General features: G+C 67.1%; 56 protein-coding genes (2 of these 56 cut by a window edge). 41 read left to right on the top strand and 15 right to left on the bottom strand.

Annotated features, from left to right (window positions below; genetic code table 11):
- A protein-coding gene (dtd, locus tag ACFOLG_RS17100) for a D-aminoacyl-tRNA deacylase (RefSeq protein ID WP_386094248.1) crosses the window boundary here: on the top strand, nucleotides 1–368 show its 3' portion. 85 nt of this gene lie to the left of the window's left edge; the window shows 368 of its 453 coding nt (coding positions 86–453); its start codon lies beyond the left edge, outside the window; its stop codon occupies nucleotides 366–368.
- 90 nt (nucleotides 369–458) lie between these two features.
- Here the strand turns inward: dtd and ACFOLG_RS17095 are convergent, their stop codons facing one another.
- Nucleotides 459–2552, bottom strand: a complete 2094-nt coding sequence (locus ACFOLG_RS17095; RefSeq protein WP_386094245.1) for a LysM peptidoglycan-binding domain-containing protein — start codon at nucleotides 2550–2552, stop codon at nucleotides 459–461.
- Nucleotides 2553–2696: 144 nt separating this feature from the next.
- Nucleotides 2697–3470 carry a hydroxyacylglutathione hydrolase gene (gene gloB, locus ACFOLG_RS17090; RefSeq protein WP_386094242.1) on the bottom strand — a complete coding sequence of 258 codons (774 nt, stop codon included), beginning with the start codon at nucleotides 3468–3470 and terminating at the stop codon, nucleotides 2697–2699.
- A 16-nt stretch (nucleotides 3471–3486) separates the two neighbouring features.
- On the opposite strand from gloB, the gene ACFOLG_RS17085 reads away from it, so the two are divergent.
- The 10 genes from ACFOLG_RS17085 to ACFOLG_RS17040 all read left to right on the top strand — a co-directional run bounded on the left by ACFOLG_RS17085 (nucleotide 3487) and on the right by ACFOLG_RS17040 (nucleotide 13634).
- Nucleotides 3487–4230, top strand: a complete 744-nt coding sequence (locus ACFOLG_RS17085; RefSeq protein WP_386094239.1) for a class I SAM-dependent methyltransferase — start codon at nucleotides 3487–3489, stop codon at nucleotides 4228–4230.
- Nucleotides 4223–4666, top strand: a complete 444-nt coding sequence (gene rnhA / locus ACFOLG_RS17080; protein WP_386094236.1) for a ribonuclease HI — start codon at nucleotides 4223–4225, stop codon at nucleotides 4664–4666. Before ACFOLG_RS17085 ends, rnhA begins: the two co-directional genes overlap by 8 nt.
- A gap of 24 nt (nucleotides 4667–4690) precedes the next feature.
- Complete coding sequence (dnaQ, locus tag ACFOLG_RS17075; protein ID WP_386094233.1) at nucleotides 4691–5419, top strand: DNA polymerase III subunit epsilon; 729 nt, start codon at nucleotides 4691–4693, stop codon at nucleotides 5417–5419.
- A gap of 11 nt (nucleotides 5420–5430) precedes the next feature.
- Complete coding sequence (gene ispD / locus ACFOLG_RS17070) at nucleotides 5431–6120, top strand: 2-C-methyl-D-erythritol 4-phosphate cytidylyltransferase (protein ID WP_386094230.1); 690 nt, start codon at nucleotides 5431–5433, stop codon at nucleotides 6118–6120.
- Nucleotides 6117–6605, top strand: coding sequence for a 2-C-methyl-D-erythritol 2,4-cyclodiphosphate synthase (gene ispF / locus ACFOLG_RS17065; RefSeq protein WP_386094227.1), 489 nt, complete (start codon nucleotides 6117–6119; stop codon nucleotides 6603–6605). The genes ispD and ispF overlap by 4 nt, the downstream gene beginning before the upstream one ends.
- A gap of 66 nt (nucleotides 6606–6671) precedes the next feature.
- Nucleotides 6672–7334 carry a ribose-5-phosphate isomerase RpiA gene (gene rpiA, locus ACFOLG_RS17060; protein WP_386094225.1) on the top strand — a complete coding sequence of 221 codons (663 nt, stop codon included), beginning with the start codon at nucleotides 6672–6674 and terminating at the stop codon, nucleotides 7332–7334.
- A gap of 252 nt (nucleotides 7335–7586) precedes the next feature.
- Entirely contained in the window at nucleotides 7587–8300 is a 714-nt protein-coding gene (gene phoU / locus ACFOLG_RS17055; RefSeq protein ID WP_386094222.1) for a phosphate signaling complex protein PhoU, read from the top strand.
- Between the two features lie 82 nt (nucleotides 8301–8382).
- Nucleotides 8383–9876 carry an exopolyphosphatase gene (gene ppx, locus ACFOLG_RS17050; protein WP_386094219.1) on the top strand — a complete coding sequence of 498 codons (1494 nt, stop codon included), beginning with the start codon at nucleotides 8383–8385 and terminating at the stop codon, nucleotides 9874–9876.
- An 81-nt stretch (nucleotides 9877–9957) separates the two neighbouring features.
- Nucleotides 9958–11025 (top strand): magnesium/cobalt transporter CorA, encoded by a 1068-nt coding sequence (corA, locus tag ACFOLG_RS17045; protein WP_386094216.1) that lies wholly within the window; start codon nucleotides 9958–9960, stop codon nucleotides 11023–11025.
- 251 nt (nucleotides 11026–11276) lie between these two features.
- Nucleotides 11277–13634, top strand: coding sequence for a heavy metal translocating P-type ATPase (locus ACFOLG_RS17040; RefSeq protein ID WP_386094214.1), 2358 nt, complete (start codon nucleotides 11277–11279; stop codon nucleotides 13632–13634).
- Nucleotides 13635–13709: 75 nt separating this feature from the next.
- Here the strand turns inward: ACFOLG_RS17040 and ACFOLG_RS17035 are convergent, their stop codons facing one another.
- From ACFOLG_RS17035 to ACFOLG_RS17020, 4 genes are all read right to left on the bottom strand, one after another.
- Nucleotides 13710–13889, bottom strand: coding sequence for a hypothetical protein (locus tag ACFOLG_RS17035; RefSeq protein ID WP_386094211.1), 180 nt, complete (start codon nucleotides 13887–13889; stop codon nucleotides 13710–13712).
- A 40-nt stretch (nucleotides 13890–13929) separates the two neighbouring features.
- Complete coding sequence (gene infA, locus ACFOLG_RS17030) at nucleotides 13930–14190, bottom strand: translation initiation factor IF-1 (protein ID WP_386094208.1); 261 nt, start codon at nucleotides 14188–14190, stop codon at nucleotides 13930–13932.
- A 238-nt stretch (nucleotides 14191–14428) separates the two neighbouring features.
- On the bottom strand, nucleotides 14429–14797 hold the full coding sequence (locus ACFOLG_RS17025) for a hypothetical protein (protein ID WP_386094205.1): 369 nt from the start codon (nucleotides 14795–14797) through the stop codon (nucleotides 14429–14431).
- A gap of 109 nt (nucleotides 14798–14906) precedes the next feature.
- Nucleotides 14907–15518, bottom strand: a complete 612-nt coding sequence (locus ACFOLG_RS17020; RefSeq protein ID WP_386094202.1) for a LysE/ArgO family amino acid transporter — start codon at nucleotides 15516–15518, stop codon at nucleotides 14907–14909.
- A gap of 131 nt (nucleotides 15519–15649) precedes the next feature.
- Here ACFOLG_RS17020 and ACFOLG_RS17015 point away from each other — a divergent pair, with 131 nt between their 5' ends.
- Nucleotides 15650–16093 (top strand): Lrp/AsnC family transcriptional regulator, encoded by a 444-nt coding sequence (locus tag ACFOLG_RS17015; protein ID WP_386094199.1) that lies wholly within the window; start codon nucleotides 15650–15652, stop codon nucleotides 16091–16093.
- 115 nt (nucleotides 16094–16208) lie between these two features.
- Here ACFOLG_RS17015 and ACFOLG_RS17010 read toward each other — a convergent pair whose 3' ends face one another.
- Both ACFOLG_RS17010 and ACFOLG_RS17005 read right to left on the bottom strand, forming a co-directional pair.
- Nucleotides 16209–17237, bottom strand: a complete 1029-nt coding sequence (locus tag ACFOLG_RS17010; protein WP_386094196.1) for a chorismate transformation enzyme, FkbO/Hyg5 family — start codon at nucleotides 17235–17237, stop codon at nucleotides 16209–16211.
- A gap of 57 nt (nucleotides 17238–17294) precedes the next feature.
- The gene (locus ACFOLG_RS17005; protein WP_386094193.1) at nucleotides 17295–17972 is read right to left on the bottom strand and encodes a phosphatase PAP2 family protein; all 678 of its coding nucleotides are present in this window, start codon (nucleotides 17970–17972) and stop codon (nucleotides 17295–17297) included.
- A gap of 247 nt (nucleotides 17973–18219) precedes the next feature.
- Between ACFOLG_RS17005 and ACFOLG_RS17000 the strand changes: the two genes are divergently transcribed.
- From ACFOLG_RS17000 to fabG, 13 genes are read left to right on the top strand one after another with little or no spacing between them, the layout of a single operon-like run.
- Nucleotides 18220–18498 carry a phosphopantetheine-binding protein gene (locus ACFOLG_RS17000; RefSeq protein ID WP_386094190.1) on the top strand — a complete coding sequence of 93 codons (279 nt, stop codon included), beginning with the start codon at nucleotides 18220–18222 and terminating at the stop codon, nucleotides 18496–18498.
- Entirely contained in the window at nucleotides 18495–19151 is a 657-nt protein-coding gene (locus ACFOLG_RS16995; protein WP_386094188.1) for a hypothetical protein, read from the top strand. The genes ACFOLG_RS17000 and ACFOLG_RS16995 overlap by 4 nt, the downstream gene beginning before the upstream one ends.
- 31 nt (nucleotides 19152–19182) lie before the next feature.
- Nucleotides 19183–20529: an AMP-binding protein gene (locus tag ACFOLG_RS16990; RefSeq protein ID WP_386094185.1), complete on the top strand. Its 1347-nt coding sequence runs from the start codon at nucleotides 19183–19185 to the stop codon at nucleotides 20527–20529.
- A gap of 2 nt (nucleotides 20530–20531) precedes the next feature.
- On the top strand, nucleotides 20532–20828 hold the full coding sequence (locus tag ACFOLG_RS16985) for a beta-hydroxyacyl-ACP dehydratase (protein WP_386094182.1): 297 nt from the start codon (nucleotides 20532–20534) through the stop codon (nucleotides 20826–20828).
- Nucleotides 20825–21751, top strand: a complete 927-nt coding sequence (locus ACFOLG_RS16980) for an LpxL/LpxP family acyltransferase (RefSeq protein WP_386094179.1) — start codon at nucleotides 20825–20827, stop codon at nucleotides 21749–21751. The genes ACFOLG_RS16985 and ACFOLG_RS16980 overlap by 4 nt, the downstream gene beginning before the upstream one ends.
- Before the next feature lie 7 nt (nucleotides 21752–21758).
- Nucleotides 21759–22346 (top strand): LolA-related protein, encoded by a 588-nt coding sequence (locus ACFOLG_RS16975; protein WP_386094176.1) that lies wholly within the window; start codon nucleotides 21759–21761, stop codon nucleotides 22344–22346.
- Nucleotides 22343–24691 (top strand): MMPL family transporter, encoded by a 2349-nt coding sequence (locus ACFOLG_RS16970; RefSeq protein WP_386094173.1) that lies wholly within the window; start codon nucleotides 22343–22345, stop codon nucleotides 24689–24691. Before ACFOLG_RS16975 ends, ACFOLG_RS16970 begins: the two co-directional genes overlap by 4 nt.
- Complete coding sequence (locus tag ACFOLG_RS16965) at nucleotides 24678–25364, top strand: alpha/beta hydrolase (RefSeq protein ID WP_386094170.1); 687 nt, start codon at nucleotides 24678–24680, stop codon at nucleotides 25362–25364. Before ACFOLG_RS16970 ends, ACFOLG_RS16965 begins: the two co-directional genes overlap by 14 nt.
- Nucleotides 25361–26155: a polysaccharide deacetylase family protein gene (locus tag ACFOLG_RS16960; protein WP_386094167.1), complete on the top strand. Its 795-nt coding sequence runs from the start codon at nucleotides 25361–25363 to the stop codon at nucleotides 26153–26155. Before ACFOLG_RS16965 ends, ACFOLG_RS16960 begins: the two co-directional genes overlap by 4 nt.
- A 53-nt stretch (nucleotides 26156–26208) precedes the next feature.
- Entirely contained in the window at nucleotides 26209–27402 is a 1194-nt protein-coding gene (locus ACFOLG_RS16955) for a beta-ketoacyl-[acyl-carrier-protein] synthase family protein (RefSeq protein ID WP_386094164.1), read from the top strand.
- Complete coding sequence (locus ACFOLG_RS16950) at nucleotides 27399–28193, top strand: beta-ketoacyl synthase chain length factor (RefSeq protein ID WP_386094161.1); 795 nt, start codon at nucleotides 27399–27401, stop codon at nucleotides 28191–28193. The genes ACFOLG_RS16955 and ACFOLG_RS16950 overlap by 4 nt, the downstream gene beginning before the upstream one ends.
- Nucleotides 28190–28654 (top strand): 3-hydroxylacyl-ACP dehydratase, encoded by a 465-nt coding sequence (locus tag ACFOLG_RS16945; protein WP_386094158.1) that lies wholly within the window; start codon nucleotides 28190–28192, stop codon nucleotides 28652–28654. The genes ACFOLG_RS16950 and ACFOLG_RS16945 overlap by 4 nt, the downstream gene beginning before the upstream one ends.
- 8 nt (nucleotides 28655–28662) lie before the next feature.
- Nucleotides 28663–29382 (top strand): 3-oxoacyl-ACP reductase FabG, encoded by a 720-nt coding sequence (fabG, locus tag ACFOLG_RS16940; protein ID WP_386094155.1) that lies wholly within the window; start codon nucleotides 28663–28665, stop codon nucleotides 29380–29382.
- 111 nt (nucleotides 29383–29493) lie between these two features.
- Here the strand turns inward: fabG and ACFOLG_RS16935 are convergent, their stop codons facing one another.
- From ACFOLG_RS16935 to ACFOLG_RS16925, 3 genes are read right to left on the bottom strand one after another with little or no spacing between them, the layout of a single operon-like run.
- Nucleotides 29494–29997, bottom strand: a complete 504-nt coding sequence (locus ACFOLG_RS16935; protein ID WP_386094152.1) for a 3-hydroxyacyl-ACP dehydratase FabZ family protein — start codon at nucleotides 29995–29997, stop codon at nucleotides 29494–29496.
- 2 nt (nucleotides 29998–29999) lie between these two features.
- A complete protein-coding gene (locus tag ACFOLG_RS16930) occupies nucleotides 30000–31247 on the bottom strand; it encodes a beta-ketoacyl-[acyl-carrier-protein] synthase family protein (protein WP_386094149.1) in 1248 nt (415 codons plus the stop codon).
- Nucleotides 31247–31525, bottom strand: coding sequence for an acyl carrier protein (locus tag ACFOLG_RS16925; protein ID WP_386094147.1), 279 nt, complete (start codon nucleotides 31523–31525; stop codon nucleotides 31247–31249). Before ACFOLG_RS16925 ends, ACFOLG_RS16930 begins: the two co-directional genes overlap by 1 nt.
- A gap of 277 nt (nucleotides 31526–31802) precedes the next feature.
- On the opposite strand from ACFOLG_RS16925, the gene ACFOLG_RS16920 reads away from it, so the two are divergent.
- The 4 genes from ACFOLG_RS16920 to ACFOLG_RS16905 all read left to right on the top strand — a co-directional run bounded on the left by ACFOLG_RS16920 (nucleotide 31803) and on the right by ACFOLG_RS16905 (nucleotide 35023).
- Nucleotides 31803–32513: a lysophospholipid acyltransferase family protein gene (locus ACFOLG_RS16920; RefSeq protein WP_386094144.1), complete on the top strand. Its 711-nt coding sequence runs from the start codon at nucleotides 31803–31805 to the stop codon at nucleotides 32511–32513.
- A gap of 101 nt (nucleotides 32514–32614) precedes the next feature.
- Nucleotides 32615–33388: a glycosyltransferase family 2 protein gene (locus ACFOLG_RS16915; RefSeq protein WP_386094141.1), complete on the top strand. Its 774-nt coding sequence runs from the start codon at nucleotides 32615–32617 to the stop codon at nucleotides 33386–33388.
- Between the two features lie 53 nt (nucleotides 33389–33441).
- The gene (locus tag ACFOLG_RS16910) at nucleotides 33442–34320 is read left to right on the top strand and encodes a class I SAM-dependent methyltransferase (protein ID WP_386094138.1); all 879 of its coding nucleotides are present in this window, start codon (nucleotides 33442–33444) and stop codon (nucleotides 34318–34320) included.
- Nucleotides 34321–34546: 226 nt separating this feature from the next.
- Nucleotides 34547–35023: an FKBP-type peptidyl-prolyl cis-trans isomerase gene (locus ACFOLG_RS16905; protein ID WP_386094135.1), complete on the top strand. Its 477-nt coding sequence runs from the start codon at nucleotides 34547–34549 to the stop codon at nucleotides 35021–35023.
- A 321-nt stretch (nucleotides 35024–35344) separates the two neighbouring features.
- On the opposite strand, the gene ACFOLG_RS16900 is transcribed toward ACFOLG_RS16905, so the two are convergent.
- Both ACFOLG_RS16900 and ACFOLG_RS16895 read right to left on the bottom strand, forming a co-directional pair.
- Complete coding sequence (locus ACFOLG_RS16900; RefSeq protein ID WP_386094132.1) at nucleotides 35345–35797, bottom strand: single-stranded DNA-binding protein; 453 nt, start codon at nucleotides 35795–35797, stop codon at nucleotides 35345–35347.
- Between the two features lie 81 nt (nucleotides 35798–35878).
- On the bottom strand, nucleotides 35879–37243 hold the full coding sequence (locus ACFOLG_RS16895) for an MFS transporter (protein WP_386094129.1): 1365 nt from the start codon (nucleotides 37241–37243) through the stop codon (nucleotides 35879–35881).
- A gap of 189 nt (nucleotides 37244–37432) precedes the next feature.
- Here ACFOLG_RS16895 and uvrA point away from each other — a divergent pair, with 189 nt between their 5' ends.
- A complete protein-coding gene (gene uvrA, locus ACFOLG_RS16890; protein ID WP_386094126.1) occupies nucleotides 37433–40258 on the top strand; it encodes an excinuclease ABC subunit UvrA in 2826 nt (941 codons plus the stop codon).
- 77 nt (nucleotides 40259–40335) lie between these two features.
- Nucleotides 40336–40782 carry a VOC family protein gene (locus ACFOLG_RS16885; protein ID WP_386094123.1) on the top strand — a complete coding sequence of 149 codons (447 nt, stop codon included), beginning with the start codon at nucleotides 40336–40338 and terminating at the stop codon, nucleotides 40780–40782.
- A 132-nt stretch (nucleotides 40783–40914) separates the two neighbouring features.
- On the opposite strand, the gene ACFOLG_RS16880 is transcribed toward ACFOLG_RS16885, so the two are convergent.
- Nucleotides 40915–41481 (bottom strand): excisionase family DNA-binding protein, encoded by a 567-nt coding sequence (locus tag ACFOLG_RS16880; RefSeq protein ID WP_386094120.1) that lies wholly within the window; start codon nucleotides 41479–41481, stop codon nucleotides 40915–40917.
- Nucleotides 41482–41711: 230 nt separating this feature from the next.
- On the opposite strand from ACFOLG_RS16880, the gene ACFOLG_RS16875 reads away from it, so the two are divergent.
- A complete protein-coding gene (locus ACFOLG_RS16875; RefSeq protein ID WP_386094117.1) occupies nucleotides 41712–42044 on the top strand; it encodes a winged helix-turn-helix domain-containing protein in 333 nt (110 codons plus the stop codon).
- A 73-nt stretch (nucleotides 42045–42117) separates the two neighbouring features.
- Here the strand turns inward: ACFOLG_RS16875 and ACFOLG_RS16870 are convergent, their stop codons facing one another.
- On the bottom strand, nucleotides 42118–44274 hold the full coding sequence (locus ACFOLG_RS16870) for a TonB-dependent siderophore receptor (RefSeq protein WP_386094114.1): 2157 nt from the start codon (nucleotides 44272–44274) through the stop codon (nucleotides 42118–42120).
- A 154-nt stretch (nucleotides 44275–44428) separates the two neighbouring features.
- Here ACFOLG_RS16870 and ACFOLG_RS16865 point away from each other — a divergent pair, with 154 nt between their 5' ends.
- The 9 genes from ACFOLG_RS16865 to fhuB all read left to right on the top strand — a co-directional run.
- On the top strand, nucleotides 44429–44563 hold the full coding sequence (locus tag ACFOLG_RS16865) for a hypothetical protein (protein WP_386094111.1): 135 nt from the start codon (nucleotides 44429–44431) through the stop codon (nucleotides 44561–44563).
- Nucleotides 44564–44664: 101 nt separating this feature from the next.
- Nucleotides 44665–46215: a pyridoxal phosphate-dependent decarboxylase family protein gene (locus ACFOLG_RS16860; RefSeq protein ID WP_386094108.1), complete on the top strand. Its 1551-nt coding sequence runs from the start codon at nucleotides 44665–44667 to the stop codon at nucleotides 46213–46215.
- Nucleotides 46216–46226: 11 nt separating this feature from the next.
- Nucleotides 46227–47546, top strand: coding sequence for a lysine N(6)-hydroxylase/L-ornithine N(5)-oxygenase family protein (locus tag ACFOLG_RS16855; RefSeq protein WP_386094106.1), 1320 nt, complete (start codon nucleotides 46227–46229; stop codon nucleotides 47544–47546).
- A complete protein-coding gene (locus ACFOLG_RS16850; RefSeq protein WP_386094103.1) occupies nucleotides 47543–48712 on the top strand; it encodes an MFS transporter in 1170 nt (389 codons plus the stop codon). Before ACFOLG_RS16855 ends, ACFOLG_RS16850 begins: the two co-directional genes overlap by 4 nt.
- A gap of 9 nt (nucleotides 48713–48721) precedes the next feature.
- Nucleotides 48722–49342, top strand: a complete 621-nt coding sequence (locus ACFOLG_RS16845) for a GNAT family N-acetyltransferase (RefSeq protein ID WP_386094100.1) — start codon at nucleotides 48722–48724, stop codon at nucleotides 49340–49342.
- Nucleotides 49339–51156, top strand: a complete 1818-nt coding sequence (locus ACFOLG_RS16840) for an IucA/IucC family protein (protein ID WP_386094097.1) — start codon at nucleotides 49339–49341, stop codon at nucleotides 51154–51156. The genes ACFOLG_RS16845 and ACFOLG_RS16840 overlap by 4 nt, the downstream gene beginning before the upstream one ends.
- 101 nt (nucleotides 51157–51257) lie before the next feature.
- Nucleotides 51258–52031, top strand: coding sequence for a siderophore ferric iron reductase (locus ACFOLG_RS16835; RefSeq protein WP_386094094.1), 774 nt, complete (start codon nucleotides 51258–51260; stop codon nucleotides 52029–52031).
- Complete coding sequence (locus ACFOLG_RS16830; RefSeq protein ID WP_386094091.1) at nucleotides 52015–52782, top strand: ABC transporter ATP-binding protein; 768 nt, start codon at nucleotides 52015–52017, stop codon at nucleotides 52780–52782. The genes ACFOLG_RS16835 and ACFOLG_RS16830 overlap by 17 nt, the downstream gene beginning before the upstream one ends.
- Nucleotides 52783–52792: 10 nt before the next feature.
- Nucleotides 52793–54364 carry the 5' portion of a Fe(3+)-hydroxamate ABC transporter permease FhuB gene (gene fhuB, locus ACFOLG_RS16825; RefSeq protein ID WP_386094088.1) on the top strand. It continues 426 nt past the right edge of the window, so only the first 1572 of its 1998 coding nucleotides appear in the window; the start codon lies at nucleotides 52793–52795; the stop codon falls past the right edge of the window.

Raw genomic sequence — 54364 nt, 5'->3', positions numbered from 1 at the left:
TGCTGGTGGGCGTGGAAGGCAGTGACGGCGACGACGACATCGGCTGGCTGGTACGCAAGATCAGCCAGCTGCGCATTTTCAACGATGCCGACGGGGTGATGAACCGCTCGGTGCTGGATGCCGGTGGCGATGTGCTGGCGGTCAGCCAGTTCACGCTGTTTGCCAGTATCAAGAAAGGCAACCGCCCTGGCTACAGCCGCGCGGCGCGGCCGGAGGTGTCGCAGCCGCTGTTCGAGCGCTTCGTGGGTGAACTGCAGGCCGCGCTGGACAAGCCGGTGCCCACCGGCGTGTTCGGTGCCGACATGCAGGTAGCGCTGGTGAATGATGGCCCGGTGACCATCTGGCTGGACAGCAAGGCGCCGGAGTAGGCCGCCGCGCGCGGAAGGTAGAAAGCACAAGGCCGCAGCATCTGCTGCGGCCTTGTTGCTGGGGCGGCCAGGCCGCGTGGGCTGCCGGGCTTACAGGCCATCGGCCTCCGCCAGCACGCGGACTTTCTGGCCGGGTTGCAGCCGGGTTAGCTGCTCCGGGTCGTTCCAGCGCAGGATGTCGGTGTGCGACACGCTGAATTTGCGGGCGATGCTGAACACGGTATCGCCGCGCTGCACCACGTAGTCGGTCGGCACCGGGCCGGCCGCCGGCTGGCGCACGCTATAGGACACGGTGCGCAACGGGCTGGCCGCACTGCTGGCCAGCGCGGTGGTGGGCTGCTGGCTGCTCAGCACTTTCAGGTTCTGCCCCAGCTTGATGGCGTTGTCGTCCAGGCCGTTGAGCTGTTTCAGATCGGTGACGGTCATGCCGTAGCGGCGCGAGATATTGAACAGGGTATCGCCGGCAGCCACGGTATGCAGGCCGGCGCTGGCGGTCACCACCCGGTCCGGGCTGGCCAGCAGCAGTTCGCGGCCAACGTTGCCGTCGTTGCGGGTAATGATGCGCACCGCTTCGCTACGTTCCGGCTTGCTGTTGTCGACGCGGATCACGACGCGCGGCGCTTCGCTGCGTACTTCCGGCTTGGCCTCGACTGCGCGAGGTGCTGGGCTGGCGGCGGCGAGCACGGTGCTGTTTGCCAGCATCTTGCCGTCGGCCGCGCTTACGGCCACGCTAGCGACCATGTTGGCCGCAGCCGTCTGCGGCTTGCTATCGGCTACCATCACCGCGCTTGCAACCGGTTTGACGGGGGGCACTACGGTGGCGATGGCAGTGACTGGCGGCTTGGCAGTTTCAGCCGGCTTGCTGTCGACGGCTACGCTTTGCGGCTTGCTGACCAGGTTGGCCGGCGTGACGCTGGCAACAGGCTGCACTGGGGCGGCGACTGTTGCCGGGGTCGGGGCGGCGTTGGCGGCGAAGGCGACCAGCGTGGCGGCCTCGCTGGCCGGGGCGGCGATATCGGTGGCGTCCAGCGCCGGCGCGGCATTGCCGTTGCCATGCAGCGCCACCAGTACCGGCCGGCCGGCCGGCAGGGTGTTGCTGGCCTTGAGATTGTTGGCGGTTATCAGCTCGTTCGGGTTCATCTCGAAACGGCTGGCCAGTTCGCTGGCGCTGGTGTCGCTATCCGGCACGTGTACCTGCCAGGTCAGCAGCGGCTTGTCCCACTTGGCCAGATTGGTCTCGAACTTGTGCAGCTTGTTTTCCGGCAGCAGCATCTGGCGGCCGTTCTTGTGCGCATACACCGGCAGGTTGAACGCCGGGTTGAGCTCCTTGAATTCGGCCACCGACATCTCGGCCAGCCGCGCGGCGATGTCGATGTTCATGTGGCGGCCGGTGGCCACGGCAACGAACGAGGGCTTGTTGGGCAGTGGTGCCAGCCGCAGACCGAACTTCTCCGGCTCCTGCAGCAGGTTGCGCACGGCCAGCAGCTTGGGCACGTAGTTGCGCGTTTCCTTCGGCATCTGGATGTTTTCGTAGCTTTCCACCTCGCCGCGGGCGCGGACCTTGGCGATGGCGCGCGACAGATTGCCTTCGCCCCAGTTGTAGGCGGCCAGCGCCAGGCTCCAGTCGCCGAACATGGTGTACAGGTTTTGCAGGTAATCCAGCGCGGCGCGGGTGGCTTCCACCACGTCGCGGCGGCCGTCATACCACCAAGTCTGTTCCAGCCCGTACTGGCGGCCGGTGGCCGGCATGAACTGCCACAGGCCGGCGGCGCCGACCTGCGACTGCGCGGTGGGCACAAAGGCGCTTTCCACTACCGGCAGCAGCGCGATCTCGGTGGGCATGCCGCGGCGTTCCACCTCGTTCATGATGAAGAACAGGTATTTGCGGCTGCGGTCGACGGTGCGGCGGAAATAATCGATGCGGGCGCTGAAAAAGCGCTCGTGCTGGCGTACCAGCTCCGGGTTGACCTCGCCCATCTGGAAGCCTTCGCGGGCGCGCTGCCACACGCTGTCGCCGTTGCGCAGCAGGCTGCTGTTGAGCAGCATCATGTCGAGGCCGGCGGCCAGGCCGTCGTCCACGCTGCGTTGCGGCGGGTTCAGACTGACATTGCTGCTGTTGGCGTGCGCCGGTGACAGCACGAATGCGAGGGAAACCGACAATGCGAGCGGGGTAAGCTTTTTCATGGACCTGAGCCTGTATTCCGTATCGGGCGATGCTAACACGCAAGGGCGGACAGTCAAACGCGAAACTTCACCTTAAAGCATGATTTTTCTGTGTTTTAGTCGATATTTATCGTTGGCAACGGCATTTGTCGGCAGGGGGTGAATTCATGCCGGCCGAAAGTGGTTTTTCCACTCGCGCAGTGTGGCAAAAATGGCCTCGCCATCGGCAAGGTCTTTACCGGCTTGCCGCTTGGCCGCCGCTGCTACCGCCTTGATTTCGGTACGCAAAAACGGATTGGTGGCCTTTTCCAGTGCCAGGCGGCTGGGCAAGGTTGGCCGCAGCGCGTGGCGGCTGGCCTGATCCTGCTGCCAGCGCGCCTGCAGCGCCGGATTGTCCGGCTCCACCGCCAGCGCGAACTGCAGGTTGGACAGGGTGTATTCGTGCGCCGGGTAGCACAGCGTGTCCTCCGGCAGCGCCGCCAGTTGCATCAGCGACTGGTGCAGCTGCGCCGGCGTGCCGTCGAACACGCGGCCGCAGCCGGCGCCGAACAGCGTGTCGCCGCAGAACAGGTGCTGGCCCCACAAGAAAGCCAGGTGATTGGCGGTATGGCCGGGCACCGCCAGCACGCTGGCCGGCTGGCCGAACGCCAGCAGTTCGCTGCCGGCCATCACCGGTTGATTGATGTGCGCCACCCCCGGCGGGCCGTAGATGTCCAGCTGCGGCCAACATGCCAGCAGCGCCGGCAGGCCGCCGATGTGGTCGGCGTGATGGTGGGTGACCCACACGGCATCAAGCTGCAAGCGGTGTTCATCCAGGAAGGCCTGCAGCGGTGCGGCATCGCCCGGATCGACGGCAATGGCGCGGGTAGTGTCGTGCAAAACCCAGATATAATTATCGGCAAAGGCACAAACCGGTGTGAGGCGAATAATGTCGGCCATGGGTTACCCCGAAACAATGGAAGCATTTGCTGACTGGCTGGCCAGCTCGGAACTGGGACAATACCTGCTATGCCGCGAGCAGGTGTTTTTCGACCGCGCGGTGGCCGATACGTTTGGCTTTCGCGCGGTTCAGGTCGGGCTCAGCGACTACGATTTCCTGGCCTGCAACCGCATTCCCTGGCATGGCTATGCCGGGCCGGAGGCGGGCGCGGACGTGATCTGCGACGCCGCCTTCCTGCCGTTCGACAGCCGCAGCCTGGACCTGCTGGTGCTGCCGCATGCGCTGGATTTTACCAGCGAGCCGCACCAGGTGCTGCGCGAGGCGGAGCGGGTGCTGGTGCCGGAAGGGCGGCTGGTGCTCACCGGTTTCAACCCGGCATCGCTGTGGGGCATCTGCCGGCTGCTGCGCGGCAAGCGCGATGCGCCGTGGAGCGGCAACTTCTTCACCCCGGCGCGTATCCGCGACTGGATGACGCTGCTGCAACTGGAGCCCACCGGCAGCGCCTTCATGGCATACTCGCCGCCTTTCGCGCGCGGCGACTGGCTGGCGCGCTGGCAATTCATGGACAGCATCGGCGAGCGCGGCTGGCCGCTGCTGGCCGGCGTGTACGGCATTGAGGCCGTCAAGCGCCAGCGCGGCATGCGCCTGATCATGCCCAACTGGAAGCCGGCCAAGGCCGGCAGCGGCCTGATGGTGGCCGGCGGCAACGAGCGCCATCCCGTTAAACAATCTGTGCAGGACGAGATACCACATGGCTGACGACACTATCGTCGAGATCTACCCGGACGGCGCCTGCAAGGGCAACCCCGGCCCCGGCGGCTGGGGCGTGCTGCTGCGCTACCAGGGCAAGGAAAAGGAAATGTTCGGCGGCGAGCGCAACACCACCAACAACCGCATGGAACTCACCGCGGTGATCCGCGGCCTGGAAGTGCTGAAGCGCCCGTGCCGCATCGTGGTGCACACCGACTCGCAGTACGTGCAAAAAGGCATCAGCGAGTGGATTCACGGCTGGAAGAAGCGCGGCTGGATCACCAGCAACAAGGAGCCGGTGAAGAACGCCGACCTGTGGCAGCAGCTGGACGAGCTGCGTAACCGGCACCAGGTGGACTGGCGCTGGGTGAAGGGCCATGCCGGCCACGAATTCAACGAACGCGCCGACCAGCTGGCCAATGCCGGCGTCGCCAGCCTGCGCTGATGCGGCCAACCTTGTAGAACAGTTATGCGCCAGATCATTCTCGATACCGAAACCACCGGCCTGGACCCGAACCAGGGCCACCGCATCATCGAATTCGCCGGCCTGGAAATGGTGAACCGCAAGCTCACCGGCCGCCACCTGCACCTGTACATGCATCCGGAGCGCGACATCGATCCGGACGCCGAGCGCGTGCACGGCATCTCGCTGGATTTCCTCGCCGACAAGCCCAAGTTCCGCGACGTGGCCGCCGAGCTGTGCGAGTTCATCGACGATGCCGAGCTGATCATCCACAACGCGCCGTTCGACGTCGGCTTCCTCAACGCCGAGTTCAACCGCCTGGGCCTGCCGCTGGTGAACAAGCAGTGCGCGGCGGTGACCGACACGCTGGCGATGGCGCGCGACACCTTTCCCGGCAAGCGCAACAGCCTGGACGCGCTGTGCGACCGCTTCGAGATCGACCGCAGCAATCGTACCTTCCACGGCGCGCTGATCGACTGCGAACTGCTGGCCGAGGTCTACCTGTGGATGACCCGCGGCCAGGAAAGCCTGATGATGGACATCGGCTACGGCGACGCCGCCGATGGCAGCGGCGGGCAGGGCTACCGCTTCGAGCGCCAGCCGCTGACCGTGCTGGCCGCCTCGGCCGAGGAGCTGGCCGCGCATCAGGACTACCTCGATACCCTAGATAAAAGCGTCAAGGGCAGCTGCCTGTGGCGCAGCATCGAAAACCCGCCCAGCGAGCAGCCGGCTTGAGCGCAGCCAACATGCCCCGACGCATCGCGCTGGTACCGGCGGCCGGCCACGGCAGCCGCTTCGGCTCGGCCACGCCCAAGCAATACCTGGACATCGGCGGCCAACCTTTGCTGGCGCACACGCTGGTGGTGCTGGCGGCCCACCCTGCCATCGACCAGGTGGCGGTGGTGATCTCGCCGGGCGATGAATGGTTCGACAGCTTCGACTGGCCGCTGCCCAAGCTGATGGTGCTGCGCGTCGGCGGCGCCAGCCGTGCCGAAAGCGTGGCCAATGGCCTGGCGGCGCTGGCGCCGGCAGCAGACGACTGGCTGCTGGTGCACGATGCCGCGCGCTGCTGCCTGTCGCCGCAGGCGCTGGCGCGGCTGCTCGCCGATATCGGCGACGACGCGGTGGGCGGCATCCTGGCGCAGCCGGTGGCCGACACCGTGAAGCAGGGCGATGCCGCCGCGCGCATCGCCGCCACCGTGCCGCGTGACGGGCTGTGGCTGGCGCAGACGCCGCAGATGTTCCGCGCCGGCCTGCTGGCCGCGGCGCTGGCCGATGCGGCCAACCCGGCGATTACCGACGAAGCCTCCGCCATCGAACTGCTGGGCCACGCACCGCGGCTGGTGCTGGGCGAAGCGCAGAATTTCAAAGTGACCTGGCCGGACGATCTGGCGCTGGCGGCGGCCATTCTGGCGGCAAGAAAGGAGCAAGCATGACCCCGTTTCGCATTGGCCAGGGCTACGACGTGCATCGCCTGGTGGAGGGGCGGCCGCTGATCCTGGGCGGGGTGACCATCCCGCACGACAAGGGCCTGCTCGGGCATTCCGATGCCGACGCGTTGCTGCACGCCATTACCGACGCGCTGCTGGGCGCCGCGGCGCTGGGCGACATCGGCCGCCATTTTCCGGACACCGATCCCACCTTCAAGGGCGCCGACAGCGGCGTGCTGCTGCAGGAAGCGATGCGCCGCGTGCGCGCCGCCGGCTGGCAGCTGCTGAACGTGGACAGCACCATCATTGCGCAGCAGCCCAAGCTGGCGCCGCACATCGACGCCATCCGCGCGCGCATCGCCGCGCTGCTGGACATCGAGATCGGCTGCGTCAACGTCAAGGGCAAGACCAACGAGAAGCTGGGCTACCTCGGCCGTGCCGAGGCGATAGAAACCCAGGCGGTATGCCTGCTGGTGCCTATTGCCGGCTAGGCCTGGCGGCAACGTTGGCCGCAGCAAATTCATAACACCAAACACCTGAAAACCGCGGAGCGAATCATGGACCAGAACCAGCTGAAACAGCAGGTGGCGCAGGCCGCCATCAAGTTTGTACCGGAAGACTGCATCGTCGGTGTCGGCACCGGCAGCACCGTCAATTTCTTCATCGACGAGCTGGCCAAGATCAAGGGCCGCATCAAGGGCGCGGTGTCCAGCTCCGAGGCCAGCAGCCAGCGGCTGAAACAGCTCGGCATCGCGGTGCTGGACCTGAACAGCGTCGGCCCGGACGAAGTGCCGGTGTACGTGGACGGCGCCGACGAGGTGAACCACCAGCTGCACATGATCAAGGGCGGCGGCGCGGCGCTGACGCGCGAGAAGATCGTGGCCGCGGTGGCGCAGCAGTTCATCTGCATCGCCGATGCCAGCAAGTATGTGACGATCATGGGCAACTTCCCGCTGCCGGTGGAGGTGATCCCGATGGCGCGCAGCCACGTGGCACGCGAGCTGGTGAAGCTGGGCGGCCAGCCGGAATGGCGCATGGGCGTCACCACCGACAACGGCAACATCATCCTCGACGTGCACGGCCTGCAGATTGCCGAGCCGGTGAAGCTGGAGCAGCAGATCAACCAGATCGTGGGCGTGGTGACCAACGGCCTGTTCGCCGCGCGCCGCGCCGACGTGCTGCTGCTGGGCACGCCGGACGGGGTGAAGGAATACCGCTAAGCCGCGTCGCCGTCGCGCTGTGGAATGCTGTCTACCTGCGCGGGTAGGCAGCATTTTTTCATGGCCGCATGGCGCTGGCCGGCTGTGGCGGTTGTCATGGTTCAAGGCCGGACGCGTGGGATGGACAGTGCGTTGCGGCCAACCTTGGGGGGCCAGCCGGCACGGGCGTCGGAATTGCGGGAGTTGCAATCTGCCTGTCACAAAGCTGGGTTACGCTACGTCGTTACGTCGAAATTCTGACCGAGGTCTGACATGCCCGAACATCTTTCCAAACAGTATGACCTGGAGCTCGAAACCATCCGCACCCGCGTGCTGCAGATGGGCGGGCTGGTAGAGCAGCAGATCCGCGCCGCGATGGACGCCTTGCAAGAGGGCGACGTGGCGCGCCTGGAGCGGGTGATCGCCGACGACGCCAAGGTCAATGCGCTGGAAGTGCAGATCGACGAAGACTGCCAGCACATCATCGTGCGCCGCCAGCCGGCGGCCAGCGACCTGCGCATGGTGGTGACGGTGATCAAGACCATTACCGACCTGGAGCGCATCGGCGACGAGGCGCAGAAGATCGCCCGCGTTGGCCGCGACCTGTGCCAGGGTTCGCGCATGCCGGCACCGCGCTTCCGCGAGGCCGCCAAGATGGCGGACACCGCCATCGCCATGCTGCATCGCGCGCTGGACGCCTTTGCCCGCCTGGACCCGACCGCCGCGGTGGAGCTGGCGGAGGAAGACGTGCTGCTGGACCAGGATTACTCGTCCGAGCTGCGCGCGCAGATCACCTTCATGATGGAAGACCCGCGCACCATCAGCACCTCCATCGACACCCTGTTCCTGTGCAAGGCCATCGAGCGCATCGGCGATCACGCCAAGAACATCTCGGAATACGTGGTGTACCTGGTGAAGGGCAAGGACATCCGCCACACCACGCTGGAAGAAAAGAAGCGCGAATCGCTGGGCGATGCCGCCCAATAAGCGTGCACCACTCCATCGAACGGCGGTAACATTGTTACCGCCGTTTTTTTATTCAACCAATCTCCGACAAGGGGTGAGCTTTTTGAGTACCGTCACGCCCCCGTTTGACGTGCTGGCTACCGTGGACATGGGTTCCAACAGCTTCCGGCTGCAGATTTCCCGTGTGGTAGATGACCAGCTGTATACCCTGGATTCCCTGAAAGAAACCGTGCGCCTGGGCGGCGGTTTGCAAGAAGACAAGACCCTGGACGAAGAAACGCTGGGCCGCGCGCTGGGCTGCATGGCGCGTTTCGGCGAGCGGCTGCGCGGGCTGGACCCGAAGCAGGTGCGCGTGGTGGGCACCAACACGCTGCGTGTGGCGCGCAATGCGCCGGCGTTCATCGTCGAGGCCGAGCGCCTGCTGGGCTTCCCGATCGAGATCATCGCCGGCCGCGAAGAGGCGCGCCTGATCTACCTCGGCGCCGCGCACACGCTGCCGGCCACCAAGGAGCGCCGGCTGGTGGTGGACATCGGCGGCGGTTCCACCGAGTTCATCATCGGCAGCCAGTACAAGGCACAGGTGACCGAGAGCCTGCCGCTGGGCTGCGTCACCTTCAGCAAGCGCTTCTTCGTCGACGGCAAGATCAGCAAGAGTGCGTTCCGCGACGCCGAGTTGGCCGCACGCAACGAGATCCAGCGCATTGCCCACCAGTACCCGACCAGCGAATGGCAGCTGGCGGTGGGTACCTCCGGCACCGCGCGCTCGCTGCGCGACATCATGGAAATCAACGACTGGTTCGGCGGCGAGATCACCCTGGCCGGCATGAAGCGGCTGCGCGAGGCGCTGCTGCGTTGCGGCGACATCCGCAACATCGACCTCAACGGCCTGAAGGCCGACCGCGCGCCGGTGCTGCCGGGCGGGCTGGCGATCATGATCGCGGTGTTTGAATCGCTGGCGGTGGAGCGCATGATCGTTACCGACGGTGCACTGCGCGACGGCGTGCTGTACGACCTGCTCGGTCGCCAGCGGGAGAAGGACATGCGGGATTCCACCATTGCCCAGTTCAAGCGCCGTTATCACGTCGATACCGCGCAGTCCGAGCGGGTAACCCGCCTAGCCGAGCGGCTGTACCGCATGGTGGCCGGCGAACCGCTGGACGAGGACATGCTCAAGCGGGTGATCTGGGCGGCGCGGGTGCACGAGATCGGCCTGTCCATCGCGCACACCGCCTACCACAAGCACTCCGCCTACATCCTCAGCAATGCCGACATGCCGGGCTTCTCGCGCCGCGAGCAGAGCCAGCTGGCCACCATCGTGCTGGGCCATCGCGGCGACATGGGCAAGATGCTGAAGGAGGTGGGCGACGAGACGCTGTGGCCGGCGGTGCTGGCGCTGCGCCTGGCGGCGCTGTTCTGCCGCAGCCGCAACCCGGTGGAAGTCGAGGCCATCCACGGCCTGCGTCGCACCCTCAACGGCTACGCGCTGACGGTGGGCAAGAGCTGGCTGGCGGCCAACCCGCTGACCACCGCGGCGTTCAAGCAGGAAATCGGCCAGTGGCGCGACATCGGCGTGGCACTGGAAATGCGCGGCGAATAAGCCCGGCCAGGCGGCCGCCTTGGCCGCCGGGTACCGGCCGTGTGCAGCAACTGCCACGGCCGTTTGTCTGTGTGGAGCCGTATGCGTCATCCCCAACTGAAACCGCGTTTTCCCACCCTGGGCGAGCCGCCGGGCACGCTGCTGCCGGCAGGCGATGCCCCGGCGCTGGCCAGCCGCATCTCGCTGATCGAATACAACGCCGCCGAGTGCCGCGAGACGGTGTTCGCCACGCCGGAAGAAGGGCTGGCCTACCGGCCGCAGCTGCCGGTGCTGTGGCTGAACGTGTACGGCCTGACCGACCCGGCGCTGATGCAGGCGATCGGCCAGCGCTTCGGCCTGCACCCGCTGGTGCTGGAAGACATCCTCAACAGCCGGCAGCGCCCCAAGGTGGACGACTACGGCAGCTACCTGTTCATCGCCACCCGGGTGTACCGCTACCAGCCGGACAGCCAGCGCCTGCAGCACGACCAGGTGTATCTGGTGATCGGTCAGGGCTTCGTGCTGAGCTTCCAGACCCAGCCGCTGGGCGTGTTCACCGCGCTGCGCGAGCGGCTGCAGCAGGGCCGCGGCCAACTGCGGCAGCAGGGCGCCGACTACCTGGCCTACGGCCTGCTGGACGCCATCATCGACGACTACTTCGGCGTCATCGACCAGTTCAACGCCAATGTGGAGCAGCTGGACAAGCAGGTGTTGTCCGGCCACGACCGCTTCATCCTGGCGCGCATCCAGCGCCAGAAGCAGGAGGCGATGCGCCTGCGGCGGGCGCTGGTGCCGCTGCGCGAGGTGCTGAACGTGCTGACCCGCGGCGAGCACGTGTTCTTCCAGCCCGGCACGCTGCTGTACCTGCGCGATGCCTTCGACCACACCCTGCACCTGATCGAATCGCTGGAAACCGCGCGCGAGGTGATCTCCGGCATGCTGGAGCTGTACATGTCGGCGCAATCCAACCGCCTCAACGTGCAGATGCGGGTGCTGACGGTGATCACCATCATCTTCATGCCGCTGACGCTGATCGCTGGCATCTACGGGATGAACTTCGACAATATGCCGGAGCTGCACTGGCGCTACGGCTACTTCGGCGTGATGGCCGGCATGGCGCTGATCGCGCTGCTGCTGGGCTTCGTCTTCTGGCGCCGGCGCTGGCTGTAAGGTTGGCCGCAACAGGCGCGGCCTGCCGCTTGCGGCCAACCTGGTGAGCCCTGTGCCTGGCTGAGGAGTGCAGGGCGCGGCAGCGGGCAAGTGCCGTGGCCGGGCGACGGCGCAGGCGCAGGCGGCAACGCGGTGCGCAAAGCAGTGCCGCGCCGCGTGGCCGGGCAGCTGCTGACAGGTGACAGAATACGGCTTTGCTATATACCCTGCAGGGGTATATTATGAGGCTGTATCCCTCGCCGGAAATCGCCATGAATCAGCAAACCATCACCCTGCCCGTCAGTGGCATGACCTGCGCCGCCTGTGCGCAGCGCATCGAAAAAGTGCTGGACCGCCTGCCGGGCGTCAGCGCCAGCGTCAGCTTCGCCAGCGAATCCGCCCGCATCGACTTCGACCCGGCGCAGCAGGATGTCGCCGCCTTGCGCGCCGCCATCGGCAAGGCCGGCTTCGCGGTGCCGGAGGCCAGCCTGCAACTGGCCATCAGCGGCATGACCTGCGTCGCCTGCGCGCAGCGCATCGAGAAAGTGCTGAACCGCCTGCCGGGCGTGGCGGCCAGCGTCAACTTCGCCACCGAGACCGCCAGCGTGCGCTTTGCCGCCGGCAGCCTGCAGCCGGACGCGCTGATCGCCGCGGTGCGCCGCGCCGGCTACGACGCTACGCTGCAAAGCGACGACAGTGCCGAGCGCGAGCAGACGGCGCAGCGGCAGTACCACCGCGAGCTGGCCTGGTTCGGCCTGTCGCTGCTGCTGACGCTGCCGTTCGCCGGCGAGATGTGGATGATGGCCAGCGGCGGTGGCCACCACGGCTGGCTGCCGCGTGCCTGGCAGCTGGCACTGGCCACCCCGGTGCAGCTGCTGGTGGGCTGGCGCTTCTACCGCGGCGCCTATCTGGCGCTGCGCGGCGGCGGCGCCAATATGGATGTGCTGGTGGCGCTGGGCACCAGCATGGCCTGGCTGTGGTCGGCATGGGTCACCGTGGCCGGGCGCCACGATTTGTATGTCTATTTTGAAGCCAGCGCGGTGATCATCACCCTGGTGCTGCTGGGCAAGCTGCTGGAGGCGCGCGCCAAGCGCCGCACCGCCGGCGCCATCGAAAGCCTGCTGGCGCTGTCGCCCAAGACCGCGCGGGTGGAGCGCGACGGCCAGCTGCTGGAGCTGCCGATCGCCCAGCTGCAGGCGGACGACCTGGTGATCGTGCGCCACGGCGAGCGGCTGGCGGTGGATGGCGAAGTCGAGGCCGGCAATGCGGTGCTGGACGAAAGCCTGCTCACCGGCGAGAGCCTGCCGGTGGAGCGCACCGTCGGCGACCGCGTCTACGCCGGCACCCAGAACAGCGGCGGCATGCTGAAAGTGCGCGCCCGCGGCGTGGGCAGCCACACGCAGCTGGCCGCCATCGTGCGCGCGGTGGCCGAGGCGCAGGGCAGCAAGGCGCCGATCCAGGCGCTGGCGGACAGGATTTCCGCGGTGTTCGTGCCGGCGGTGCTGCTCATCGCGCTGGCGACGCTGTTGCTGAGCGCCTGGCTGCTGGGCGACTGGCCGCGCGCCTTCATCCATGCGGTGGCAGTGCTGGTGATCGCCTGCCCGTGCGCGCTGGGGCTGGCCACCCCGACCGCGGTGATGGTGGGCATGGGCAACGGCGCGCGGCGCGGGGTGCTGTTCCGCAACGCCACCGCGCTGCAGCACGCGGCGGCGCTGGATCTGCTGGTGGTGGACAAGACCGGCACGCTGACGGTGGGCAAGCCGCAGCTGACCGACATCGTGCCGCTGGCCGCCGGCGACGACGCGCAGTGGCTGGGCTGGGCTGCGGCGCTGGAGCAGGGCGCCGAGCATCCGCTGGCGCAGGCCATCCTCGCCGCCGCCAGCGCGCGGCAGCTGCCGCTGGCGACGGTAGAGGCATTCGAGGCCACCATCGGCAAGGGGGTGGCAGCCACGCTGCCGGGCGTGGGCCGGCTGCAGCTGGGCACGCCGGACTGGGTGCTGGGTACGGTGCCGGCGGCGGCGCAGCCTTTGTATGCGCAGGGCAAGACGGTGCTGGCGCTGGCACGCGACGGTGAGGCGCAGGCGCTGCTGGCGCTGGCCGACCAGCTGCGGCCAACCTCGCCGCAGGCGGTGCAGACCCTGGCGGCGCTGGGGGTGAAGGTGGCGATGCTCACCGGCGACAAGCCGGAAACCGCCGCCACCATCGCGCAGCAGGCCGGCATCGCCGAAGTGCATGCCGGGCAGAGCCCGCAGGACAAGGCGGCGCAGATCCGCCAGTGGCAGGCACTGGGCCTGCGCGTGGCGATGGTGGGCGATGGCATCAACGATGCGCCGGCGCTGGCGGCGGCCGATGTCAGCTTCGCCATGGGCGCCGGTGCCGACGTGGCGATCGAGGCGGCGGATGTGACGCTGATGCACGGCGACCTGCTGCACCTGGCCGACGCCGTGCGCCTGTCGCGCGCCACCATGCGCAAGATTCGCCAGAACCTGTTTTTCGCCTTCGTCTACAACGTGCTGGGCATTCCGTTGGCGGCGCTGGGACTGCTCAACCCGGTGCTGGCCGGCGCGGCGATGGCGGCCAGCTCGGTGTCGGTGGTCAGCAATTCGTTGCTGCTACGCCGCTGGCGCTGATGCGGCCAACGTTGGCCGCATCCGGAAAAGCAAAAACCCGCCGAAAGGCGGGTTTTGTTTTGTGACTGCCGGTGCTTATGCTGCGGTGACGCAGGCTTCGCCCTGGTAGCTGGCGCTTTCGATGCCGAACGCCGAGCGGAAGGTCACCATGAAGCGGCGGCCGATTTGCTGGATGGACAGTACTTCAAACGCGATAGTCGAATTGTCGATTTGCTGGGTGATGCGATCACCCTGTTTCAGTTCTTTGATTTTCATTGGGTCATTCCTTGCGGCGCACCCGAGGACGAGCTGCCGATTAATGGCGGCGCTTCACAGGCGGCGCAGATTCTATTTTTGCAGTGGGGTGGCGGAAGTTGATACGCCCCTTGGTGAGATCGTAGGGCGACATTTCCACCGTGACTCGGTCGCCAACCAGCACGCGGATGCGGTGCAGTTTCATCTTGCCCGAGCCATAGGCCAGAATCTCCACGTTGTTATCGAGCCGGACGCGAAAACGCGACTCCGGCAGCATCTCGATGACAACACCTTGCAGTTCGATCATGTCTTCTTTGGACATGGCAGCTCCAATCTTGAAATGGTAGGCAGCCACGTGCAGCGCTAAGCGCCCGGACATGGCAGGTTGCTTCGTAAACCTGAGCGGAAATTGCTGTGCGAGCTGACAGCAGTTAAGGCAAGGCAGGCGGCAGTGAGCGTGCCGCCAGAGAAGAGTCGGCCGCCAGTATGCGGCTAAATGCTTGATTTGTCAAAAATTGCCGATAATTCCTGGCCGGCGCAGTCCGGCGCCGGCGGCGCGCTCATACCAGCAGCGAGACGATGGAACCCACCGTGGCGGCGGCGGCCACCCACTTGCCGGCGGTGAAATAGGTGTTTTCCGGCTTGACCGGCAGCTCCTCGGGCGCCAGCGGTTCCGGCAGGCCCAGCGCGCCGTAGGTAAAGGATTTGATCGGCGACGGCGTCGTTCCGTCGTTTGCCCCGTCCGCCGTGCCGCCGGCGGCATCGGTCGCGCCAGGGTTGGCCGCATCCGGGCGCTGCTGCAGTGTCACGATGGTGGACGGCGATTCGCTGGCGGCAGGCTGGCTGTCGTCGCCATTGGCCGCCGGCCGTGGCTGGCTGGTGGCCGGGGTGGGGTAGGGTATCGCGCTGGTGCTGCTGCGGATTTCCATATCGGGCTCGCGGAATGAGTTGGGCTTGCAGGCGGTTTATCGGCTGTCATGCCCATAGCTTTAGCAGGTAGCCGCATGTTAGCGGTAATTGCCTTCCGAACGCCACTGTTCACCCCAGCACGCGCCAGGCCAACAGGCCGGCAAAGCCGATCAGCAGCACGCCGCAGGCACGGTCCACCCAGCGGCGGCCGCGCAGGCCCAGCCGCGCCAGCAGACGGCCGCCGCCATAGGCCAGCAGCAGCCACCACAGCGCCGAGCCGCAGAACACGCCCAGCACCATCAGCAGCGCCTGGCCGCCGCCGGGGGCGCGGCCGCCGGCCAGGCCGGCAAACACCGCGATGAACGACAGAATGGTCATCGGGTTGCTCAGCGTCAGCGCCAGTGCGCTGCTGTAGGCGGTGAGCAGGCTGCCGCCGTCGCGGGTGTTGGCCGCATGATCGGCCGGCGGCCGGCGCAGGGTGGCCACGCCCAGCTGCAGCAGCAGTGCGCTGCCGGCCAGCGCCAGCGGCGTGGCCAGCGCGGTGAGCCAGCCGATCAGCACCCCCATGCCGGCGGCACCCAGGCTGGCGTACAGCGCATCGGCGGTGGCGGCGCCCAGCCCGGTGGCCAGCCCGCGCGCCGGGCCGTGGTGCAGTGTGCGCTCGATGCACAGCAGGCCGATCGGCCCCACCGGCGCGGCAATCGCCAGCCCGATGGCGACGGCCTCCATGAATACGGTCATTGTCTGCTCCTGACAGCGGTTGGCATGCCCGCTAGTGTGCCGGTGACGCGGGCGGCCAACCATGCCATGCTGGCGGCGGCAACGCATATTGAGTTGCCGATTTCAGGCGAAATCCTATTTGGACCTTACGAATGGAAATAGACGCTAAATCCTGGGCCATTCTGACCGCGCTGCAGGCGAATGCGCGGCAGTCGCTGACCGAGCTGGCGCAGGTGGTGGGACTGTCGGTGCCGGCGGTATCGGAGCGGGTCAAGCGGCTGGAGGAGGCCGGGGTGATACGCGGCTACCACGCGCTGGTGGCGCCGCTGAAAACCGGCTACGCGCTGGCGGCGCTGGTGGGCATCACCGTGCCGCAGCCGGCCAAGAAAACCCTGCTCGACCGCCTGGCCGCCATGCCGGAGGTGCAGGAATGCCACCACGTCACCGGCAACGATTCCTATGTTTTCCGCCTGCTGGCGCGCGATGTCTCGCACCTGGAGCTGCTGGTGTCGCGGCTGAACGATCTGGGCGAAACGCGTACCAGCATCATCCTGTCCACGCCGATCAGCCAGCGGCCGGTACTGCCGCCGCGCTAGCCGGTGGGGGGCGCCGCGGCGCGGCCCGGTTGTCTGGGCTGGACGGTGGGCGTTGGCGCACAGGCTGGCCGCCAACTGGCCGTCGCCTGCTCGCCGCGCCCGCAAGCCTGTGCGGCTAGTCGGCGGCGGCGCTGGCGGCGCGGCGCGCAATGCCGTGCGCTTCCACTTCCACCAGCAGGTCGCTGCGGCAGACGTCGGCCTGCACGTACACGGCGCGGATGCCGGGGCCGATTAGCTGTTCCAGCGCGGCGCGCACCGTGGGGTAGTCGGCGGCGTGGCGGATGTAGACCCGGTAGTCCAGCCCGGCCAGGCTGTAGCCGGCGGTCGGCGCCAGTTGCTGTGCCTGTTCCAGCAGCACGCGGATATTGGCCATGGTTTCCCGCGTCTGCGCCACCACGTCGCCGAGATGCACGGTGCCGTGGCCGACGATGCTGGCGGTGCCAGAAATGAACAGGATGTCGTGGCGGCCGCTGCTGGCGAGCGCGGCGCGGGTGAAGGTGGGGCTGCGCGGGCCGTATTGCCGCGGGTAGGCGAAGGCGCTGGTCTGGCGCGGGTTCTCGATGCAACGCGGCGCCTGTCGCGCCGCCAGGAAGGCGATGCTCAACGGCCCGTCCACCACCCCCAGCGCACAGGCGGCGGGGCTGCTGTCCACCGGCCGTGCGAAGTCGGCAAACGCCTCGTGGCGGCCGATGTTGAACTGGCGGTAGCGTTCCAGTCCGTGTTCCACCTCGTTGATGCGCGGCACGTAGTTCCACACCCGCCACAGGTGCGGAAAGCCTTCGGCCTGCAGCAGCGCGAACAGCTGGCGGTAGGCGCGCTCTGCGGCCAACTGTAGCGCGGTGCCGGTGTCGCTGCCGTGGCCTTCCGCCAGTTCGACCACCCCGTACAGCAGTTCGTCGCTGACGCTGAAATGGATGTCGTGGAAGCGGCCGCGGCGGCAGGTGGCGGCGCTGTGCCAGTATTCGTGCAGCTGTTTTGCACCGCCGAGCAGCGGCATGCGCAGCTGTTGCACCGGCCAGGGCAGTTCCTGTGCCGGGCTGTGCAGGCTGCTCATGCCGAGAATGCCGGCGGCGGCCGGCAGTGGTTGGCCGTTGGCGGCGGCAGGGTCACACTGGAAAAACTGCAAGCTGGTGTCTGGACTCATGATGCGGGTGTGTCTGTTGCGACGACAAATAGGTGTTACGGGTTGGCGGGCCGCCGCTTACTGCAGGCTGCCGCCACGGGCGTGGGCACGCAGGCCGGTGAGCCAGGCGCTGCCCAGCCCCAGCAGGGTGCCGGCCACTACGTCCAGCGCCACATGCTGCTTCACCGCCATGGTGGAATAGGCAATGGCCACGCACCAGACGATGTTGAGCCATTCGATGCCGCGGCCCAGCTGCAGCAGGCGCAGGCGCCAGTGCAGCCACAGGCCGGAAAACACCGCGGTGGCCACGTGCAGCGAGGGGAAGGCATTGCCGGCGGTGTCGACGTTCTTCAGGAACGCCACGCCGGGATACTGCTGCCAGTCGATGTCGGCCGGCGCGATGGCGTTGGGCCAGAAGTAGAAAATGGCCAGCCCGGCGAGGCAGGGCACGGCCACCTTGCCGCCGTAGGCGACGATTTCCGCGCGGCTGAGCATCAGTACCGTCGGCAGCGACACATAGGCCCACAGCGACAGGTAGATCGGCAGCGCCCACGGCTGAAAGCCGATCACTTGGTCCAGCGCGGTGGCGGGAATGATGCGGACCTCGGCGGCGGGGTGCTTGAGCAGGTAGAGGTAGGCGACAAAAAACACCAGGGTAAAGCCCATGGTGCCGAACATCTTGAACCAGAAGCGGGTCAGCGCGGTGGCCACGATGCCGCTCTGGCCTGGGCGCAGGCTGCTTACTCCCTCGTTCAAAACGGCTCCTTGCTTGGTGGCTGGCATGCGGGGGTCTGGTTTGGCGCGGTGGAATGCCGGCGAGGATGTTTGGTATACTCCACCTTTATTTTCCGCGTGTTAGGTATGGCTGGTGCCGCTGTCAGAACACTGCGCGGCGCGCAGGTTGGCGGCGTATGGCGATAGGCCCGGCGATGATACCTAAACTGCGTGGCGTTGGCGATTGTCAGCATTTCCCTTAAACAAGTCCTTGTTATCACTTTAAATCATGCCACAACACATCGAGCCGGATCTGGCGCTGGAATGCGAAATCGCCGGGCATATCGTTACCGCGCTGAATCTTGACATCACTGCCGCGGACATTGTTCCCGACGCGCCGCTGTACGGCGACGCGCTGGGCATCGACTCCATCGACATCCTGGAAATCGCGCTGGTGATGTCCAAGCAGTACGGCGTGCAGATGAAGGCGGACAGCGCAGACAACTCCACCATCTTTGCCTCGCTGCGCGCGCTGGCGGCCTACATCCGCGAGCATCGCAGCAAATGACCGGACTATGGCGCAATCTGCGCCTGGTTCTGCTGGCGCTGCTGGGGGCGGCCTACCTGGTAATGGATTACCTGGCCTCCTCCTCCACGCAGCCGCCGGCCTACGCGGTGCTGATCGGCGCCGCCCCCCTTACCGCCGGGGTGATCGCGGCCTGCTGGAACTCCACCTTTCGCCTGCCCGCCACCCTGCTGTGCCTGGGCGGCCTGCTGGCGGTGCTGCTGAACCTCGAGCGGCTGCTGATGCACGCCGCCTGGCTGTACTTCTTCCAGCACGCCGGCATCATGACCGGCCTTGGCATCATGTTCGGCAGCACGCTGGGCAGCCACGAGGGCGCGCTGTGTTCGCGCATCGCCCGCATCGCCATCGCCGAGCCGCTGGATGCGCGCTACCTGCACTACACCTGGAAGGTCACCCTGGCCTGGACGCTGTACTTCGCCGCCAGCGCGCTGCTGTCGCTGCTGCTGTTCGCCTTCGCGCCGCTGGCCAGCTGGGCGCTGTTCGCTTCGCTGCTCACCCCGCTGTCGCTGGGGCTGATGTTCGGCGGCGAATACCTGATCCGCCTGCGCGCACTGCCGGGGCAGCCGCACTTCAGCATTGCCCAGACCATCCGCTCCTATCGCAAATACACGCAGTGCCGGGATGCCGCCGAGTAGCCCGCACCACCGACCAGACGTTTTCCGTTCCATGACCCTGATTCCGCTGCTTCCCGACGCCGACCGCCATGCCCCGTTCGCCTACCGCCACGGCGAGGTGATCGACCGCGACACCTTTCACGCCCAGGTGCTGACCTTGGCCGCCGCGCTGCCGGACGGGCAGCGGGTGATGAATCTGTGTGCCGACCGCTACTGGTTCGCGGTGGCGCTGTTCGCCGCCATCGCCCGCAATATGCTCACCGTGCTGCCCAACTCGGCGGCGCCGGAGCATATCGCCATGGTGGCGGCCGAGCAGCCGGGCGTGCTGGTGCTGGGCGACCAGGCCGACAGCCCGGTGAACGGGCTGCCGTATTTCCGCGTCGACGTGCCGGCGCCGGCCATGCGGCCAACCTTGAGCGAGCTGCCGCTGATCGACTTCGAGCAGCGTGTCAGCTGCATGTACACCTCCGGCTCCACCGGCACGCCGATGCCACACTTCAAGACCTTCGGCCGCCTGCAGCTGGCGATCCACGCCGGCGCGGAGCGGGTGTGGGCGGCGGCCGGCGCGCCGTGCTCGGTGGTGGGCACGGTGCCGATCCGCCATATGTACGGGCTGGAATCCAGCGTGCTGCTGCCGATTCTGGCGGGCGGGCGCATGTCGTCGCAGATTCCGTTCTTCCCGGCCGACATCGCCGCCAGCCTGGCGGAAATGCCGGCGCCGCGCCTGCTGGTGATCACGCCGTTCCACCTGCGCAAGCTGCTGGAGGCGGACATCGCGCTGCCGGATATCGCGGTGATTCTGTCCGCCACCGCGCCGCTGTCTGTAGAGTTGGCCGCACAGGCGCGCCAGCAGCTGGGCTGCCCGGTGCTGGAAATCTACGGCTCCACCGAAACCGGCCAGGTGGCCACCCGCGAAACCGACCGGGAAAGCGACTGGCACACCCTGCAGGGCATCGCACTGGAGTGGCGCGACGACGAATTCTGGGCGGTGGGCGAGGTGTATGAAACGCCGCAGATGCTCAACGACACCGTCGAGCTGTACAGCCCGCAGCGCTTCCGCCTGGTGGACCGCAAGGCCAATATGATCAACGTGGCCGGCAAGCGCAGCTCGCTGTCCTTCCTCAACGCCACCCTCACCAGCCTGCCCGGCGTGGTGGACGGCGTGTTCTGCGTGCCGGAGCGCAACGGCAGCGGCGAGGTGGAACGGCTGGCCGCCTTCGTGGTGGCGCCGGGGCTGGAGCGCGCCGCCATCCTGGCCGGCCTGCGCCAGCATGTCGATTCGGTGTTCCTGCCGCGCCACGTGGTGTTCGTCGACAGCCTGCCGCGCGACGGCAACGGCAAGATCCTGGCCAGCACCCTGCAGGCGCTGATGACACAACACCTTCCGCAGCGGGACTAAGCATGCAGCAGCTCACACTTGATATCGCCAGCGATCATCCGGCCTACGCCGGCCACTTTCCCGGCCGCCCGGTGCTGCCGGGGGTGGTGCTGCTCGATCACGCCATGCTCGCCATCGAGGACGCCTGCCGGCTGCAACTGGGCGGCCTGCTGCTGGCCAAGTTCCACAGCCCGGTCAGCCCCGGGCAGCCGCTGCGGCTGGAGTTCCGCCTAGACCCAGCGGCAGTGGCGTTTACCATCTTTCATGAACAGCGCAAGGTGGCGGACGGCAAGTTCGCCATCGCCGGGGAGCCGGTGTGAGCCAGCCCGAGGCCAGCGGCCAGCAGCCGGACGCGCCGGCCTGGCTGCAGCAGCGTGAACGCGGCAGCCGTTTCTGGCTGCGGGTCATGGCCACGCTGTCCTGCCTGCTGGGGCGGCGCTGCTCGCGGCTGGTGCTGTACGGCATCGCCGCCTATTTCCTGCTGTTCGGCGGCAGGGCGAGCGCTGCATCGCGCGCCTACCTGACGCGCTGCCTGGGGCGGCCACCACGCTGGCACGAGCAGTATCGCCACGTGCTGAGTTTCGCCAGCACCATTCATGATCGCGTCTACCTGCTGCGCGACCGTTTCGACGATTTCAGCATCGAGTTGTCCGGCACCGAGCAGCTGCACGCCTACTGCGACCGCGGCCAGGGCGTCTTGCTGTTCGGCGCCCATCTCGGCAGCTTCGAAGTGCTGCGCAGCATGGCGCGTCATCGCCCCAGGCTGCAGATCAGCATGGCGATGTACCCGGAGAACGCGCGCCAGATCAACCAGGCGCTGCAGGCCATCAACCCGGCTGCGCAGCAGGACATCATCGCGCTGGGCACGCTGGACGCGATGCTGAACGTGCACAACCGGCTGGAAGCCGGCGCCCTGGTGGGCATTCTGTCTGACCGCGCAGCGGGGCCGGACCAGTACCTGAGCCGCCCGCTGCTGGGCGCACCGGCGCGCTTTCCCAGCGGCCCGTTCCGCATGGCGGCAATGCTCAAACAGCCGGTGTTCTTCATGGCCGGTGTCTACCTGGGTGGCAACCGCTACCGGGTGCATTTTGAGGTTTTGGATGATTTTTCCGCTGCCGGGCGCCTGCCACGGGAACAACGGTTGGCCGCATTACTCGACAGCTATGTGGCGGCACTGGAGCGGCACTGCCGCGCCTACCCGTTCAACTGGTTCAACTTTTACGACTTTTGGGATGAAAGCTAGACAGAGCATGCGAGCACCTATCATGAGCAAGACCGTGGCCGCGCTGGCCGTATTGCTGGCAGCCGGCCTGTGCCAGGCCGCCGAACTGAGCGTGGCCGACCTGATGCAGATGCTGGGCCAGAAAAAATCCGGCACCGCCACCTTTGTCGAGAAGAAATACATCGCCATGCTGAAGCAGCCGCTGGAGTCTTCCGGCGAGCTGGCCTTCACCGCGCCGGACCGGCTGGAAAAGCGCACCCTCAAGCCCAAGGTGGAAGCGGTGGTGCTGGAAGGCAACAAGCTGACGCTGGAGCGCGGCGACGGCCGCAAGATGACGGTGGCGCTGTCCGACCGCCCGGAAGTGGCCGCCTTTGTCGAAAGCATCCGCGCCACCCTGTCCGGTGACCGTGGCGGGCTGGAGCGCTACTACACCCTGGCGCTGAGCGGCGGCGCCGAGCAGTGGCAGCTGCAGCTGACCCCGCTCCAGCCGCGCATGCAGAAGGTGATCAGCCAGATTCGCATCGCCGGCAATCAGGCGCAGGTAAAAACCATCGAATTCCTGCAGGCCGACGGTGACCGTTCGGAAATGGCCATCACCGGCACCAGCAGCAAATGACGCCTCGCCACCACAAGCTGGCGCTGTTCGTCTGGCTGGCGCTGATGCTGGCCTCGGTGCTGGTGATCGTGCAGACCCGCTTCGTCGCCGATCTGTCCGCCTTCATGCCCAAGGTGCCCAGCGCGCGCCAGCAGATGCTGATCGACCAGCTGCGCGACGGCGCCATCGCCCGCATCGTGCTGGTGGGCATCGAAGGCAGCGACGAGGCCGAGCGTGGCCGCTTGTCACGGCTGTTGGTGAACCAGCTGGCGCACAACCCGCGCTTCACCGCGGTGCAGAACGGCGACAGCCAGACCCAGCAGCGCGACCAGCGCTATTTCTTCGACAACCGCTACCTGCTGAGCCCGGCGGTGACGCCGGAGCGCTTCAGCGCCGACGGCCTGCACGGCGCCATCCAGGACACGCTGGACGCCATGTCCGGCGATGCCGGCCTGGTGGTGAAGAAGATCCTGCCGCGCGACCCTAGCGGCGAAACGCTGCAGATCCTCGACCAGTTCATCGGCGAGAGCCAGCCGCACAGCAGCAACGATATCTGGGTGTCGCGCGACGGCAAGCGCGCGGTGCTGCTGCTGCAGCTGGCCGAGTCCGGACTGAACACCGACGCCCAGGCACTGGCGCTGGCCGAGGTGCAGCAGGCGTTCGAGCGCCTGCCGGCGCGCCATGCCGATAGCCGGCTGGTGATGAGCGGCACCAGCGTGATGTCGGTGGCCTCGCGCGACATCATCAAGAGCGAGGTGGAGCGGCTGGCCACGCTAGGCACCGTGCTGGTGGTGGCGCTGCTGCTGCTGGTGTACCGCTCGCTGCCGCTGCTGCTGCTTGGCCTGGTGCCGGTGCTGTCCGGCGCGCTGGTGGGCGTGGCCAGCGTCAGCCTGGGCTTCGGCCACGTGCACGGCCTGACGCTGGGCTTCGGCACCACGCTGATCGGCGAGGCGGTCGACTACTCCATCTACCTGTTCATCCAGCGGGCCGGCGGCAACGAGCCCGGCCACTTCTGGCGCACTATCCGCCTGGGGGTACTCACCTCCATCACCGGCTTTGCCGCGCTGATGTGTTCCAGTTTCCCCGGCCTGTCCCAGCTGGGCTTGTACTCGATCAGCGGGCTGGTGACGGCGGCGCTGGTTACCCGCTATATCCTGCCGGGGCTGATGCCGGCGCGGCTCAATCTGCGTGACCTGAGCGGCCCCGGCCTGCGGTTGCAACGCGGGCTGGACCTGCTTACCCGCTTGCGCTGGGTGCTGGCGGCGGCATTGTTGGCCGCAGTGGCGGTGCTGCTGTTCAATCCGCAGGACATCTGGAACCGCCAGCTCAATGCGCTCAGCTCCATCTCCAAACAGCAGAACCAGCTGGACGCCGAGCTGCGCGGCGACCTGGGCGGCAACGACATGCGCTACGTCGCCAGCTTCAGCGCGCCGGATCAGGAAAGCGCGCTGCAACTGGCCGAACGCAGCCGCCGCGTGCTGCAGCAGCTGCAGCGCCAGGGTGTGATCGGCGGCTTCCATACGCCGGATGAGCTGTTGCCCAGCCAGGCCAGCCAGCGCGCGCGCCAGGCGGCGCTGCCGGCGCCCGCCGAGGCCAAGTTGCGTCTTGAGCAGGCGCTGGCCGACATGCCGCTGGCGGCCGAGCAGCTGCAGGGCTTCCTCGCCGACCTGGAGCGCAGCCGCACCCAGCCGCTGCTGAGCCGGCAGAGCCTGCACGGCAGCGCCAGCAGCGTGCTGCTGGACTCGATGCTGATCAAGCGCGAGCACGGTTACCTGGTGCTGATGCCGTTGCGGCCAACGGGTGAGGGCGCGCAGGGCGACCAGATCGCGCTGGACAAGGTGCGCGCGGCGCTGGAGCAACAGCAGCTGGCGCAGGTGACGGTGATCGACCTGCTGGAGGAAACCACCGCCATCTTCGACAGCTATACCCACGAGGCACTGCTGTTCTCCTCGCTGGGCAGCCTGGCCATCCTGCTGCTGCTGGCCGTGACCTGCGGCTGGCGCCAGGCGGTGCGGGTCACCATTCCGCTGGGCTGCGCGGTGCTGTGCACGGTGGCGATCTTCGACGCCAGTGGCATCCAGCTGACCATTCTGCACCTGGTGGGGCTGCTGCTGGTGGTGGCCATCGGCTCCAACTACGCGCTGTTCTTCGCCAACAAGCAGCAACTGGGCAATGCGGTGGAGCAGCGCCAGGTGGAGGTATCGCTGGTGGTGGCCAACCTGGCCACAGTGACCAGCTTCGGCCTGCTGGGTACTTCCAGCGTGCCGGTGCTGTCCTTCATCGGCAGCACCGTGGCGATCGGCGCGCTGTTGGCGCTGGTGTTTTCCGCAATGATGGCGAGGATGCAGCCCCGTGCGCAGCATTGACGATTGCTGGCAGCCGGCGCAGCGGGCAGACAGCCTGCTGGTGCTGCTGCCGCCGGCCAAGGCCACGCTGGAAGACCTGATCGCCCAGGGTATGGTGGCGGCGGTACGCCAGCGCGGCCTGCCGCTGGACATCGTGCTGGCCGAGGTCGGCTACCAGCAGGTGATGGCCGGTACCGTGGCCGACAGCCTGCATGAAGCGGTGATGGCACCGGCGCTGGCGGCTGGTTATCGCCATATCTGGCTGGCCGGCATCTCGCTGGGGGCCTTCAACGCGCTGCATTATGCTGCCCGCTACGCCGCGCTATGCGGCCAACGTCTGGCGGGCATCAAGCTGCTGGCGCCGTACCCGGGCACTGCCGACATCCTGCAGGAGCTGCGGGCCGCCGGCGGGCCGCAGGCCTGGGCGGCGGACCCGGCCACGTCCAGGCTGGACGAGCGCATCTGGTGGCACTGGCTGGCCGCAGGCGCCGGCGATTGCCCGGTGTGGCTGGGGCTGTCGGAACAGGATCGTTTTCTTGCCGGGCAGCAGTTGCTGGCCGGCCTGCTGCCGCCGCAACGGGTGCAGCGCACCGACGGCGAGCACAGCTGGCCGGCCTGGCTGCGGCTGTGGCAGCACTGGCTGGATCACGGCCCGCTAGCTGCGCCGGCATTTGCGGCAAAGGAGCAAGCATGAAGCTGTCGCCGTTTCTCAAACTGTGCATTGCGCTGCACATCGTGCTGTTGCTGGCATGGTTGGCCGCAGCGCAGTACTGGCCGTGGCTGCTGCTGGCGCTGTTCCTGCTGCACGGCGGCATCGCGCTGGCCGGCCTGCTGCCGCGCTGCGCGCTGCTGGGCAGCAATCTGACCCGGCTGCCGGAGGCCGCCATCCACCGCGGCGAAGTGGCCATCACCATCGACGACGGCCCGGACCCGGCAGTCACCCCGGCGGTGCTGGACCTGCTGCGCCAGTACCGGGTGCCGGCCACCTTCTTCTGCATCGGCGAGCGCGCCCTGCGCCACCCGGAGCTGTGCCGCCAGGCGGTGGCGGAAGGGCACGATATCGAAAACCACGGCCAGCGCCACCGCAAGCACACCTCGCTGTTCGGCCCGGCCGGCTGGCGCGGCGAAGTGGGCGAGGGCCAGGCCACGCTGCAGGCGATTACTGGCCGGCTGCCGCGCTTCTACCGGCCCATCGCCGGGCTGCGCAACCCCTTCCTCGACCCGCTGTTGCAGCGCTCCGGGCTGTTTCTTGCGAGCTGGACCCGCCGCGGCTATGATACGCGCGCCTGCGACCCGGACACGGTGTACGCCCGGCTGGTGCGCAATCTGGCGGCGGGCGACATCCTGCTGCTGCACGATGGCAATGCCGCCCGCACCGCCGACGGCAAGCCGCTGATCCTGGCGGTGTTGCCGCGGCTGCTGGAAGAGTTGGCCGCACGCCGGCTCACACCGGTTACCCTGCGCCAGGCCTGCGAGCCTGACTGAATCGGCCATGCCGATCGCCTTTCGCCAACCCATGCTGATTTACTCCCCCGCTTATGCAAGCTCTTCGACTTAGTGCCTATACCCTGACCAGCGCCCTGGGCGCCGGGCGGGACTCCCATCTCGACGCCCTGCGCCAGCAGCGCGGCGGCATCGTCAGAAAACACTGGGAAACCGTCGAATTCGAGGTCTGTGTGGGCGAGGTTGCCGGCCTGGACGAGGTCGCGCTGCGGCCGGATCTGGCGGCCTACGACTGCCGCAACAACCGCCTGGCGCAGCTGGGGCTGCAGCAGGACGGTTTCATCGCCAGCGTGGAGCAGGCGGTGGCGCGCTACGGCGCCGGCCGGGTGGGGGTGTTCCTCGGCTCCAGTACCTCCGGCATTCTCAGTTCCGAGGTAGCCTACCGGCAGCGCGACCCGGACAGCGGCGCGCTGCCGGTAGCGCACAGCTACCGCGAAACCCACAATGCCTACTCGGTGGCGGATTTCGTGCGCAGTTTCTTCGGCCTGACCGGCCCGGCAGTGGTGGTATCCACCGCCTGTTCCTCCAGCGCCAAGGTGTTCGGCACCGCCGAGCGTATGATGGCTGCCGGGCTGATCGACGCCGCCATCGTCGGCGGCGTGGATACCCTGTGCCTGACTACCATCTACGGTTTTTCCTCGCTGCAGCTGGTGTCGAACAATCCGTGCCGCCCGTTCGACGGCGGGCGCGACGGTATCTCGGTGGGCGAGGGCGCGGCGTTCGCGCTGCTGGAGCGCGCCGGCCAGCCGCAGGATGGCGACATCCTGCTCACCGGCGTGGGCGAGAGTAGCGATGCCTACCACATGTCCTCGCCGCACCCGGAAGGCCTGGGTGCCAGGGCGGCCATGGCGCAAGCCTTGCAGCAGGCCGGCCTCGCGGCGGCAGACATCGATTACATCAATCTGCATGGCACCGCCACGCCCAGCAACGACGCGGCGGAAGGCGCGGCGGTGCTGGCGCTGTTCGGCGCTAGCACGCCGTGCAGCTCCACCAAGGGTCATACCGGCCATACGCTGGGCGCCGCCGGCGGCATCGAGGTGCTGATCTGCGCGCTGGCACTGCAGCACGGCGTGATGCCGGGCGGGGTGGGCACGCAGCAGCTGGACGCCAGCCTGCAGTGCAATTACCTGCTGAGCACGGTGGAGCGCCCCTTGCGCCACGTGCTGAGCAATTCTTTCGGTTTCGGCGGCAGCAACTGCAGTCTGGTTTTCTCGCGGGTGGGTGCATGACTACGGCAACGATTTATCTTGAGGGCCTGAGCTTGCTCGGCCCGGGCATGAGCGACTGGGCCGAGGCCGCGCCGCGGCTGTTGGGGCAGGCGCCCTACCAGGCCGAGGACGTGCGCCTGGCGGCGCCGGCCATCCTGCCTTCCACCGAGCGCCGCCGTGCCGGCACCGCGGTAAAGCTGTCGATGGCACTGGGGTTGGCCGCAGTGGATGCTGCCGGCGCCGATGCCGCCAGCCTGCCCAATGTGTTCAGCTCCACCGGCGGCGATTGCGACAACTGCCACAACCTGCTGGAAGTGCTGGCCTCGGACGAGCGCATGATCTCGCCCACCCGCTTCCACAACTCGGTGCACAACGCGCCGGCCGGCTACTGGGGTATCGCCACCGGCTGTACCGAAGCCTCCACCAGCCTGTGCGCCTACGATGCGACCTTCGGCGCCGGCCTGCTGGAAACCATTACCCAGGCGCACAGCGCCGGCAAGCCCTGCCTGCTGATCGCCTTCGATACCGCCTACCCGGAACCGCTGTACGCGCAGCGGCCGATTCCCTACCCGATGGGTGTAGCTATGGTGCTGAGCCCGCTGCGCAGCGCCGCGAGCCAGGCCGAGCTGCGCGTGAGTTTCAGCAGCGAACCGGCCAGCCGCATGGACGACGGGCAGCTGGAAGAGCTGCGCCAGCGTATTCCCGCCGCGCGCAGCCTGCCGCTGCTGCAGCTGCTGGCCAGCGGCCAGCCGGGGCGGGTGGTGATCGACTACCTGGACGACTGCCGCCTGGCCATCGAGGTGGCGGCATGATGGACCCGGTGATGGATCAGGCCTGGATCGCCGCGCGCATTCCACACCAGGGCAGCATGTGTTTGCTGTCGGCAGTGGAAAGCTGGAACGAAGACGACATCGTCTGCCTGGCCGACAGCCACCTGCGGGCGGACAACCCGCTGCGCGCGGCCGGCCGCCTGGGCGTGGCCAACGCCATCGAGTACGCCGCGCAGGCCATGGCAGTGCATGGTGCGCTGCTGGCCGGCGATGCCGCACCGGCGCGCGCCGGCTACCTCACCAGCGTGCGTGAGCTGAGCTGGCATTGCCGCCGGCTGGACCAGTTGGCCGCACCGCTGCGCATCCACGCGCAGCGCCTGTCCGGCAGCCCGGTGAACGCCATGTATCGCTTTTCTCTGCATGCCGGCGACAGCCTGCTGGTCAGCGGCCGCCTGGGCGTGGTGCTGGATGCCGACGCACTGGCCGGCAAATCAACCTCTTGAGTATGAGCATGAAACGAGCCTTGATTACCGGTGGCAGTGGCGCCATCGGCGCAGCCATCAGCCAGCGGCTGGCAGCCGACGGTTTCCACGTCATCATCCACGCCAACAGCAATCTGGCGGCGGCCGAGCAACTGGGCCAGACATTGCGCGAGCAGGGCTACTCGGCCGAGGCGGTGCAGTTCGACGTGGCCGATGCCGCCGCCACGGCAGCGGCGCTGGAGGCGCTGCTGGAGCAGGGCCCGGTGCAGGTGCTGGTGAACAATGCCGGCATCCACGACGACGCGGTATTCCCCGGCATGCAGGCGGCGCAGTGGCACCGGGTGATCGATGTGTCGCTGCACGGCTTCTTCAACGTGACCCAGCCGCTGACCATGCCGATGATCCGCACCCGCTGGGGCCGCATCATCAATATCACCTCGGTGGCGGCACTGGCCGGCAACCGCGGCCAGACCAATTACGCCGCCGCCAAGAGCGCGTTGCACGGCGCCACCAAGTCGCTGTCGCTGGAGCTGGCCAGCCGCGGCATCACCGTCAACGCGGTGGCTCCGGGCATCATTGCCTCGGACATGACCAAGGACGTGTTCGACAAGGACATGGTGGCACAGCTGGTGCCGATGAAGCGGGTAGGGCGGCCGGAGGAAGTGGCCAGCCTGGTGGGCTTCCTGGCGTCGGAGCAGGCCGGCTATATCAGCGGCCAAGTGATCTCCATCAACGGCGGCATGATCTAGTCGCCACTAACAAAACCTTCCTGCCGTTGTTGCGCGGCCTTGCCGTACTACTTGTACTGTCTGCGGCCGCGCGCCTAGGCAGGACCGCTGCGCTAGGTTTTGTTAGCGGCGCTACGAGCTGGCGCTGCTCGCCGCCTGCAGCTGGCTGCGCGGCGCATAGGCCAGTGCCACTTCCAGCTTGGCCACGTCCTGTTCCGCCACCTTCACCTGGGCGCTGATCTGCACCAGCAATGGCGCCATCTGTCGGCAGTTGATGGCGAATTCCACCTCTTGCCCCGGCAATACCGGCTGCTTGAACCAGCAATTGCGCACCGCCGCCAGCACGCCCACCGAATCCTCCGGCAGCGTCTTGACGTAGGGGTCGCCGGCCAGCAGGCCGGCGCCGGCGAGCTGCGCCATGGTTTCGATCAGCAGCACGCCCGGCACGATGGGCATGCCGGGGAAGTGGCCCTCGATGACCGCATGGTCATGCGGCCAACTTGCCGTGCCGTGAAACTGGTGCGGCCCGTCGATGGTCAGCCGCTGGCAGACGAAGATGGCGCCGCGGTGCGGCAATAGCTGCTCGATATCGCCGCGCTGCAGCTGTATCGGGTAGGTGTAGCCCTGGCCGCTCATGGTTACACGCGTTTTGCTACCAGCGACACATTGCTGCCGCCGAAAGCGAAGGAGTTGGACATGATGGCGCGCACGTCGCAGCCGTGGCGCGCCTGCAGCGGGATGTAATCCAGGTCGCAGCGCGGGTCCGGCTGTTCCAGCGTGGCGGTGGGCGGCAGCGAGCCGCTGCGCATCGCCAGCACGCTGAGTGCGAATTCTAGGATGCCGCCGGCGCCGATCAGGTGGCCGTGCATCGCCTTGGTGGAGCTGACCGCCAGCTGCTCGGCCGCCGTGCCGAACACGCCGCGGATGGACTCGGTCTCGGTAACGTCACCGGCATCGGTGGCGGTGCCGTGCGCGTTCAGGTACTGGATGTCCTGCGGACGCAGGCCGGCATCGTCCAGCGCCTGCTGCATGGCATGGATCTGCTCGGCGCTGGAAGGCGCGGTGAGGTGGGCGGCATCGCTGCTGCTGCCGTAGCCGCACAGCTCGGCCAGCGGCTGCTGGCCGCGTGCGCTGGCGCGGGCTTCGCTTTCCAGCACCATGGCGGCACCGCCTTCGCCCAGCACGAAACCGCTGCGATCCTGCGAGAACGGGCGGCAGCTGCGTGCAGGGTTGGCCGCATGCGGTTTGGCCATCACCCGCAGGGCGTTCCAGGCCAGCATCGCACCCGGGGTGAGCATGGCTTCGCAGCCCACCACCACGGCAGCATCCAGGTAGCCGTCGCGAATCGCACGGAACGCTTCGCCGATGGCGATGCTGGAGGAGGCGCAGGCCACGGTATAGGTATGGCTGGGGCCGCGCAGGCCGTAGCCCATGGAAATGGCGGCGGCCGGCGCGTTGGCCATCATGCGCGGCACCGACAGCGGGTGCACCATCACCGGGTTGCGCTTGCCGTCGCTGTGTACCGCGGCCTGGAAGCGGTCGTACAGGCCGTCCACGGTATGCGCGCCGCCAAAGCCGATGCCGACATAGACGCCGACACGGCGCGTATCGGCAGGCTCAGTACCGAAGTTGGCTGCAGCCAGCGCTTCATTGGCGGCCACCAGTGCAAACTGGCTGGCGCGGTCCAGGCCGGCATGCTTGCTATCCAGCAGGCTGGCTGGCTCGGCGGCGGCCGAGGCCTGCAGCACATTGGGCAGCCACTTGGCGATGTCCGGCGTGGCGGCACCGATGGCGCAGTGCCCGGCCAGCGCCTGGGCGAAGCTGGTGGGCAGGTCGGCGCCCAACGGGCTGATGGCGCCCATGCCGGTGATCAGGACCTTGGCCACTATTTGCTCGCTTCAAGGCTCAGGTCCGGCAGTTCGCCGTTATTGTGTTCGCGGATGGCGGTTTCGATGTCGGCCAGCATGTCGCGGAAGCTCATCTGCGGGTAGCGGGTGGGGTCCGGCAGCTGGAAGCCGCAGCGGTCCTCGATTTCGAACAGCATCTCCACCATGTCCAGCGAGTCGAGGCCCAGGGCGGCAACCGGCAGTGCCGGATCGTCGAACAGGGCGGCATCCTTGCCCTTGGTATTGACCAGATAGTTTTTGATGATTTGTTCAAGCATGAGCGTTCAATCCAAAACGGGGCGAGCACCAAAAGGCGGTGATTGTATAGTAAAATTATGGAATATGCGTTGCCAGCGGCCTGATTCCACAGGTGTTTTGGCTGTTTGCCGACGCGGCAATGATTACCGTCAATCCTGTTGAAACCACCCCGGATTCCATCCGCCGCACTGATTGCTGCACAGGCGCAAAACAGCGGTGTGGCCGGAAATCGGGAGTAAATTCGAAATAATGTTGAATCGCTGTTTCCGGCTAGCCCAGATCATACTGTTTTACCTGATGTTATGCTGGCTGGGTTCCATGCTGCTGCTGGGCAATATCGCGGTGCTGCCGCTACTGCTGGCGCCGGCGCGGCTGCGGCAGCCGCTGGTGCAGTGGGCGATCAGCGCCATCTGCCGCTGCTTTCTGGCTGGTGCCCAGGCCTGCGGGCTGATGCGGCTGGATCTGCGCGCGCTGGATAGCCTGAATGGCCGCCAGCGCCTGCTGCTGGTGCCCAACCATCCCAGCATGATCGACGCTTTTCTGGTGCTGTCGCGCGTGCCGCGCGCGGTGTGCCTGATGAAGGCCAGCATCAGTTCCAACCTGTTCCTGGGCGCCGGCGCTTATCTTGCCGGCTATGTCTCCAACCGCCACCCGGAGCAGATGTTCCGCGCCGCCATCCGCTGTGTGCAGCAGGGCAATGTGCTGATGATTTTCCCGGAAGGCACCCGCACCACGCGCCAGCCGGTAAATGATATTGGCGGCTCGGTGGCATTGATTGCCAGAAAAGCCGGCGCGCCATTGCAGACCATTATCATTACCAGCAATTCGCCTTATTTGAGCAAGGGATGGAAAATATGGCGCCCGCCGCTATTTCCGCTGATTTACCGCGCGGTGCCCGGCGAGCAATTTTCTGCCAATGGCCCGCGTGATGAAATCGCGGATAAATTACAGCAGTATTTCGAGGCGTCGATCCGGCTTTCCATCGATCCGGAGCTGCGGCTGGATTAAGCGCCAGCCGCAACGTTGGCCGCAAGGCCGAGCAAGCGCCCAGTGCGATCCCGTTCAAACCGTACCCGTCGCGGGTGCATATTCAGTTCAGTAAATCCGCCATGCCCATTTCCTCCACCACGCATGTGGTGCTTATCCCCAGCTACAACCCCGGCCGCAAGGTCTTCGATACGGTGCGCGCGGCGCGCGCGCAATGGAGCCCGGTATGGGTGATCGTGGACGGCAGCAACGACGGCTCGGCACAGGCGCTGCAGCAGATGGCGGCCGAGGATGAGGGGCTGCAGGTGTTCGTGCTGCCGGAAAACCGCGGCAAGGGCGCCGCGGTGCTGCACGGGCTGGAGCAGGCCACGCGGCTGGGCTACAGCCACGTGCTGTGCATGGATTCCGACGGCCAGCATCCGGCGGAGCAGATCCCGGCCTTCATGGCGCGTTCGCAGCAGCAGCCGGCGGCCATGGTGCTGGGGCTGCCGGTGTTCGACGCCAGCGCGCCCAGCCTGCGGGTCAAGGGTCGCAAGATTTCCAACTGGTGGGCCAATCTGGAAACGCTGTGGGCGGGTATCGGCGACTCGCTGTTCGGCTTCCGCGTCTACCCGGTGGCGCCGCTGCGGCAGATCATGCAGCGCCAGCGCTGGATGCGCCGCTTCGATTTCGACCCGGAGGCAGTGGTGCGGCTGTGCTGGCACGGCGTGCCGCCGGTGAATCTGCCGTCGCCGGTGAAATACTTCCAGCCGGCAGAGGGCGGCGTGTCGCACTTCAATTACTGGCGCGACAACCGCCTGCTGACCTGGATGCACATCCGCCTGATGTGCGGCTTCGCCCTGCGCCTGCCGCTGCTGCTGTGGCGCCGGCTGGCTGGCAAGGGCGCCGCGCGTTGATGCCGGCAGTGCACGGCAAGGTTGGCCGCATGGCGGCCAGGGCGGGCTGAGCGATGTCCACCCCCGCCATGCTGGCCCACCTGTTGCTGGAACGGCTGTCGCCGCGGCTACTGGCGCGCGAGCCGGAGCCGCAGGCGCTGATGGAAGACGCCGCGCAGATCCGCGCTTTCATGGCCAGCGGCCAGGGCCATGGCATCCTCAACTACCTGTATCTGTTTCACGCCATCATGTCGCTGCCGCTGATCCGGCCCGGCGACGTGGTGCTGGACCTGGCCTGCGGCCCGGGCAACCAGCTACTGCAGATCGCCCGCCTGCACCCGGAGGCCCGCTTCATCGGGCTGGATGCCTCGGCCAGCATGCTGGCGCTGGCGCGCGAAAACCTGGCACAGGCCGCTGCGGCCAACATCAGCCTGCGCCACGGCGACATCAGCAGTCTGGACGGCTTTGCCGATGCCAGCGTCGACTGCGTGCTGTGCACCATGTCGCTGCACCATTTGCCGGATACCACGCAGCTGGCGCAGACCATGCAGCAGATCCGCCGCGTGCTGCGTGCCGACGGCGGCGTCTACCTGGCCGATTTCGGCCGCCTCAAGCGGCGGGCTACCCAGCATTTCTTCGCCCACGACCGCCGCGAACTGCAGTCCGAGCTGTTCACCACCGACTTCCTCAACTCGTTGCGCGCCGCTTTCAGCCTGGCTGAGCTGCAGCAGGCGGTGGCGCTGTTGCCGCGCGAATTGCACAGCTTCCGCACGGCGCTGGCACCGTTCCTGCTGCTGTTCCGCAGCAGCGCGCGCCGCCCGGTGGATGCCGCGCTGACGCAACGCGCGCGCGCCGGCTATGCCTGCTTGAGCGCGGGCGAGCAGCGCGATTTCGACAATCTGGCGCGCTGGTTCCGCCTGGGCGGCCTGCAGCTGCCCTGCAAGCTGTACTGAACGCCGCGCGCAGGCGGTGGCGGCGAGGCGTGGCCGCGTGCTGCGGGTGGATTTAACCGGGGGTAGGCGATGTAAAGCGGCCCGAGCAGCGCCCGCCATCGCATCGCATCGACCACGGTGCGGATCGGCGCATATCGGAGGTGCGTGAGGCGACTCGCCCGCCAGTTGACACTCCCGCGCTGAACTGCGAACCTGCCGGCCTCAATTTTTTTTGCCATTAGCCACCATGAAAATCACCCAAAACACCGCCGTTACTCTGCGCATGAAAGTCACCGACAGCCAGGGTCTGGTTTACGACGATGGCAAGAACCCGGTTTCCTACCTGCACGGTGATTACGACAACCTCTTCCCCAAGCTGGAAGCCGCACTGGAAGGTCAGGAAGCAGGCTTTCAAACCACGCTGGAACTCGCTACCGAAGACACCTTCGGCGAACGCGACGAAGCCCTGGTCACCACCATGCCCAAGGCCGACTTCCCGCCCGGCGTCAAGGTAGGCGGCCAGATCCAGCGCCTCGGCCCGGATGGCGAACCGCGCTACTATTTCGTCACCAAGATCAAAGGCCCGACCGTATTGCTGGACGGCAACCACCCGCTTTGCGGCAAGACCCTGCGCTTCGCCCTCAAGGTTGTGGACGTACGCATGGCAAGCGCCGAGGAAATTGCCCACCAGCATGTACATGGCGAGCACGGGCATCAGCACTGATCCCAGCGCGCCCCACACAAACAAAGCCCTCCCGAACCGGAGGGCTTGGTTTTGCCTGCACTGAGCGGCCATCTGGTGGCGGCGATCTGCGCCTGAACCGCTCGCCACCTCGGCGCCTTGTTCAGACACCGGGTAGTGCAATCAGCAGCCGGAAGGGGGTGCTGTGCTGGCGACCTCCCATGCCACCGGTTTGCCAGTTGCTCGTTGAGCGCAATTGCGAGCAGATCGCAAACCACAGCGTGTTTGGTAACGGGCATGAAAAAGGCCCGCGTTCGCGTGGAACGTGGGCCTTCAAGCAACAAAAACGTACCGAAGCAGGTTTTAGAACGGGATATCGTCGTCCATGTCGTCCATGCGCGGGGCCGGTTTCGGCTCCATGCGGCGCGGCGCGGCCGGCGGGGCGGACGGGGTTTCCATGCGCGGGGCCGGGGCGCTGTAGCCGTCGTCCATCGGCGGCATGTCGTCGCGGCGGCCGCCTTGCAGCGACAGCTCGTTCACGCGCACGTCCGGCGAGGTGCGCTTGATGCCTTCCTTGTCGGTCCACTCGCGCAGGGTGAGCTGGCCGTACACGGTTACCTGCTGGCCCTTGGCCAGGTAGTTCTTCAGCGATTCGCCACGCTTGCCCCATACCTGGCAGCTGAACCAGTTGGTGGTCTTGCGCTCGCCAAAGCCGATGTCGCTGGCAACGCGGAAGCTCAGCACCGGCTCGCCGCTGGGGGTGTAACGCAGCTCGGCGTCGGCGGCCAGGCGGCCATCAAAACTAATGCTGTTCATGGAGTTCTCCGGAAAATTCAATCGAGCAGGGCGCCGTTTTCCGGCACGCCTGCGGAGTGTAGCGGTAAGGCCTGTTCATGACTATGGCTTGGCAATGGGCAGCAGGCGGCGCACGCCGGCTTCATCCCAGCCTTGCTGCGCCACCTTGAGGTAGGCCACGCCTTCGTCCGGCATGATCACCACTTCGCTGATGCCATCCAGTGCCAGCAGGCTGCTGGACAGGGCGCTGCTGTCGCCGCGCCAGTTGTCGTCCAGGTGGAACATCTGGGTTTTCACCGCCTTGGGCGGGGTCATGGTGATGGCCAGCAGCAGCCAGCTTGCCATCAGCACGCTGGTAAAACCGAACACGCCGGCGGCGCCGAAGCGGCCGTACAGCCAGCCGCCAAGCGCGGCGCCAAGGAACAGGCCGACAGACTGGGCGGTATTATACACGCCGATGGCGGTGCCCTTGGCGTCGGCCGGTGCGATCTTGGAGATCAGCGACGGCAGGGTGGCTTCCAGGATGTTGAAGGCGATAAAGTACAGTGTCAGCCAGACCACGATCAGCCAGAAGCTGGACAGCGCCAGCGCCATGCCCAGCTGCGCGGCGGTCATCAGCGCCACCGCGGCGACGAATACCTGCTTCAGCCGCGCCTTTTTCTCGCCATAAATGATGGCCGGCACCATCAGGAAGAAGCCGGCCACCACCACCGGCAGGTACACCTGCCAGTGATCGGCCTTGTCCAGATGGCCGGTGCTGGTCAGCGCAAACGGGATGGTGACGAACATCGCCATCTGTGCCGCGTGCAGCGCAAAGATGCCGTAGTTCAGGCGCAGCAGTTCCGGGTGGCGCAGCACCGCTGGCAGGCGCTTGGTGTTGGCCTCGGCATCGGAGTGGAAGCGCGACACCACCGGGTCGGGAATCACCCGCCACACGCCGATCAGCGCCAGCAGCGACAGCACGCCGGTGAGGGTGAAGATGCCGTCCACGCCGATATGCTTGGCCAGCAGCGGTCCCAGCACCAGGCTGACGGCGAAGGTGGTGCCGATGCTCATGCCTATCATCGCCATGGCGCGGGTGCGGTTTTCCTCGCGGGTGAGGTCGGCCAGCAGGGCGGTGATGGCGGCGGAGATGGCGCCGGAGCCCTGGATCACGCGGCCGATGATCAGCCAGGTGATGTCATGGGCGTTGGCCGCGACAAAGCTACCAGCGGCAAACAGCAGCAGGCCGCCGTAGATCACCTTCTTGCGGCCAACCTTGTCGGACAGCATGCCCAGCGGCAGCTGCAGGATGGCTTGCACCAGGCCGTAACTGCCCAGTGCCAGGCCGATCATGGCGTGGTTGTCGGCGCCTTGCAGCGTGGTGGCGTACAGGGCGAATACCGGCAGGATGAGAAACATGCCCAGCATGCGCAGGGCGTAGATACCGGCCAGCCCCAGGCTGGCGCGCAGTTCGAGTGCAGTCATTCGGAATGGGTTTCAGGCTAAGCGGGCAGCAACGCGATGGACAAGCTGCCGGCGCAGTGTAGCGCGGGCGGGTTCTGCGTTACGTTTCAACAGGTAACGACGGCGCAATACCAGCACCGCCAAGCGGGTAGAGCGCGGTACGCCAAGTCCGGTATAGTAGCAGGTTCCCCGAATCACGGTGAGACAGGCATGGACTTCATCCGCATCCGCGGCGCGCGCACGCACAACCTCAAGAACGTCAACCTCGACCTGCCCCGGCACCAGCTGGTGGTGATCACCGGCCTGTCCGGCTCCGGCAAGTCGTCGCTGGCGTTCGACACGCTGTACGCCGAGGGGCAGCGCCGCTACGTGGAAAGCCTGTCCGCCTATGCGCGCCAGTTCCTGCAGCTGATGGAAAAGCCGGATGTGGATCTGATAGAGGGCCTGTCGCCGGCGATCTCCATCGAGCAGAAGGCCACCAGCCACAACCCGCGCTCCACCGTCGGCACCGTTACCGAGATCCACGACTACCTGCGCCTGCTGTACGCCCGCGTCGGCGACCCGCACTGCCCGGACCACGACGTGGCGCTGGCGTCGCAGACGGTGAGCCAGATGGTGGACCACGTGCTGGCGTTGCCGGCCGAGACGCGGGTGATGATCCTGGCGCCGGTCATCGTTGGCCGCAAGGGCGAGAACCTCGACCTGTTCGAAGACCTGCGCGCGCAGGGCTTCGTGCGCGTGCGGGTGGACGGCGAGGTGTACGAGCTGGAGGCGGTGCCCAAGCTCGACAAGAACAAGAAGCACACCATCGAGGTGGTGATCGACCGCCTCAAGGTGCGCGCCGACATGCAGCAGCGGCTGGCGGAAAGCTTCGAGACCGCGTTGCGCCACGCCGACGGCCGCGCCATTGCGGTGGAGATGGATAGCAACCAGGAGCACTGGTTCTCCGCCAAGTTCGCCTGCCCGGTGTGCAGCTACAGCTTGCCGGAGCTGGAGCCGCGCTTGTTCTCCTTCAACAACCCGATGGGCGCCTGCCCCAAGTGCGACGGCCTGGGCGAGATCACCTTCTTCGATCCGCGCCGCGTGGTGGCGCACCCGGAGCTGACCCTGGCCGCCGGTGCCATCAAGGGCTGGGATCGCCGCAACCAGTTCTACTACCAGATGCTGCAGGCGCTGGCCGAGCACTACGATTTCTCGCTGGAGCTGGCGTTCGAGGAGCTGCCGCAGCGGGTGCAGCACGTGGTGCTGCACGGCTCCGGGCGCGAGGAAATCAACTTTACCTACCAGTCCGAGCGCGGCACCAAGTTCCAGCGCGCGCACAGCTTCGAGGGCATCATCCCCAACCTGGAGCGCCGCTACCGCGAAACCGATTCCAGCACCGTGCGCGAGGAGCTGGCCAAGTACCAGAACAACCAGTGCTGCCCGTCCTGCAGCGGCTCGCGGCTGCGCAAGGAAGCGCGCCACATCTTCATCGGCCGCAAGACCCTGCACCAGATCAACCAGATGGCGCTGAAGGATGCGGCCAACTTCTTTGCCGAGCTGCAGTTCAGCGGCCAGAAACAGGCGGTGGCGGAGAAGATCGTCAAGGAAATCAGCGAGCGGGTGTCGTTCCTGAATAACGTCGGCCTGGATTACCTGTGCCTGGCGCGCTCCGCCGATACCCTGTCCGGCGGCGAGGCGCAGCGCATCCGCCTGGCCAGCCAGATCGGCTCCGGCCTCACCGGCGTGATGTACGTGCTGGATGAGCCGTCCATCGGCCTGCACCAGCGCGACAACGATCGCCTGCTGGCCACGCTGATGCGGCTGCGCGACCTGGGCAACAGCGTGATCGTGGTGGAGCACGACGAGGACGCCATCCGTGCCGCCGACTACCTGGTGGACATGGGGCCGGGCGCCGGCGAGCACGGCGGCAACGTGCTGGTGGCCGGCAAGCCGGAGGAAGTCGCCGCCTGCACCGATTCCGTCACCGGCGACTTCCTGTCCGGCCGCCGCAGCATCGCGCTGCCGGCCGAGCGCCGCGCGGTAAACGCCGAGCGCCTGCTGACGCTGGAAGGCGCCAGCGGCAACAACCTGAAGGACGTGACGCTGCAGCTGCCGCTGGGCATGCTGGTGTGCATCACCGGCGTGTCCGGCTCCGGCAAATCCACGCTGATCAACGACACGCTGTACAAGATCGCCGCCCGCGATCTGAACGGCGCCAGCGAGGAGCCGTCGCCGTACCGCGTGGTGAAGGGGCTGGAGCAGCTGGACAAGGTGATCAACGTCGACCAGAGCCCGATCGGCCGCACGCCGCGTTCCAACCCGGCCACCTACACCGGGCTGTTCACGCCTATCCGCGAGCTGTTCTCTGGCGTGCCGCTGGCGCGCGAGCGCGGCTACGGCCCGGGGCGCTTCTCCTTCAACGTCAAGGGCGGCCGCTGCGAGGCTTGCCAGGGCGATGGCGTGATCAAGGTGGAGATGCACTTCCTGCCGGACGTGTACGTGCCGTGCGACGTGTGCCACGGCAAGCGCTACAACCGTGAGACGCTGGAAGTGCAGTACAAGGGCAAGAACATCACCGAAGTGCTGGAGATGACGGTGGAGCAGGCGCTGGAATTCTTCGGCGCGGTGCCCACCGTGGCGCGCAAGCTGAAGACGCTGATGGACGTGGGCCTGGGCTATATCCGCCTGGGGCAGAGCGCCACCACGCTGTCCGGCGGCGAGGCGCAGCGGGTAAAGCTGGGGCTGGAGCTGTCCAAGCGCGATACCGGCCGCACGCTGTACATTCTGGACGAGCCGACCACCGGCCTGCATTTCCATGACATCGACCTGCTGCTGCAGGTGCTGCACCGCCTGCGCGAGAACGGCAACACCGTGGTGGTGATCGAGCACAATCTGGACGTGATCAAGACCGCCGACTGGCTGATCGACCTGGGGCCGGAAGGCGGCGCCGGCGGCGGCCAGATCATCGCCAGCGGCACGCCGGAGCAGGTGGCGGCCAACCCGGCCAGCCATACCGGCCATTATCTGGCACCGTTGTTGCTGCCACGGACATAGTGATTGCGGTTTTATCGGGAAAACCGTTTAGAATCAGATATGGGCGGCGCGCGGCGACGCCCGAGCAAGGGGAAAGCATGCTTACGTTGGGCAAGATTGATCACATCCACATCCGGGTCAGCGACGCCGCCAAGGCCGCCGACTGGTACAGCCGCGTGCTGGGGCTGGCGGCGGATACCCGCTACCGCCATATGCAGGACGGCCCGCACGGCGTCATCATGATGGCCAACCCCAGCGGCACGGTACGGCTGGCCATCAGCCAGGAAGAGGGCGCCACCGCGTTTGCCGGCGCCATCGCCTTCGTGGTGAGCGGCCAGGATTTCCTGGAATGGATCGACCAGCTGGCCGGCGAGCGCGTGCTCAACAGCGAAGGCCAGACCATTGCCCGCGACAGCGTGCGCGACCACGGCTTCTTCTGTTCGCTGTCCTTCGTCGACCCGTTCGGCAACCCGTTCGAGATCGTCAGCTACGACCACACCTGGCTGGCCGGCAAGCTCAAGCTCACCAAGCGCACACCGGCCTGAGTACCGCCTGGCCGTAATGCAAAAACCCGCCGTCGGCGGGTTTTGTTTTTGCTGCCTTCGCATTGCGCGCCGCATTTGACCGTCTGCGGCCAACCTTTGCCGTGCTGGCGGCGCGGGCAAGTCGCCGCCGCGCTACAGCGCCTGCGCCTTGGCCTGAAAGTAGCCCTGCAGCTGCTGCTGCGGCAGCGGGTAGCCATAGAACACCACGTTGGCCGGCAGGCTGGCCCACTGCTGCACCGTGTCGTTGTCCATATCGCTGGTCAGCACGATGTCGATGCCCTCCAGCGCATGGTTGGGCTGCTGCAGCAACTGCAGCAGGTCGAAGGCGCTGACGCCGGGCATCAGCAGGTCGATGATCAGCACATCCGGCCGCGCCTGGCCGATGGCCACCAGCGCGCTGATGCCGTCGTCGAAGGCGCGCATCTGCAGCGGCAGCTGCCAGCCGGCCAGCAGCTGCGCCAGCTGCTGGCGTTTGTCGGCCTGTTTTTCCACGTGATAGACCAGCAGCTGCGCGCGCTGCTTGCGTGCCGCCTTGCCGGTGATATAGGCGTTGAGCGAGGCGCGGCTGATGCGGCGGTGGCCGCCGTTGGTCTTCCAGGCTTTCAGCAAGCCCTGTTCCACCATGCGCTGCACGGTGGTGTAGCTGACGCCGATGACTTCGGCGGCCTGGCGGGTGGTGACGAACTCTGGTTCCTGCATGCGATCTGGCTGGCGAGGGTGGGAGAGGCCGATGCTACTGCCGGGCACGCCGTTTGGCAATAAATGTGCATATCGTGCATTAAATTGTGCAAATCATTCAAAACATCAAAATCATTTATTGCAGCATTGACCGCACATTTTTGCCTGCTGCAAGATGGCCGCACCCGGTCACCGCAGGCCCTGCATCGCGCAGGCTGCGCGGCGCGCCGGGCGTCAGCAAGGGCCAGTCCATGTCAGTACGCATCCAGTTATCCCCGCTGCAGCACATCATCAACCCGGCCAGCGGGCAGCAGCAGAAGATCAGCGCCAATGAATACCGGCTGCTGCGGGCCATGCCGCGCGAGGGGCTGGCCAAAGAGCAGCTGATCGCGCTGGTGTGGGGCGAGCGCGGGCGGCTGGTGGGCGATTCCAGCTACTACAACCTGATCTACCGGCTGCGCCGCAATCTGGCCGCCATCGGCGTGGCGGATGCGGTGCTGAGCGTGCCCGGCTTCGGCGTGCTGCTGCGCTGCGAGGTGGAGCTGGTGCTGTCGCAGCCGCTGGCGTTTGCCGGTCGGGACTGAGCGCGATGGCAGATAAAAACAGCCGGGCAAATGCCCGGCTGTTTTGCTTGCGGCCAACGTTGGCCGCAACGGTTTACCACTTGTAGCTGACGGTGGCGCTGACGCTGCGGCCGGCGCCGTAGTAGCAACCGCTCAGGTCATAGCACGAGGCCACGTATTCCTTGTCCAGCAGGTTGTTGACGTTCAGGCGCAGCGAGGTGCCCTTCAGGCCGGCGTTGAAACGCGCCAGGTCCACGCGCAGCGCCAGGTCCAGCAGGGTGTAGGACGGCAGCTTGGCGGTGTTCTCGTTGTCCGCCCACATGCTGCTGACGTAGCGTACGCCGCCACCCAGATCCAGACCGTTGCCGAAGTCGTAGTCTGCCCACAGCGTGGCCATGTTTTCCGGTGCCATCACCGGGGTGTTGCCGGTGGTGGCGCTGCTCAGGCCGTTGACGATCTGCATGTCGGTGCGGGTGTAGCTGGCCAGCAGGCTCAGGTTGCGGCCGAGCTTGGTTTTGGCTTCCAGCTCCAGGCCGCGGGCGCGTACATCACCCACCTGCTTGTAGTAGTACACGCTGGAGTCGTAGTAGGCCACGTTGCTCTGGTCCAGCTGGTACACGGCGGCGGTCAGCAGGGTGTCGGCGTCCGGCTGGTACTTGATGCCCAGCTCGTGCTGTTTGGTGCTGGATGGGCTGAGGACCTTGCCGTTCTGGTCGGTATTGCCGGCGCCGCTGACCTTGAAGCCTTCGCTATAGCTGTAGTACGGCACCAGTGCCTCGCTCAGCAGATAGCTGATGCCCAGCTGCTTGCTGAGCTTGTTGCCTTGCCAGCCGTTGTTGCTGTTGTTGTTCTCGCTGTAGGGCGACACCTCGGCGTGGTCGTGGCGCAGCCCCAGGCTGACACGCCAGTCCTGCCATGCCAGCTGATCCTGCAGATAGCTGCCCAGCTGCTGGTTGCTGCGCTGGTAGTGGTATTTGGCGATGGTGCCGTAGGCGACGTTGTAGTTCGGGTTGTCGGTATCCAGGTTGTCGAGCGCGCCATTGCCGATATTGTCGCTGCTGTCCATGTCCTGGTAGTCGATGCCGGCCAGCAGGCTGTGGCGCAGCGGCCCGGTAGCGAACTTGCCGGCCAGCTGGTTATCCAGCAGCAGGGTCTTGGTCTTGGCGTCTTCGGCGGTGGCATAGCGGATCAGCTGGTTGCTGTTGCCGCTCCAGCCGTACTGGTAGGCGTAGGTGCCGTCGACGGCGACTTCCTGGTAGCGCGCATGCTGGCGGAACTGCCAGTTGTCGTTGAAGTCGTGCTCGAACTGGTAGCCGTAGAACATCTGGTCGCGCATCACGCCATCGTTGGCCGCACCATCGTAAAAGCTGCTGGACAGGGTCTTGCCGTTGCGGGCGATCACGGTGCCCTCGTACGGCAGCGAGCCATTGGTGCCGCTGTCCGGGGCGTGCGACAGATAGGCCTGCAGCAGCAGGCGGTTGTCGGCGTCTATCTTCCAGCGCAGCGACGGCGCCAGCGTGTAGTTTTCGACGTGGCCGTAATCCTGCTGCGTGTCCGTGGCGTAGGCCTTGCCCACTACACGGTAGCTGAGGTTGTCGCTCAGGCTGTCGGCGTAATCGAACGCCAGTGCCCGCTTGTTGTGGTCGCCCACCGTCACCTCGATCTGGTGGTAGGCGCTGTCCAGCGGCAGCTTGCTGCTGGAGGCCACCAGCCCGCCCGGGGCGGTGGTGCCGTACGCCACCGAGCTGGGCCCTTTCAGCACTTCCACCCGCTCCATGAAGTACGGGTCCAGCTGGATCTGTGCCAGCGTGGAGCCGTCCGACACCAGGCGCAGGCCATCCAGATACTGGTTGGTGGTCATGCCGTCATTGAAGCCGCGCAGCACGATATTGTCGAACTGGCCGTATGCGCCGCGGCCGCCGTTGAAGGTGCCGGCGCTGTAGCCCAGCGCCTCGCCTACCGTCTGCGCGCCCTGATCCTCGATCTGCTGCCGGGTGACCACGCTGACCGACTGCGCGATCTCCTTGAGCGAAGTGTCGGTCTTGGTGGCGCTCTTGCTCGATTTCACCGTATAGCCGCGGGTGGGCGCGCTGGCGCCGGCGTCCTGGCTGCCGCTTACCACCACGGTGTCCAGCGTGGTGCCATCGGCGGCGAAGGCCTGGCTTACCGCCAGCGCCAGGGTGGCGATGCACAGGGCGCTGCCCAGCGGGCGCGCCGGCTGCCGGCGACCGGCCTGTTGTTGGTTCTGCATGTATGTACGTCCGTGTGTTGAATCGCGTTGCGATCCGGAGGGAAAACAGCAGGGCCTGGCCGGCCGCTGCTGCCGGTGCGTGCTGCCAGCATGAATACATTTGCGAGGCATTGATGCGAATCATATTGATAATAATTATCATTGGCAATATGATGTGATCCATGCCAAACAGGAGTACGACGTGATGGAACGCCGCAACCGATGCTACCCGCAGACCCGCGCCACCCCGGCGGCGGGCGAGGGCGCCTGTACGCAGATGGGCCGTGCCGTGTCACGGCCCTGCGTGTAACAGGCTTGTGTCAGCACGGCGCCGCGGCTGCGGCCGGTGGCGCCGGATGCAAGCATGGACCACCCACCCTGTCGTCACGACAGGCCATGCGAGACTTGAACATGTCCATCAAGCAAATCGTTAGCCGCGACAGCCAGGCGCTGCCGCGTGCCGACGTGCCGGGCAAGCGGCACCTTTTCAACCAGCACAACCTGGCGGCCTATCGCCAGGGCATGGAACAGAGCCTGCAACTGGTGAGCCATCGTCTGGCCGCAGTGTCGCAGCCGTTCAGTGGCGTGCTGCCACAGGAGCTGGCGCCGGCCTTCGCCGGCATCGATCTGGAACAACCGGCGGCCGACCAGGCCGCGGTGCTGGCCGAGCTGGCCACGCTGTATCTGGACGATGCCGTCTACTTTCACCACCCGCGCTACCTGGCGCATCTGAACTGCCCGGTGCTGCTGCCATCGCTGATGGCGGAGCTGATCCTGTCGGCATTCAATTCGTCGCTGGACACCTGGGACCAGAGCGCCGGCGGCACCCTGATCGAACAGAAGCTCATCGACTGGACGCTGGGCCACCTCGGCCTGGGCGCGGACGCCGACGGCGTGTTCACCAGCGGCGGCACCCAGTCCAACCTGATGGCGCTGCTGCTGGCGCGTGACAGCTACTACGCCCGCCGCGGCCACAGCGTGCAGCACGCCGGCCTGCCGGCGGATGCCGGGCGCCTGCGCATCCTGTGCTCCAGCGCCAGCCACTTCAGCGTGCAGAAATCCGCCGCGCTGCTGGGGCTGGGCTACGAGGCGGTGATCAGCGTGCCGTGCGATGCACGCCAGTGCATGGATATGGCGGCCCTGCAGGCCGAGCTGGCGCGCTGCCAGGCCGCCGGCCTGCTGCCGCTGGCCGTGGTGGCCACCGCCGGCACCACCGATTTCGGCAGCATCGACCCGCTGCCGGACATCGCGGCGCAGTGCCGGCAGCACGACATCTGGCTGCACGTGGATGCCGCCTACGGTGGCGCGCTGCTGCTGTCGCCGACGCGCCGCCACTGGCTGCACGGCATCGAGTTCGCCGATTCCGTCACCGTGGACTACCACAAGTCCTTCTTCCAGCCGGTGAGCTGCAGCGCCTTCTTCGCGCGCGAGCGCCGCCACTTCACACACCTGACCTGGCATGCCGACTACCTCAACCCGCTGAGCGCGGCGCAGGAGGGCACGCCCAATCTGGTGAACAAGAGCATCCAGACCACGCGCCGCTTCGACGCGCTCAAGCTGTGGCTGACGCTGCGCAGCATGGGCGGCGCCGAGATCGGCGCCATGTTCGACCGTGTCATCGAGCTGGCACAGCAGGGCTACGCCATGCTGCGCGCCGAGCCGTGGCTGCAGTTCGCCGCCGCGCCGCAGCTGTCCACCCTGGTGCTGCGCTTCGCGCCGGCTGCCGCGCTGGGCGACGACGCGCTGCTGGATGCGGCCAACGTTTACATCCGCAAGGCCATCTTCCGCAGTGGCGAGGCGGTGATCGCCGCCACCAAGCTTGGCGGGCGGCAGTACCTGAAATTCACCCTGCTGAACCCGGAAACCACCCTCGCCGATCTGGCAGCGGTGGCCGCGCTGATCCGCCATCACGGCGAAGCCTACCTGGCCGAGCATGCCGCGCCGTGCGCGCGCTCGGCCTGAGGAGCACACAGATGCACAGCAAGATTCACGATTTCGTCGCCATCGGCATCGGCCCGTTCAACCTCGGTCTGGCGTGCCTGGCCGCGCCGCTGCCGGACATGGACGGGGTGTTCCTGGACAAGGCCGAAGGTTTCAACTGGCACCCGGGCATGCTGCTGGACAGCGCCACGCTGCAGACGCCGTTCCTGGCCGATCTGGTCACCCTGGCCGACCCTACCAGCCGCTTCAGCTTCCTCAACTACCTGAAAACCACCGGGCGCATCTACGGCTTCTACATCAAGGAAGACTTTTTCATGATGCGCCACGAGTACAACCAGTACTGCCAGTGGGTGGCGGCGCAGCTGCCGGCCCTGCGCTGGCAGCGCTACGTGGAGCGGGTAAGCCATCAGGACGGTGTGTACGCGGTGCATTGCGTGCACACCCGCAGCGGCGAGCGCGAGGTGTACCGCGGCCGCCAGCTGGTGCTGGGCACCGGCACCGTGCCGTGGCTGCCGGCGTGCTGCCACGAGGTGGCCGACCGCGTCGGGCATTCCGCCACCTATCTTGCCGACAAGGCCGAGCTGCAGCAGAAGCGCAGCATCACCATCGTCGGCAGCGGCCAGAGCGCGGCGGAGATCTATTACGACCTGCTGCAGGACATCGAGCGCTACGGCTACCGGCTGAACTGGTTCACCCGTTCGCCGCGCTTCTTCCCGCTGGAGTACAGCAAGCTCACGCTGGAGATGACCTCGCCGGAGTACATCGACTACTTCCACCGCCTGCCGATGGCGCAGCGCGACGCGCTGATGCAGCAGCAGAAGGGCCTGTACAAGGGCATCAACCTGTCGCTGATCAACGCCATCTACGACACGTTGTACAACAAGCGGCTGCTGGGCGAGGTGGATAGCCAGCTGATGACCAACACCGCGCTGCAGAGCTGCCACTACGACGAGGCCAGCGGCCGCTTCCGCCTGGGGCTGCAGCAGCAGGAACAGGATGTGCACTTCGAGCTGGAGAGCGAGGCGCTGGTGCTGGCCACCGGCTACCGCTACCGCGAGCCGGCCTTCCTGCAGCCGATACACGGGCGCATCCGCCGCGACGCGCGCGGCCGTTTCGAGGTTGGCCGCAACTACAGCATCGACCACGGCGGCAGCGAGATCTTCGTGCAGAACGCCGAGCTGCATAGCCACGGCCTGGTGACGCCGGACCTGGGCATGGCGTGCTACCGCAACGCGTGGCTGATCCGTGCCATCAGCGGGGTGGAGCACTACCCGATAGAGCGGCGCATCGCCTTCCAGCAGTTTGCCGCGCCACAGGCGCCGGCCCACGCGGCGGAGCGGCTGAGCGCATGAAGCAGAAGTCCTTGCTGATGGGCCTCACCGCGGTGGCGGTGGTGAGCGACGCCATGCTGCTGCCGTTCTACCCGCAGTTCTTCGCCGCCCGCTTCGGCATGCACGACCCGCAGCACGTGGGCGCCTACGTGGCGGCCATGTGCCTGGTGGTGATGTTCGCGCTGCCGCTGTGGGTGCGGGTGGTGCGCCACCTGCCGCTGCTGCAGCTGTTGGTGTTCACCCAGCTGGCCGCCGGCCTGCTGTGCCTGTACTGCTACTGGACCAGCTCGCTGGCCGGCTTCTGGCTGGTGTCGCTGGCGATGATCGCCTGCAAGGGCAGCTATCTGCTGGTGTACCCGCAGCTGATGGCGCTGGCCGGCGAGGGCGAGCACACCGCCACCGTGGGGCTGTTGTCGGTGATCGTGCACTTCGGCGGCATCGTCGGCGCGCTGCTGGGCGGGCTGCTGCTGCAGGGCGTGGACGGCGGGCAGGTGTTCCTGCTGATGGCGGCCGGTGATGCCATCCAGATCGGCATCTGCCTGTACCTGCTGTGGCGGCAGCCGTTGCCGCTACCGCATGCGGCCAACCTTGCGCCGCAGGCGGCGGACGATGGCGAACGGCTGGCCAGCGTGTACCGGCTGGGGGCGCTGATGTTGCTGTTCTACTTCAGCGCCTACCTGGTGCGTGCCTTCTTCGCGCTGCACTGGCAGGCGGTGAGCGGCATCGGCGACAGCCGGCTGGCGGCGGCGGTGTTCGCGCTGCCGGCGCTGCTGGCGCTGGGCGGGCTGTGGCACAACCGCCGCCGCGCGCTGCGCGGGCTGGTGCCGCTGGGCAGCCTGCCGGCCATGCTGCTGCTGGGCTGCGCCGGGCTGCTGCTGCAGGCGCTGCCGGATACGGCGGCCCTGTTGGCCGGGCGCTGCCTGTTCGGCTGGGCGCTGTTCCAGCTCACCGTGCAGCTGGACGTGCAGCTGTTCCGCCTTGGCACGCCGGCCAGCTACGCCGCCGACTACAGCAAGATCAACTTCTGCCAGAACCTGGGCGTGCTGGCTGCCTCCTACGCCGCCGGCCTGCTGGTGGCGGGGCAGGGCCTGGCATCGCCTTTCCTGGTGGCAGCCGGTGGCCTGGTGCTGACCGCGCTGCTCTACCCCCTGCTGGCGGTGACGCGGCCGCGCACCGTCCCCGCCTGAGGACGCCTCATGAGCTTATTCACATCCAATGACTCCGCCGCGCTTGCGGCCAACCATCACCACTGCCGGGTGCCCGGTGTGGGCGATTTCAGCCTGCGGCCGCTGGCGGTGCCTGGCGACATGCCGTTGCTGCATGGCTGGGTAACGCAGGACTACGCCCGCTACTGGGGCATGCAGCAGGCCACGCTGGCCGAGGTCGATGCCGCCTACCGCGCGCTGCAGCAAGGCGCGCACAGCGCCTGCTACCTGGGGCTGTACCACGGCGAGCCGGCCTTCCTGCTGGAGTGCTACGACCCGGCGCACGACGTGCTGGCCGGGCACTACCCGGTGGCGGCAGGCGACATGGGCATGCACTTCCTGGTGGCACCGCCGACGCGGCGGGTACCCGGTTTCACCCGCGCGGTGATGCGCGTGATCCTGGATTTCCTGTTCCGCGACCCGGCCACCCGCCGCGTGGTGGTGGAGCCGGACGTGCGCAACGACAAGATCCACGTCATCAACCGCCATGCCGGCTTCGTCTACCAGCAGGAGATTGCCCTGCCGCACAAGCGCGCACACCTGGCCTGCTGCACCCGTGAACAACATCAGGCCGCGCTGCAGACAGCATGGCCAGTAAAGGAAACACTATGAACACCATCGTATTCGACAAGCCGCAACAAGCCGCCGCCCATTTGCAACCGGCGCTATGGGCCAAGGTCAACCGCCTGCTGCTGCGGAAGGCCATCGCCGAATTCAGCCACGAGCTGCTGTTGCAGCCGCAGCTGCTGGTTGGCGAGGGCGAGGGCGACTGGAGCGATTACCGCCTGCCGGTACCCGGCCGCGATGCGGAATACCGCTTCCGCGCCCGGCTGCTGGCACTGGAGCACTGGGATATCGACGCCGCCTCGCTGCGCCGGCTGGAGGCGGGCGCCGACAGCGCGCTGGACGCACTGGCCTTCATCATCGAGTTCAAGGCGCTGCTGAATATCGGCGACGACATGATGCCGGTGTACCTGGACGAGATCAGCAGCACGCTGTACGGCAGCGCCTTCAAGCACGGCCGCGCCGGACTCAGCGCCGACGAGCTGACCCGCGCCGACTTCCAGTCGGTGGAAACCTCGATGATGGAAGGCCACCCGTGCTTCGTGGCCAATAACGGCCGCATCGGCTTCGATGCCGCCGACTACGGCAACTACGCACCGGAGGCCGCCTCGCCGATCCGCCTGATCTGGCTGGCGGTACACCGCAGCAAGGCCACCTTCAGCAGCATCAGCGACCTGTCCTACCAGCAGCTGCTGGACGAGGAGCTGGGCGCCGAAACGTTGGCCGCATTCGCCCGCCAGCTGGCGGCGCGCGGCCTGAACGGCGACGACTACCTGCTGATGCCGGCGCACCCGTGGCAGTGGTTCAACAAGCTGGCGCAGTGCTTTGCCGCCGACGTGGCGCAGCAGAATATCGTGTGCCTGGGCTACGGTAGCGACGCCTACCTGGCGCAGCAGTCGATCCGCACCTTTTTCAATATCAGCCAGCCAGGGCGCCGCTATGTGAAGACCGCGCTGTCCATTCTCAATATGGGTTTCATGCGCGGGCTGTCGCCGTACTACATGCTGGCCACCCCGGCCATCAACGAGTGGATCAAGAACCACGTGGCCGGCGACCCGCTGCTGGCGGCCAACGGCTTCACCATCCTGCGCGAGGTGGCGGCCATCGGCTTCCGCAACCACTACTACGAGCAGGGCATTGCCAGGGATACGCCGTACAAGAAGATGTTCTCGGCGCTGTGGCGCGAAAGCCCGCTGCCGCTCTTGGCCCCCGGCCAGCGGCTGATGACCATGGCCTCGCTGCTGCATGTGGACGCCGACGGCAAGGCGCTGCTGCCGGCGCTGATCGGCAGCTCGGGGCTGGATGCGCAAAGCTGGCTGCGCCGCTACCTCGCCGCCTACCTCACCCCGCTGCTGCATTGCTTCTACGCGCACGACCTGGTGTTCATGCCGCACGGCGAGAACCTGATCCTGCAGCTGGAAAACAATGTGCCGCTACGCGCCATCATGAAGGACATCGCCGAGGAGTGCGCCATCCTCAACCCGGACGCGGTACTGCCGGCCGGGGTGCAGCGCCTGGCGGTGGAGGTGCCGGAGGAGCTGAAGATCCTGTCGCTGTTTACCGACGTGTTCGACTGCATTTTCCGCTTCATCGGCGCCATCCTCGACCACAGCGGCACGCTGCCGCAGCGGGATTTCTGGCGCGAAGTGGCGCAGTGCGTGCTGGACTACCAGGCCAGCCAGCCGCAGCTGGCGGCCAAGTTCGCCCGCTATGACCTGTTCGCGCCGGCGTTCACCCGCTCGTGCCTGAACCGGCTGCAGCTGGGCAACAACCAGCAGATGATCGATCTGGCGGACCCGGCGAAGAACCTCAAGTTCGCCGGCACGCTGCAGAACCCGATCGCGCCGTACGCCGCGCGTTAAGCCCGTGTCCGCCACGCCTGACCCGGGGGTGGCGGCGGTCTTCCTGTTCATGACACCGGGCGCTTTCACGCAGCGAAAACGCCCGGCAACCGGATACCCGCATGTCTCATCTGATATCCGCTACCGATAGCCCCGGCCTGCTGGCCGCCATCAGCCGCTGCCTGCCGGGGCTGGACGGCACGCTGGCTGCCGCCGCTCCGGACGCGCTTACCGCCGATGCGGCCAACCCCGCGCCGGTGGCGGCGCTGCTGCAGCACTGGCGGCAGGCGCACCCGGAAGCCGGCCCGCACTACTGGGGCAGCCGGGTGTGGACGCTGCTGCTGTGGCAGCCGGTGTACCTGGCGGTACTGGCGGTGCATCTGGCCGGCTGCCTGCCGCGGCTGGCCGGCATGGCGCAGCGGCAGCAGGGCGGCTTCGTTGCCGGCTTCAGCCTGCTGCCGGGCGCGCTGCAGCACGGCACGCAAGCCGAGCTGATCGCCGCCGCCGGTCAGGCGATGCAGGCCGCCTGCCAGCCCTACCTGGCGCTGATCAACCAGCAGCTGAAGCTGCATCCCAAGATGGCCGGCCGGCTGCAGGCCGACTGCCTGCTGGCGGCGCTGCTGTTCGTGCAGCGCTGCGATGCGCGCTTCGACAACGCGCGGCTGCAGACGCTGGCGCCGCAGTGGCTGGCGGCACTGGCGCAGCCGGATGCCAGCGGCCTGCTGGCTGTGACGCTGGACGATGGCCGCCAGCGGCTGGCGCTGGAACGCAAGGTGTGCTGCCAGCACTTTCGCCGTTGCGACGGCGAGCTGTGCAGCACCTGCCCGAAACTGAAACCCGCGGCGCGCCTGGCGCTGCTGAAACAGGAGTTGTCTGCCGATGCTGTCCCTGCGTGACATCCGCGTCTGTCGCGATGAGCGAACCATACTGGCCCTGCCGGCGCTGACGCTGGATCCTGGCCAGTTCACCGTGATCCTTGGCCACAATGGCTCCGGCAAATCCACGCTGATGAACCTGCTGGCGCGCCAGCTGCAACCGGATCACGGCGCCATCACCCTGGATGGCCAAACGTTGGCCGCGTACGCCAGCCGCGAGTTCGCGCGCCGGGTGGCCTTTCTGCCGCAACGGCTGCCGGAGGCCGCCGGCCTGACAGTGGCCGAGCTGGTGCGCCTCGGGCGCTACCCGTGGCGCGGCCTGCTGGGGCGCTGGCAGGCGGAGGACGCCGCCATCGTGCAGCAGGCGATGCGCGCCACCGATATCGGCCACCACGCCGGCCACCTGGCCGACCTGCTGTCCGGCGGCGAGCGCCAGCGGGCGTGGATCGCCATGCTGTTGGCGCAGCAGGCGCCGCTGTTGCTGCTGGACGAGCCGACCTCGGCGCTGGACCTGGCGCACCAGTACGAGCTGATGGTGCTGCTGCGCCGGCTTAACCGCGAGCAGGGGCGCGGCATCGTCGCCATCCTGCACGACATCAATCTGGCGGCGCGCTACGCCGACCGCATCGTGGCGCTCAAGCGCGGCGAGTTGTTCTTCGACGGTACGCCGCATGAGCTGCTGCACTCGCCGCGGCTCAGTGCGCTGTTCGACATCGACATCCGCCTGCTGCCGCGGGAACAGGGCGCCCATCCGGTGGCGGTGGTGGCCTGAGATGCAGCGTGTGCTGAAACTGAATCCGTGGCCGCAGTGGCCGCTGCGCTACCCGCTGGCACTGCTGGCCATGCTGCTGCTGGCGCTGTGGCACAGCCAGATCGGCAACCCGCTGCCGCTGGCCACGCAGTGGGCGCTGCTGGCACGGGCGCCGGCGGATTTCGCCGAGCTGCAGTTCGTGTTCGCCACGCTGCCGCGGCTGGCGCTGGCGCTGCTGGTGGGCGCGGCGCTGGGTTTTTCCGGCAGCCTGCTGCAACAGCTGACGCAGAACCGGCTGGTGTCGCCGATGACGCTGGGCGCCAGCGCCGGCGCCTGGCTGGGGCTGGTGTGCGCCACCATCTGGCTGCCGCAGCTGGCGGCGAGCCATGGCGAATGGCCGGCGCTGGCCGGCGCCATGCTGGCGGTGCTGCTGGCACTGGGTATCGCCGGCGTGCGCGGCATCGGCGGGCTGCCGCTGGTGCTGGGCGGCATGGCGCTGAATCTGCTGCTGGGGGCGCTGGCTTCCGCCATCGTGATGCTGCACGACCAGTACAGCCGCAACCTGTTCATCTGGGGCGCCGGCGACCTGACGCAGAACGACTGGCACTGGGTGCTGTGGCTGCTGCCGCGGCTGGCGCCCATGCTGCTGCTGCTGTGGCTGGCGCCGCGCCCGCTCACCCTGCTGCGGCTGGGTGCCAGCGGCGCGCAGGGGCGTGGCCTATCGCTGTGGCCGGCCATGCTGTTGCTGCTGTTGGCCGCATTGTGGCTCAGCTCGGTGGCCATTGCCGCGGTGGGGCTGATCGGCTTCATCGGCCTGCTGACGCCGAACTTTGCCCGCCTGCTGGGCGCGCGTGGCGCACGCGACGAGCTGGCGTTCAGCGCGGTGCTGGGCGCGCTGCTGCTGCTGGCTACCGATGGCCTGGCGCTGCTGGCCAGCAGCTACACCGTGGAACTGGTGCCCAGCGGCGCGGCGGCGGCGCTGATCGGCGCGCCGGCGCTGCTGTGGTTCACCCGCAGCCAGCGCGCGGGCAGCGGGCAGCAGAATCTGTCGCTGGCGCCGCAGGCGCGGCCGCTGTCATGGCGTGGCTGGGGGCTGCTGCTGGCCGGCTTGCTGGTGGTGGCGCTCGTCAGCCTGACGCTGGCGCCGGGGGCGCAGGGCTGGCGGCTGGCGTGGCCGGATGCGCTGATCTGGTCGTTCCGCTGGCCGCGCACACTGGCGGCGGTGGCCGGCGGCGCCGCGCTGGCGCTGGCCGGGGTGATCCTGCAGCGCCTGCTACGCAACCCGCTGGCTAGCCCGGACATCCTGGGGCTGTCCGCCGGCGCCACGCTGGCGCTGCTGGGCGCCACGCTGTGGCTGGGGCGCCCACTGCAGCAGTTCGGCGCGCCGCTGGCCTTTGCCGGCAGCATGCTGGTGCTGGGCCTGCTGCTGTGGCTGGGGCGGCGCCAGCAGTACGCGCCGGGCATGATGGTGCTGGTGGGCATTTCGCTGGCGGCCTTGCTGGAGGCGCTGCTGCAGTTTTCGCTGGCGCGCGGCACGGCGGACAGTTTCGCCATTCTCGGCTGGCTGGCCGGCTCCACCTACCGCGTGTCCGGCAGCGAGGCG

The organism is Vogesella facilis (genome assembly GCF_042648525.1).
Classification (GTDB): domain Bacteria; phylum Pseudomonadota; class Gammaproteobacteria; order Burkholderiales; family Chromobacteriaceae; genus Vogesella; species Vogesella facilis.
This window is presented reverse-complemented; position numbering and strand designations above follow the sequence as displayed.

What these genes read in the sequence shown, in the direction of transcription:
- ACFOLG_RS16970 (WP_386094173.1), top strand. Translation starts at nt 22,343, where the DNA reads ATGACGCCTCGCCACCACAAGCTGGCGCTGTTCGTCTGGCTGGCGCTG.
- ACFOLG_RS16935 (WP_386094152.1), bottom strand. Translation starts at nt 29,997, where the DNA reads ATGAGCGGCCAGGGCTACACCTACCCGATACAGCTGCAGCGCGGCGAT.
- ACFOLG_RS16915 (WP_386094141.1), top strand. Translation starts at nt 32,615, where the DNA reads ATGCCCATTTCCTCCACCACGCATGTGGTGCTTATCCCCAGCTACAAC.
- ispD (WP_386094230.1), top strand. Translation starts at nt 5,431, where the DNA reads ATGCCCCGACGCATCGCGCTGGTACCGGCGGCCGGCCACGGCAGCCGC.
- ACFOLG_RS16960 (WP_386094167.1), top strand. Translation starts at nt 25,361, where the DNA reads ATGAAGCTGTCGCCGTTTCTCAAACTGTGCATTGCGCTGCACATCGTG.
- ACFOLG_RS16905 (WP_386094135.1), top strand. Translation starts at nt 34,547, where the DNA reads ATGAAAATCACCCAAAACACCGCCGTTACTCTGCGCATGAAAGTCACC.
- ACFOLG_RS16845 (WP_386094100.1), top strand. Translation starts at nt 48,722, where the DNA reads ATGAGCTTATTCACATCCAATGACTCCGCCGCGCTTGCGGCCAACCAT.
- ACFOLG_RS16975 (WP_386094176.1), top strand. Translation starts at nt 21,759, where the DNA reads ATGCGAGCACCTATCATGAGCAAGACCGTGGCCGCGCTGGCCGTATTG.
- ACFOLG_RS16895 (WP_386094129.1), bottom strand. Translation starts at nt 37,243, where the DNA reads ATGACTGCACTCGAACTGCGCGCCAGCCTGGGGCTGGCCGGTATCTAC.
- fabG (WP_386094155.1), top strand. Translation starts at nt 28,663, where the DNA reads ATGAAACGAGCCTTGATTACCGGTGGCAGTGGCGCCATCGGCGCAGCC.
- ispF (WP_386094227.1), top strand. Translation starts at nt 6,117, where the DNA reads ATGACCCCGTTTCGCATTGGCCAGGGCTACGACGTGCATCGCCTGGTG.
- ACFOLG_RS16880 (WP_386094120.1), bottom strand. Translation starts at nt 41,481, where the DNA reads ATGCAGGAACCAGAGTTCGTCACCACCCGCCAGGCCGCCGAAGTCATC.
- ACFOLG_RS16955 (WP_386094164.1), top strand. Translation starts at nt 26,209, where the DNA reads ATGCAAGCTCTTCGACTTAGTGCCTATACCCTGACCAGCGCCCTGGGC.
- ACFOLG_RS17015 (WP_386094199.1), top strand. Translation starts at nt 15,650, where the DNA reads ATGGAAATAGACGCTAAATCCTGGGCCATTCTGACCGCGCTGCAGGCG.
- ACFOLG_RS16855 (WP_386094106.1), top strand. Translation starts at nt 46,227, where the DNA reads ATGCACAGCAAGATTCACGATTTCGTCGCCATCGGCATCGGCCCGTTC.
- ACFOLG_RS16990 (WP_386094185.1), top strand. Translation starts at nt 19,183, where the DNA reads ATGACCCTGATTCCGCTGCTTCCCGACGCCGACCGCCATGCCCCGTTC.
- ACFOLG_RS17020 (WP_386094202.1), bottom strand. Translation starts at nt 15,518, where the DNA reads ATGACCGTATTCATGGAGGCCGTCGCCATCGGGCTGGCGATTGCCGCG.
- ACFOLG_RS16850 (WP_386094103.1), top strand. Translation starts at nt 47,543, where the DNA reads ATGAAGCAGAAGTCCTTGCTGATGGGCCTCACCGCGGTGGCGGTGGTG.
- ACFOLG_RS16875 (WP_386094117.1), top strand. Translation starts at nt 41,712, where the DNA reads ATGTCAGTACGCATCCAGTTATCCCCGCTGCAGCACATCATCAACCCG.
- ACFOLG_RS16860 (WP_386094108.1), top strand. Translation starts at nt 44,665, where the DNA reads ATGTCCATCAAGCAAATCGTTAGCCGCGACAGCCAGGCGCTGCCGCGT.
- ACFOLG_RS16945 (WP_386094158.1), top strand. Translation starts at nt 28,190, where the DNA reads ATGATGGACCCGGTGATGGATCAGGCCTGGATCGCCGCGCGCATTCCA.
- ACFOLG_RS17025 (WP_386094205.1), bottom strand. Translation starts at nt 14,797, where the DNA reads ATGGAAATCCGCAGCAGCACCAGCGCGATACCCTACCCCACCCCGGCC.
- phoU (WP_386094222.1), top strand. Translation starts at nt 7,587, where the DNA reads ATGCCCGAACATCTTTCCAAACAGTATGACCTGGAGCTCGAAACCATC.
- rnhA (WP_386094236.1), top strand. Translation starts at nt 4,223, where the DNA reads ATGGCTGACGACACTATCGTCGAGATCTACCCGGACGGCGCCTGCAAG.
- ACFOLG_RS17040 (WP_386094214.1), top strand. Translation starts at nt 11,277, where the DNA reads ATGAATCAGCAAACCATCACCCTGCCCGTCAGTGGCATGACCTGCGCC.
- ACFOLG_RS16920 (WP_386094144.1), top strand. Translation starts at nt 31,803, where the DNA reads ATGTTATGCTGGCTGGGTTCCATGCTGCTGCTGGGCAATATCGCGGTG.
- ACFOLG_RS16885 (WP_386094123.1), top strand. Translation starts at nt 40,336, where the DNA reads ATGCTTACGTTGGGCAAGATTGATCACATCCACATCCGGGTCAGCGAC.
- ACFOLG_RS16910 (WP_386094138.1), top strand. Translation starts at nt 33,442, where the DNA reads ATGTCCACCCCCGCCATGCTGGCCCACCTGTTGCTGGAACGGCTGTCG.
- ACFOLG_RS17035 (WP_386094211.1), bottom strand. Translation starts at nt 13,889, where the DNA reads ATGAAAATCAAAGAACTGAAACAGGGTGATCGCATCACCCAGCAAATC.
- corA (WP_386094216.1), top strand. Translation starts at nt 9,958, where the DNA reads ATGCGTCATCCCCAACTGAAACCGCGTTTTCCCACCCTGGGCGAGCCG.
- ACFOLG_RS16830 (WP_386094091.1), top strand. Translation starts at nt 52,015, where the DNA reads ATGCTGTCCCTGCGTGACATCCGCGTCTGTCGCGATGAGCGAACCATA.
- ACFOLG_RS16995 (WP_386094188.1), top strand. Translation starts at nt 18,495, where the DNA reads ATGACCGGACTATGGCGCAATCTGCGCCTGGTTCTGCTGGCGCTGCTG.
- ACFOLG_RS17000 (WP_386094190.1), top strand. Translation starts at nt 18,220, where the DNA reads ATGCCACAACACATCGAGCCGGATCTGGCGCTGGAATGCGAAATCGCC.
- infA (WP_386094208.1), bottom strand. Translation starts at nt 14,190, where the DNA reads ATGTCCAAAGAAGACATGATCGAACTGCAAGGTGTTGTCATCGAGATG.
- ACFOLG_RS16925 (WP_386094147.1), bottom strand. Translation starts at nt 31,525, where the DNA reads ATGCTTGAACAAATCATCAAAAACTATCTGGTCAATACCAAGGGCAAG.
- ACFOLG_RS16985 (WP_386094182.1), top strand. Translation starts at nt 20,532, where the DNA reads ATGCAGCAGCTCACACTTGATATCGCCAGCGATCATCCGGCCTACGCC.
- uvrA (WP_386094126.1), top strand. Translation starts at nt 37,433, where the DNA reads ATGGACTTCATCCGCATCCGCGGCGCGCGCACGCACAACCTCAAGAAC.
- ACFOLG_RS16950 (WP_386094161.1), top strand. Translation starts at nt 27,399, where the DNA reads ATGACTACGGCAACGATTTATCTTGAGGGCCTGAGCTTGCTCGGCCCG.
- ACFOLG_RS17010 (WP_386094196.1), bottom strand. Translation starts at nt 17,237, where the DNA reads ATGAGTCCAGACACCAGCTTGCAGTTTTTCCAGTGTGACCCTGCCGCC.
- ACFOLG_RS16835 (WP_386094094.1), top strand. Translation starts at nt 51,258, where the DNA reads ATGTCTCATCTGATATCCGCTACCGATAGCCCCGGCCTGCTGGCCGCC.
- gloB (WP_386094242.1), bottom strand. Translation starts at nt 3,470, where the DNA reads ATGGCCGACATTATTCGCCTCACACCGGTTTGTGCCTTTGCCGATAAT.
- ACFOLG_RS16870 (WP_386094114.1), bottom strand. Translation starts at nt 44,274, where the DNA reads ATGCAGAACCAACAACAGGCCGGTCGCCGGCAGCCGGCGCGCCCGCTG.
- ACFOLG_RS17095 (WP_386094245.1), bottom strand. Translation starts at nt 2,552, where the DNA reads ATGAAAAAGCTTACCCCGCTCGCATTGTCGGTTTCCCTCGCATTCGTG.
- rpiA (WP_386094225.1), top strand. Translation starts at nt 6,672, where the DNA reads ATGGACCAGAACCAGCTGAAACAGCAGGTGGCGCAGGCCGCCATCAAG.
- ACFOLG_RS17085 (WP_386094239.1), top strand. Translation starts at nt 3,487, where the DNA reads ATGGAAGCATTTGCTGACTGGCTGGCCAGCTCGGAACTGGGACAATAC.
- ACFOLG_RS16840 (WP_386094097.1), top strand. Translation starts at nt 49,339, where the DNA reads ATGAACACCATCGTATTCGACAAGCCGCAACAAGCCGCCGCCCATTTG.
- dnaQ (WP_386094233.1), top strand. Translation starts at nt 4,691, where the DNA reads ATGCGCCAGATCATTCTCGATACCGAAACCACCGGCCTGGACCCGAAC.
- ACFOLG_RS16900 (WP_386094132.1), bottom strand. Translation starts at nt 35,797, where the DNA reads ATGAACAGCATTAGTTTTGATGGCCGCCTGGCCGCCGACGCCGAGCTG.